The 57,671-nt window shown below is 43.0% G+C and carries 54 protein-coding genes (2 of these 54 cut by a window edge); 32 read left to right on the top strand and 22 right to left on the bottom strand.

The window, feature by feature from the left end; translation table 11 throughout:
- The 6 genes from H1225_RS12810 to H1225_RS12785 form a co-directional block, all read right to left on the bottom strand.
- Positions 1-112: the beginning of a UvrD-helicase domain-containing protein gene (locus H1225_RS12810; RefSeq protein WP_025610717.1), read on the bottom strand. 1,565 nt of this gene lie to the left of the window's left edge; 112 of the gene's 1,677 nt are visible here — the first part of the coding sequence; its start codon is at positions 110-112; its stop codon lies off the left edge, out of view.
- Positions 109-2,034 (bottom strand): ATP-dependent nuclease, encoded by a 1,926-nt coding sequence (locus tag H1225_RS12805; protein WP_025610718.1) that lies wholly within the window; start codon positions 2,032-2,034, stop codon positions 109-111. The genes H1225_RS12810 and H1225_RS12805 overlap by 4 nt, the downstream gene beginning before the upstream one ends.
- 77 nt (positions 2,035-2,111) lie before the next feature.
- Entirely contained in the window at positions 2,112-4,490 is a 2,379-nt protein-coding gene (locus H1225_RS12800; RefSeq protein ID WP_025610719.1) for a S8 family peptidase, read from the bottom strand.
- Positions 4,491-4,505: 15 nt separating this feature from the next.
- Positions 4,506-5,477, bottom strand: a complete 972-nt coding sequence (locus tag H1225_RS12795; protein ID WP_025610721.1) for an AAA family ATPase — start codon at positions 5,475-5,477, stop codon at positions 4,506-4,508.
- Positions 5,478-5,587: 110 nt separating this feature from the next.
- The gene (locus H1225_RS12790) at positions 5,588-5,767 is read right to left on the bottom strand and encodes a hypothetical protein (protein ID WP_025610722.1); all 180 of its coding nucleotides are present in this window, start codon (positions 5,765-5,767) and stop codon (positions 5,588-5,590) included.
- Between the two features lie 141 nt (positions 5,768-5,908).
- Complete coding sequence (locus H1225_RS12785; protein WP_025610724.1) at positions 5,909-6,511, bottom strand: hypothetical protein; 603 nt, start codon at positions 6,509-6,511, stop codon at positions 5,909-5,911.
- 369 nt (positions 6,512-6,880) lie between these two features.
- Between H1225_RS12785 and H1225_RS12780 the strand changes: the two genes are divergently transcribed.
- From H1225_RS12780 to H1225_RS12700, 17 genes are all read left to right on the top strand, one after another.
- Positions 6,881-7,207, top strand: coding sequence for a hypothetical protein (locus H1225_RS12780; protein WP_025610726.1), 327 nt, complete (start codon positions 6,881-6,883; stop codon positions 7,205-7,207).
- 15 nt (positions 7,208-7,222) lie between these two features.
- Positions 7,223-7,642, top strand: a complete 420-nt coding sequence (locus H1225_RS12775; RefSeq protein ID WP_025610728.1) for a single-stranded DNA-binding protein — start codon at positions 7,223-7,225, stop codon at positions 7,640-7,642.
- Between the two features lie 79 nt (positions 7,643-7,721).
- Positions 7,722-8,540 carry a phage recombination protein Bet gene (bet, locus tag H1225_RS12770; protein ID WP_000414662.1) on the top strand — a complete coding sequence of 273 codons (819 nt, stop codon included), beginning with the start codon at positions 7,722-7,724 and terminating at the stop codon, positions 8,538-8,540.
- Positions 8,541-8,622: 82 nt separating this feature from the next.
- Positions 8,623-8,766, top strand: a complete 144-nt coding sequence (locus tag H1225_RS12765) for a hypothetical protein (protein ID WP_163000553.1) — start codon at positions 8,623-8,625, stop codon at positions 8,764-8,766.
- A 61-nt stretch (positions 8,767-8,827) separates the two neighbouring features.
- Entirely contained in the window at positions 8,828-9,844 is a 1,017-nt protein-coding gene (locus H1225_RS12760) for a YqaJ viral recombinase family nuclease (protein WP_025610729.1), read from the top strand.
- A 209-nt stretch (positions 9,845-10,053) separates the two neighbouring features.
- Positions 10,054-11,013, top strand: coding sequence for an AAA family ATPase (locus tag H1225_RS12755; RefSeq protein WP_025589991.1), 960 nt, complete (start codon positions 10,054-10,056; stop codon positions 11,011-11,013).
- A complete protein-coding gene (locus tag H1225_RS12750; protein WP_025610731.1) occupies positions 11,013-11,780 on the top strand; it encodes a hypothetical protein in 768 nt (255 codons plus the stop codon). Before H1225_RS12755 ends, H1225_RS12750 begins: the two co-directional genes overlap by 1 nt.
- Before the next feature lie 98 nt (positions 11,781-11,878).
- Positions 11,879-12,832, top strand: coding sequence for a DUF3150 domain-containing protein (locus H1225_RS12745; RefSeq protein WP_025610733.1), 954 nt, complete (start codon positions 11,879-11,881; stop codon positions 12,830-12,832).
- Positions 12,833-12,893: 61 nt separating this feature from the next.
- Positions 12,894-13,334 carry a hypothetical protein gene (locus tag H1225_RS12740; protein ID WP_025610734.1) on the top strand — a complete coding sequence of 147 codons (441 nt, stop codon included), beginning with the start codon at positions 12,894-12,896 and terminating at the stop codon, positions 13,332-13,334.
- A gap of 69 nt (positions 13,335-13,403) precedes the next feature.
- Positions 13,404-15,059, top strand: a complete 1,656-nt coding sequence (locus tag H1225_RS12735; RefSeq protein WP_025610735.1) for a VWA domain-containing protein — start codon at positions 13,404-13,406, stop codon at positions 15,057-15,059.
- A gap of 82 nt (positions 15,060-15,141) precedes the next feature.
- Positions 15,142-15,639, top strand: a complete 498-nt coding sequence (radC, locus tag H1225_RS12730; RefSeq protein ID WP_025610838.1) for a RadC family protein — start codon at positions 15,142-15,144, stop codon at positions 15,637-15,639.
- Complete coding sequence (locus H1225_RS12725; RefSeq protein ID WP_025610839.1) at positions 15,639-15,980, top strand: hypothetical protein; 342 nt, start codon at positions 15,639-15,641, stop codon at positions 15,978-15,980. The genes radC and H1225_RS12725 overlap by 1 nt, the downstream gene beginning before the upstream one ends.
- A gap of 91 nt (positions 15,981-16,071) precedes the next feature.
- Entirely contained in the window at positions 16,072-17,145 is a 1,074-nt protein-coding gene (locus H1225_RS12720; protein WP_025610840.1) for a DUF7146 domain-containing protein, read from the top strand.
- A gap of 89 nt (positions 17,146-17,234) precedes the next feature.
- A complete protein-coding gene (locus H1225_RS12715; protein WP_025610841.1) occupies positions 17,235-17,939 on the top strand; it encodes a hypothetical protein in 705 nt (234 codons plus the stop codon).
- A gap of 92 nt (positions 17,940-18,031) precedes the next feature.
- Positions 18,032-18,976, top strand: a complete 945-nt coding sequence (locus tag H1225_RS12710) for a thioredoxin family protein (RefSeq protein ID WP_025610842.1) — start codon at positions 18,032-18,034, stop codon at positions 18,974-18,976.
- A gap of 2 nt (positions 18,977-18,978) precedes the next feature.
- Positions 18,979-20,367 carry a conjugal transfer protein TraH gene (locus H1225_RS12705; RefSeq protein ID WP_025610843.1) on the top strand — a complete coding sequence of 463 codons (1,389 nt, stop codon included), beginning with the start codon at positions 18,979-18,981 and terminating at the stop codon, positions 20,365-20,367.
- A gap of 3 nt (positions 20,368-20,370) precedes the next feature.
- On the top strand, positions 20,371-23,940 hold the full coding sequence (locus H1225_RS12700; protein ID WP_025610844.1) for a conjugal transfer protein TraG N-terminal domain-containing protein: 3,570 nt from the start codon (positions 20,371-20,373) through the stop codon (positions 23,938-23,940).
- Between the two features lie 32 nt (positions 23,941-23,972).
- Here the strand turns inward: H1225_RS12700 and eexR are convergent, their stop codons facing one another.
- Genes eexR through H1225_RS12665 form a run of 7 tightly spaced genes read right to left on the bottom strand, consistent with a single transcriptional unit; the run spans position 23,973 to position 27,648 of the window.
- Positions 23,973-24,404: an entry exclusion protein EexR gene (gene eexR / locus H1225_RS12695; RefSeq protein ID WP_025610845.1), complete on the bottom strand. Its 432-nt coding sequence runs from the start codon at positions 24,402-24,404 to the stop codon at positions 23,973-23,975.
- Positions 24,405-24,461: 57 nt separating this feature from the next.
- On the bottom strand, positions 24,462-24,995 hold the full coding sequence (locus tag H1225_RS12690; RefSeq protein WP_000566753.1) for a FlhC family transcriptional regulator: 534 nt from the start codon (positions 24,993-24,995) through the stop codon (positions 24,462-24,464).
- Positions 24,992-25,291 (bottom strand): flagellar transcriptional regulator FlhD, encoded by a 300-nt coding sequence (locus tag H1225_RS12685; protein WP_000210563.1) that lies wholly within the window; start codon positions 25,289-25,291, stop codon positions 24,992-24,994. The genes H1225_RS12690 and H1225_RS12685 overlap by 4 nt, the downstream gene beginning before the upstream one ends.
- The gene (locus H1225_RS12680) at positions 25,288-25,836 is read right to left on the bottom strand and encodes a lytic transglycosylase domain-containing protein (protein WP_025610846.1); all 549 of its coding nucleotides are present in this window, start codon (positions 25,834-25,836) and stop codon (positions 25,288-25,290) included. Before H1225_RS12680 ends, H1225_RS12685 begins: the two co-directional genes overlap by 4 nt.
- Positions 25,823-26,485: a DUF6475 domain-containing protein gene (locus H1225_RS12675; RefSeq protein ID WP_031858616.1), complete on the bottom strand. Its 663-nt coding sequence runs from the start codon at positions 26,483-26,485 to the stop codon at positions 25,823-25,825. The genes H1225_RS12680 and H1225_RS12675 overlap by 14 nt, the downstream gene beginning before the upstream one ends.
- Positions 26,472-27,341 (bottom strand): hypothetical protein, encoded by an 870-nt coding sequence (locus H1225_RS12670; protein ID WP_025610848.1) that lies wholly within the window; start codon positions 27,339-27,341, stop codon positions 26,472-26,474. The genes H1225_RS12675 and H1225_RS12670 overlap by 14 nt, the downstream gene beginning before the upstream one ends.
- 55 nt (positions 27,342-27,396) lie before the next feature.
- Positions 27,397-27,648, bottom strand: a complete 252-nt coding sequence (locus H1225_RS12665) for a helix-turn-helix domain-containing protein (protein WP_000451746.1) — start codon at positions 27,646-27,648, stop codon at positions 27,397-27,399.
- 117 nt (positions 27,649-27,765) lie between these two features.
- Between H1225_RS12665 and H1225_RS12660 the strand changes: the two genes are divergently transcribed.
- The 10 genes from H1225_RS12660 to deoD all read left to right on the top strand — a co-directional run bounded on the left by H1225_RS12660 (position 27,766) and on the right by deoD (position 39,666).
- Entirely contained in the window at positions 27,766-28,413 is a 648-nt protein-coding gene (locus tag H1225_RS12660; RefSeq protein WP_025610849.1) for a LexA family protein, read from the top strand.
- A gap of 256 nt (positions 28,414-28,669) precedes the next feature.
- Complete coding sequence (gene prfC, locus H1225_RS12655) at positions 28,670-30,259, top strand: peptide chain release factor 3 (protein ID WP_219515777.1); 1,590 nt, start codon at positions 28,670-28,672, stop codon at positions 30,257-30,259.
- Between the two features lie 727 nt (positions 30,260-30,986).
- Entirely contained in the window at positions 30,987-31,331 is a 345-nt protein-coding gene (locus H1225_RS12650; RefSeq protein WP_006536117.1) for a BON domain-containing protein, read from the top strand.
- A gap of 129 nt (positions 31,332-31,460) precedes the next feature.
- Positions 31,461-32,516 (top strand): patatin-like phospholipase family protein, encoded by a 1,056-nt coding sequence (locus H1225_RS12645; RefSeq protein WP_109848054.1) that lies wholly within the window; start codon positions 31,461-31,463, stop codon positions 32,514-32,516.
- 2 nt (positions 32,517-32,518) lie between these two features.
- Positions 32,519-33,301, top strand: a complete 783-nt coding sequence (locus H1225_RS12640; RefSeq protein WP_109848055.1) for a TatD family hydrolase — start codon at positions 32,519-32,521, stop codon at positions 33,299-33,301.
- Positions 33,302-33,590: 289 nt separating this feature from the next.
- Positions 33,591-34,889 (top strand): NupC/NupG family nucleoside CNT transporter, encoded by a 1,299-nt coding sequence (locus tag H1225_RS12635; protein ID WP_161671134.1) that lies wholly within the window; start codon positions 33,591-33,593, stop codon positions 34,887-34,889.
- A gap of 520 nt (positions 34,890-35,409) precedes the next feature.
- Complete coding sequence (gene deoC / locus H1225_RS12630) at positions 35,410-36,189, top strand: deoxyribose-phosphate aldolase (RefSeq protein WP_006536109.1); 780 nt, start codon at positions 35,410-35,412, stop codon at positions 36,187-36,189.
- A 67-nt stretch (positions 36,190-36,256) separates the two neighbouring features.
- Positions 36,257-37,579, top strand: a complete 1,323-nt coding sequence (deoA, locus tag H1225_RS12625) for a thymidine phosphorylase (RefSeq protein WP_109400020.1) — start codon at positions 36,257-36,259, stop codon at positions 37,577-37,579.
- 66 nt (positions 37,580-37,645) lie between these two features.
- Positions 37,646-38,872: a phosphopentomutase gene (gene deoB, locus H1225_RS12620; RefSeq protein ID WP_072064358.1), complete on the top strand. Its 1,227-nt coding sequence runs from the start codon at positions 37,646-37,648 to the stop codon at positions 38,870-38,872.
- A gap of 77 nt (positions 38,873-38,949) precedes the next feature.
- Positions 38,950-39,666, top strand: coding sequence for a purine-nucleoside phosphorylase (gene deoD, locus H1225_RS12615; RefSeq protein WP_006536106.1), 717 nt, complete (start codon positions 38,950-38,952; stop codon positions 39,664-39,666).
- Positions 39,667-39,752: 86 nt separating this feature from the next.
- On the opposite strand, the gene H1225_RS12610 is transcribed toward deoD, so the two are convergent.
- Positions 39,753-40,202: a hypothetical protein gene (locus tag H1225_RS12610; protein ID WP_109848056.1), complete on the bottom strand. Its 450-nt coding sequence runs from the start codon at positions 40,200-40,202 to the stop codon at positions 39,753-39,755.
- Positions 40,203-40,896: 694 nt separating this feature from the next.
- Here H1225_RS12610 and H1225_RS12605 point away from each other — a divergent pair.
- Complete coding sequence (locus H1225_RS12605; protein WP_161671135.1) at positions 40,897-42,633, top strand: pyridoxal phosphate-dependent decarboxylase family protein; 1,737 nt, start codon at positions 40,897-40,899, stop codon at positions 42,631-42,633.
- Positions 42,634-42,729: 96 nt separating this feature from the next.
- On the opposite strand, the gene H1225_RS12600 is transcribed toward H1225_RS12605, so the two are convergent.
- The 4 genes from H1225_RS12600 to H1225_RS12585 all read right to left on the bottom strand — a co-directional run bounded on the left by H1225_RS12600 (position 42,730) and on the right by H1225_RS12585 (position 46,867).
- On the bottom strand, positions 42,730-42,996 hold the full coding sequence (locus tag H1225_RS12600) for a DksA/TraR family C4-type zinc finger protein (protein WP_109400018.1): 267 nt from the start codon (positions 42,994-42,996) through the stop codon (positions 42,730-42,732).
- A gap of 157 nt (positions 42,997-43,153) precedes the next feature.
- Positions 43,154-44,314 carry an MFS transporter gene (locus H1225_RS12595; RefSeq protein WP_072064354.1) on the bottom strand — a complete coding sequence of 387 codons (1,161 nt, stop codon included), beginning with the start codon at positions 44,312-44,314 and terminating at the stop codon, positions 43,154-43,156.
- Positions 44,315-44,341: 27 nt separating this feature from the next.
- Positions 44,342-45,640, bottom strand: a complete 1,299-nt coding sequence (locus tag H1225_RS12590) for a hypothetical protein (protein WP_109848058.1) — start codon at positions 45,638-45,640, stop codon at positions 44,342-44,344.
- A gap of 39 nt (positions 45,641-45,679) precedes the next feature.
- On the bottom strand, positions 45,680-46,867 hold the full coding sequence (locus H1225_RS12585) for an ROK family transcriptional regulator (protein ID WP_232240013.1): 1,188 nt from the start codon (positions 46,865-46,867) through the stop codon (positions 45,680-45,682).
- Positions 46,868-47,152: 285 nt separating this feature from the next.
- On the opposite strand from H1225_RS12585, the gene H1225_RS12580 reads away from it, so the two are divergent.
- A complete protein-coding gene (locus H1225_RS12580) occupies positions 47,153-47,569 on the top strand; it encodes a Rap1a family protein (protein WP_109400016.1) in 417 nt (138 codons plus the stop codon).
- A gap of 105 nt (positions 47,570-47,674) precedes the next feature.
- Here H1225_RS12580 and pyk read toward each other — a convergent pair whose 3' ends face one another.
- Together pyk and H1225_RS12570 are read right to left on the bottom strand one after the other, a co-directional pair.
- Complete coding sequence (gene pyk / locus H1225_RS12575) at positions 47,675-49,126, bottom strand: pyruvate kinase (RefSeq protein ID WP_161727476.1); 1,452 nt, start codon at positions 49,124-49,126, stop codon at positions 47,675-47,677.
- A 65-nt stretch (positions 49,127-49,191) separates the two neighbouring features.
- Positions 49,192-50,529, bottom strand: a complete 1,338-nt coding sequence (locus H1225_RS12570) for an MFS transporter (protein ID WP_161707030.1) — start codon at positions 50,527-50,529, stop codon at positions 49,192-49,194.
- A gap of 312 nt (positions 50,530-50,841) precedes the next feature.
- On the opposite strand from H1225_RS12570, the gene H1225_RS12565 reads away from it, so the two are divergent.
- From H1225_RS12565 to H1225_RS12555, 3 genes are read left to right on the top strand one after another with little or no spacing between them, the layout of a single operon-like run.
- Positions 50,842-52,131, top strand: a complete 1,290-nt coding sequence (locus H1225_RS12565; protein WP_239739143.1) for an ABC transporter substrate-binding protein — start codon at positions 50,842-50,844, stop codon at positions 52,129-52,131.
- Between the two features lie 57 nt (positions 52,132-52,188).
- Positions 52,189-54,564 (top strand): ATP-binding protein, encoded by a 2,376-nt coding sequence (locus tag H1225_RS12560; RefSeq protein WP_109848061.1) that lies wholly within the window; start codon positions 52,189-52,191, stop codon positions 54,562-54,564.
- Complete coding sequence (locus H1225_RS12555) at positions 54,542-55,819, top strand: sigma-54-dependent transcriptional regulator (RefSeq protein ID WP_161724180.1); 1,278 nt, start codon at positions 54,542-54,544, stop codon at positions 55,817-55,819. The genes H1225_RS12560 and H1225_RS12555 overlap by 23 nt, the downstream gene beginning before the upstream one ends.
- A 185-nt stretch (positions 55,820-56,004) precedes the next feature.
- Here H1225_RS12555 and dhaM read toward each other — a convergent pair whose 3' ends face one another.
- Both dhaM and dhaL read right to left on the bottom strand, forming a co-directional pair.
- Complete coding sequence (gene dhaM, locus H1225_RS12550) at positions 56,005-57,453, bottom strand: dihydroxyacetone kinase phosphoryl donor subunit DhaM (RefSeq protein WP_109848063.1); 1,449 nt, start codon at positions 57,451-57,453, stop codon at positions 56,005-56,007.
- Between the two features lie 28 nt (positions 57,454-57,481).
- A protein-coding gene (dhaL, locus tag H1225_RS12545) for a dihydroxyacetone kinase subunit DhaL (protein WP_006536081.1) crosses the window boundary here: on the bottom strand, positions 57,482-57,671 show its 3' end. Its footprint extends 443 nt past the window's final position; 190 of the gene's 633 nt are visible here — the last part of the coding sequence; the start codon falls outside the window, past its right edge — the gene reads right to left on this strand; it ends in the stop codon at positions 57,482-57,484.

The raw sequence follows: 57,671 nt of genomic DNA, 5'->3' as shown, positions 1-57,671 counted from the left end.
CGCCCGGCCCCGCCGTCAGTGCAAGACAGCGCGCTTGTTCCTTCGCAGCCCGCAGTGCATTGGGTTCAAGCGTTAGCCCATCCGAAGGCAGCCATGCATCTACAGCAATCACTCGGGCAGTTCCGCAAGCTTGGCGATCACGGCATCAGTGAGTCGTCCAAATGATTCAGGCATGTTCGCCAGCAAATCCGCGTTGCTTAGTTGAGCGAGAGCATCGATATGAGCAGCGGGCTTGCTGCCCAGTTTAAAAAGCTTGTGATACGTAGAGAAAAGATTTAACTCGTCATAGCTATATTGGGATGGGTCATGATGGCTCTTGCCCAACACGGCTTTAATCGTTGAGTCATCCGGAACTTCCTGTTGAACACCGTAAGCATCTGGGAAAGCAAGGAGCATTGAAAAATCCAAATCCATTGGAAATGAGAAAAACACACCACGCATTTCCAGCTCTGCAAATACACTCTTAGTACCGTTTTCAAAGAAATGGTGGGTACGAACAGGTACTTTGTCATCATTCCAATCTGATAAAGAAAAAGTATTTGGCAGAACTTTTTCAGGTTGATATAAGCCAAGTTGGTTATTTACATACTTTATTCTTCCCCAGCCCGCTTGATATCTGCCCACATCTAAATCGAGAAGGGTCAAAAATGGGATTTGCAGTGCTGATAACAGGCGCCAAAAATGGTTGACATGCCTACCTCCAAGCGGAGCAATCGTAACCGCTGACTCATCAACTGGCGCACCCTTCGCTTGGAAAAGGCGCGGTAGTACAATTTCTTCGCTATCCCCTTCACCCAACACAACCAAACGTGAGAAGTAGATCTCAGGGAATGCCTGGACAGCCTCGCGTACAAACTTGTGCGCTTCATCGGTTTTAGCGGGTAATTGGATTTTCGTAATTCTTGATTGCCGGGTTTCGGTAAGTCGAAGATATCGAATATGTTCCGGATCGACACGTCGTAACATTGACGGAGCATGCGTAGCGATTAGGGCCTGAGCATCCTCGTTGCTCGTCATGGAGTTCAGAGCGCTGACAATCCGCCCCAGATAGTGAGGCGAGAGGCTGTTCTCTGGTTCCTCAAGGGCAATCAAAGTAAAGACTGGCGGACGCAATTTTTCTGGGTCAAAAGAGCCGTCCTCACCGGCAAGGACAGCACGCCCAATTGCTTGAGATGAAAGAACCAATGACAGATAGAGCATCGACTTCTGGCCGTCACTGAGTCTGGAAAAATCGACAAGATGTTCATCATGTCCAGGCGAGAATGATACGGACAAATGACGAAGCAACGCCTCGATCTCAGATGCCACAAAAGTAATCTTGGGATCTGTAAAGTAGCTGCCTTTATGAAGGGTGCCCCATGTTTTCTTCAGGTGGGCACTAAAAGCATTGACCGATGGATTAGCAGCCAAACTCTCACTAATCTGGTCGGTGAACCCTTTGACTTCCTCCCGTTCATTTTCCCAGTTCACTGCCCGTAGCAAGCGGCCAAGCAGCGCGTTCGTTCCATATGCTATGTGGTCAGTCGGATCTCTTCTTGCGGGCAGATAGTGGACTTGTATGTGATTTCGTTCAGACCTTGGAACCGTTTGAGGATTTAGAGGCGAACCATCCGGGCCAGCTTCAAGCACATACACAAAAGTCTCATCAATATCCCCATCCAGGCCCATAGTGGCACTTAGGCGATATCGTACCCTAGGAATTCCGTCAGGGGCATCAAGGCGCATGTGACTGAAATGGGGAGCAACGGTCGAGTTATCTTCTTCATCCTCCAACTCGGGGAACACGAAGTCCGCCTCAATCCATAACTGCCTTTCTTCGGGCGCTTCTTGTTCATCGTGCGGGACATGGAAGTCTGAGCGCTGAATACGGCGTAATGATGGATCAAATGCAAACAGTCGGCACAAAGCCTGGAGTGCAGCAGTCTTGCCTGACCCGTTGGGGCCAATCAGATAGGTAATATTTTCCAGTGTCAGTTCTGTTGGTTCAGCACCAAAACTCTGAAAATTTGAAACCCGAATACTGTGCAGTTTCATTCTTTTATCCTAATACATATGGCCCGAAAAATTAAATCTTCCCGTTCCATGGGTGATTTATACAGAACAAGAATTCCCTACACTCGAGCCCGTGCACGTTCTCTCGCCTTAAGCTCTATGCGTTGTGATATTTGGCTATATAGCTGGGCTTCCTCATTCTCTCGATCAGTGACAGTCACAACCAAGGCATAGTCTTCTTGTTCGAAACTCAACGCCTCACCCCAATCTCTATCTTGTCGAGTAATTACAACAAACCACTTTTCAGAAGGCTTCGGCTGTTTAATCCGCCAAGTTGAAGATTGAACTGTACCTTTACCTCTTAATTCAGCACTTATGTCCCTATTACTTGTAGCATCATCATTTCTGGTTTTAGTTTCATCCTGAGTACTGTGATTGAAATGCCTTTGAACAGACTCAAGCGACTGATCTTTGACTAACCTAAAAGACATTTTAGTGGCCACATAGTCTATCCTAGTTGTCCTGACCGCTGGACAATAAGACAGAGTAACTCTAATTTCTCTGGAAGCACGCTGAGACCTTAAAAAATCATCGGGAAGCGGCAGTTCGAAAAAGTGATGCGAGTTGTTTTCAATTTTCTCTTCAGCCATTAAGACAACGGCATTTTGTGAAGATCTAAAAAGCTCCCCCTCATCAACAGCACCATAACCAGCTATATCTCTAAACGCATCTCGTCCATTTGCGCTCCTATAAGATTTCTTCATATCTTCAGGAAAGCTGCTTTCAATCTCCGACAGCATATTCGCATGATTAACCAGTAGTGCTCTGAGCAAATTAGCAGAAGCCTTCGGGTAGTTATTCAATAAACGACCTGCAAGATGGGTAATGTAAGGTGCCGCAAAACTTGTTCCGCTAATTTCGCTAAACAATGTGTTCCCAACGAATCGACTATTACAGGTCAGTACCCCCATGCCTCGCATAACTGCATTGAGTTCGTTGCCTGTTCTTATTGGAGAAGCCAAGTTTCCACCCATAGCTACCAGCTCGGGTTTAATTGCACCTTTAATAGTGGGACCGTGACGTGTAAATGGGGATGGTTGATTTTCTGTGGCTGGAGCCAATTGCCCAATTTCAGGATACCGTTGAGCATCGAAAGTCGCATTATGTCGAGCCAAGCTTCCCACCGTTAGAACGTTTAGTGCCGGAGCTGGATCTATGATAATACTTTCGTCAGCTAGAAGGTATTCTGGATACTCGTCTCTCCAGCTATGTCTTGGCACATCTGGATCGATAGAGCCTGAGAAGTTCCCAGCAGAAACGACAAATAAGATATTGAAGTCCCTAGCCAATTTATCCAAGACATACGCAATTCCTCGAATATGACGATTATCGTAAGGTGCATTGGAATTCCCTAACGACAAATTGAAAATCCGACATTGGTGTTCTTCGACAAAATAGGTTACAGCTTCAATGAGAGTTTTTTCGATAGAACTGGAGTCAAACTCCGCATTCTCATCAAGAATTCTACCATTGAAAATCCAAAGTTCAGGGTGCCAATAATTAGTTGAGTTACACGCTTCCAAGTCACCATACAGAGCTACACCAGCGACAGCAGTGCCATGACCATTCAAATCCATGCCACCTGTATCACCAATAAAGTCTTCACTTTCCGCAATTGCGGGTGCCAACAGGGGATGGTTAGTATTTACTCCGCTATCAAGAACACAAACCCTGGCAGCTTGATGAGTAGGGGATAGTATTCCTTCAGGAATTCTATCGATGTCACAATTCAATTGGCTATAGTGAATACCGCTCTTGGGTGGGAGATCAACCAGCCTAACATCGCTGTGATTCAGCAGTACATTCGCCTGACTAGAGTTAACCTCCAGACGGTACATTATTAAGCTATCAAGGTTAACTTTATCTGTTCGCCGTATTCCGTTATGAACTAACCAACGCTCAAATGCATCACAAGTGCTTAACCTCTCAGGATGATAAGCAACAGCCACAGGCCAAAGTTCCACATCTAAGAGAAATTTTTCTGACCTTGGTAAGCCATTTCTTCTGAGAGCCCAACTCTTCCGATCCTCACTTGTCCAGTTATCGATTCCCTCTATGGCTTCGAGAATCTGTTTGTACGTCAACTCCGCATCGTCTAAACCTAAACGTTGCAAGTGATCTGCAAACACAGCCATTCCGGTTTCATCAACAAAAACAACACACAGATGATTGTCTTCTTGGCTTACAAACTCGATACCATGTTTGTTTAGATGGGTAATATCGAGAAGTCCTGTATAACGAATTTTCAGTACAAAATTACCAGGGCGTGACGTTTGTTGACTTTGTGCGAATTTGAATGATTCAGTTAAGTCTCTGGATAATTTTTGACCATGCCCACGAAGATCACCTCGTGGATGTCTTGGAATATTGATTTTTCTTGTTCTACGTTCATTTTCAAGCAGTTCTCTTTCAATCTTAAGATGTTCATAATTAGCCATTCCTAGTCCCTTTTTTTAACTTTCTCGAGAAGCTGCTTGCTTCAAGTCCTTAACGGTCAAAAATTCCTGACTACGTAGGATCATCCTTTTTACTGCTCTACGAACAATACGTTCAATATCAGCGCCACTCTTTGTAGAAAATATCCCGAGGATAGATTTATCATCTAACTCAAATTGGCGACGTACACCACGCAATTTGAGTGAAAGAATTTGTTGTATTTGCAGCTCATCAGGTAATGGGAAGTCAATTTTTTCATCGAAGCGTCGCCAGATAGCACTGTCTAAAATGTGCTCATGGTTTGTAGCTGCTAAAATTAGACTCTTCCCTTGATAAGCGTCCATCATCTGAAGCACTGCGTTAACGACGCGGCGTAACTCGCCATGTTCGCCTGAGTCAGAACGTTCTTTGCCTATGGCGTCAAATTCATCAAATAAAACCACCATAGAATGTTCAGCAACAAAATCAAAAACTTTGCGAAGATTCGCGGCTGTTTCACCCAAAAAAGATGATACCAACGCATCGAGACGAACAATTGCAAGAGGTAAATCAAGCTCAAAAGCAATTACCTCAGCTGCTAAGGTTTTCCCGCAACCCGGAGGACCATGAAAAATAATTTTTCCAGACGGCTTCATTCCAAAACTTCTCAGCACATCGACACGGCGGTGTTCCTCAAGAAGTTCCTCGATGGGTGCGATACTAGATTCAGGTAAAACCATTTCTTCTATTGGTCGCTGAGCTTGTCGAACATCTAATAGTGGTAGTCCTCGCTCTTTATCTACAGGAGGAGTAGGCAAAGTGTTACGTCCATTTTGTTTAAGCGGTCTTAAATGCTCACCATACAATATCTGCTCAAGATCATTTGCAAGAAGGTGATGTTGCTTTTGACGCTCATCTTGAATAACAGCTTCTGAAGCAAGCCGAAAGGCCTCGGAATCACCAATGGTTCCAGCCCTAATCAACTGTCTCAGTATTTTACCGTTAGCCACTATTATTCCCCTTTGCACTGTTCATTTATAATCGAATTACTCAGTCTTTTGTCGTATTAAATACTAATTATTTCATCATATTAATAACGATTTAAAATAATCAGACGTAACTACTTAGTATTATCTGAGGCTATGATGGGGCTTAGCCCATTCGATTTTGCATAATCCAAAATTAGTATTTCTATCATAGATGCTTGAGAGCGATGTTCTTTTTCCGCTGCTGCTTTTAGCAACAGCTTGATTTCTTTAGATGTTCGTATTGACAAAGTCTCTTCTTTTGAACGCGACACTATGCTTCTCCATGATAAATAAGCAATACAATGTACTGCATTATGCGTACATTGTATACTGTTTATTGAACTCATTACGGATAGCATGGATAGCGATATAGAGCCCCTTCGAGAGGGGCTGGTTGATGGGAGCCTAGTTGGCTAGTTGGCGGGGGTATCTGTTTCCTCTTCAGTGATATCGTCATCGGTTGACGGCACCGCTTGCTCAACTTCTGCTTCTTTACCCTTAGCTTGGGCTGATTTTCGTGCTCGAATTTCGATATCAATAATGCGTCGAGCCAGTCTGATGATGCGCTGTTGCCATGCGTAGTTGCCATCAACACGTTGCTTGTTGCTAAGCACGCTAGATAACCAGAGTGTGTCCATTGAGATCATCAACGCATCGAGTTTGCGAACTAAGCCGACAAACTGGCCAACCTGAGGCGAGCTGATTTTGGCGTTGAAGGTAATCGGGTCGGTGTAGTCAGGTACTTCATCGATACCGTTGGACTCCATCAGTTTGTCCAATCGAGCTTGTTCGTTGTCTACTGCCTTAGCGCAATCCTCGATCAACTGGCTAATGATCTGTTCCACTTCATCAATTTCGTTCTCATCGCCAATGATGCGCAGGATGACATCGATTCCGTAAAGCGCACTGACCGTCCGTCTAAAAACACGGTCAACGACACGTTGCGCCTGTAAGCTATTAATTGTGAATGATTGTTCAAAGATGGGTTTTGAGTAATTGGGTTTTGCTTGGGCCATAAGATTTTGCTCCTGATATGACAATAATCAGTCCCTAGCCTAATCCTCTGTGAGGTAATGGCCTTTCAGCTAGGTGGAAGAATTGAGCATCTTTCTGACTATCCTGTCTGGATAAGACGGTTACACTGACTATCAAATATTGCTGATCTGTTTCAGTGATATCTGCGCCTGAGAGCATGAGCTCAAAGGAAGCCCGCCGCTGAGTTTTCTCAGTGGCACTAAGAGGTAGCTAGCCTCCTTAAACAAATAGCCAGCATGTTTTTACATGCTCAACCATGCGTTCGTTACGGTTCGCCTTTTCACCACCCAACTGGGGGAGTTTTCCCCAGTTGGGGGGGACTCCTTCAAAACCAACATAAGGAGTCACCAATGGAATATATCTTCGGATTTATTATCCAAATCGCAGGCATTATGTTGCTTGCAATACTGAGCTGGTCGCTTTTGCGATTGCTTGCTCGTCAATGCGTGCGCCCGTTTCGATTTGTACTTACTAAAATCAAGCGATTGCTCACACCAACACCAAAACGTCGTCCAATGGCAGTGCCTAAAGCTCCTGGTATGCCCCGTTTGACATCTGCGTTTTACAAAGAGCCACATAAGTACGACATGGCTTTACTCGAAATACCAACTTATCTGCGTCGTCAGTCTTCTTTGCCCAGCCGGGTAGAAGCGACTGTGTGCACAGAGTTCAACTAAGACGAGGAGAACATCATGAAAAACCAAGTAACACTCATAGGCTACGTTGGCTCTGAGCCAGAGACACGAGCCTATCCATCAGGTGATTTAGTGACCAGTATTTCACTGGCCACTTCTGAGAAATGGCGCGACCGTCAATCCAATGAGCTCAAAGAGCATACGGAATGGCATCGGGTCGTTTTTCGAGATCGTGGTGGATTTAAGTTAGGGCTAAGAGCAAAAGATTTGATCCAAAAAGGAGCGAAGCTTTTTGTTCAAGGGCCTCAGCGCACGCGCTCATGGGAGAAAGATGGCATTAAGCATCGATTGACCGAAGTGGACGCGGACGAGTTTCTGCTTCTTGATAGTGTGAACAAAGCATCTGAGCCATCAGCGGCGGATGATGCAGGCTCCCAAACTAATTGGGCACAAACTTATCCTGAACCAGATTTTTAACCGAGCAAAAACGCTTTAACCCAGCCGGGAGTACTTTCCCGTCAGGGGCAGACTCCCACTTTGATTGTCGGAGTCCACAATGGAAAAACCAAAGCTAATCCAACGCTTTGCTGAGCGCTTTAGTGTCGATCCAAACAAGTTGTTCGATACCCTAAAAGCAACAGCATTCAAGCAACGTGACGGTAGTGCACCGACCAATGAGCAGATGATGGCGCTCTTGGTGGTTGCAGATCAGTACGGCTTGAACCCTTTCACCAAAGAGATTTTTGCGTTCCCTGATAAACAAGCTGGAATTATTCCAGTGGTAGGTGTCGATGGATGGTCTCGCATCATCAATCAACACGACCAGTTTGATGGCATGGAGTTTAAGACTTCAGAAAACAAAGTCTCCCTGGATGGTGCGAAAGAATGCCCGGAATGGATGGAATGCATCATCTACCGGCGCGACCGTTCGCACCCAGTCAAAATCACTGAGTACCTGGATGAAGTCTATCGACCGCCTTTTGAAGGTAACGGCAAAAATGGCCCTTACCGTGTAGATGGTCCATGGCAGACGCACACTAAGCGAATGCTAAGGCATAAATCCATGATCCAGTGTTCCCGCATTGCGTTTGGCTTTGTGGGAATTTTCGATCAAGACGAAGCGGAGCGAATTATCGAAGGCCAAGCAACACACGTTGTTGAGCCATCGGTGATTCCACCCGAGCAAGTTGATGATCGTACCCGAGGGCTTGTTTACAAGCTTATCGAGCGGGCGGAAGCTTCAAACGCTTGGAATAGTGCATTGGAATACGCCAATGAACATTTTCAGGGTGTTGAACTGACGTTTGCGAAACAAGAAATATTTAATGCACAGCAACAAGCAGCCAAAGCGCTCACACAGCCTTTAGCTTCTTAGCGCCACGCATTCATTTTACTAACCCTGGCGGGATTATTCTCCCGTCAGGGGGAAGGTCTCGTCTTTTTTTTGGAGATCTTCCATGACTAAATCAGCCTCACTTTTTCGCTTGGTATTGGTTGTTGCCCTTGTCGTAGGTTCGATTCAAGCCGGTATAGCGGCAATGGATTCGGTTCAAGCAAGTGTTGTTCAGCACCAAACAGCGTTAGCACAAGCTGCAAAGTAACCACTTAACCCTGAAGGGGAGTTCTCTCCTTCGGGGGAGTCTCCCCCTCAAAGGAGACAATATGAAGGTTATCGACCTATCACAACGTACTCCTGCATGGCACCAGTGGCGCATTGCAGGGATTACGGCATCTGAAGCCCCAATTATTATGGGGCGTTCACCCTACAAAACACCTTGGCGATTATGGGCAGAAAAAACCGGATTCGTATTACCGGAAGACCTGTCGAATAATCCTAATGTACTTCGCGGTATACGGTTGGAGCCTCAAGCAAGGCGAGCATTTGAGAATGCGCATAATGACTTTCTTCTGCCGTTATGTGCAGAAGCCGATCATAACGCAATCTTTCGAGCCAGCTTTGATGGCATCAACGATGCGGGCGAACCCGTTGAACTGAAATGTCCTTGCCAGTCAGTTTTTGAGGATGTGCAAGCTCACCGAGAACAAAGCGAGGCGTACCAGTTGTATTGGGTACAAGTACAGCATCAAATACTGGTCGCCAATAGCACGCGTGGTTGGTTGGTTTTCTATTTTGAGGATCAACTGATTGAGTTTGAAATACAACGAGACGCGGCGTTCTTAACTGAGTTGCAAGAAACAGCGCTTCAGTTTTGGGAGTTAGTACAGACCAAAAAAGAACCGTCAAAATGCCCAGAGCAAGATTGTTTTGTTCCCAAGGGTGAAGCTCAATACCGCTGGACATCGTTGTCTCGCCAGTATTGCTCAGCACATGCCGAAGTGGTCCGACTGGAAAATCACATCAAATCTTTGAAAGAAGAAATGCGAGACGCTCAGTCGAAATTGGTCGCTATGATGGGTAACTACGCTCATGCCGATTATGCTGGGGTCAAACTCAGCCGCTACATGATGGCGGGTACGGTGGACTATAAGCAATTGGCCACCGATAAATTAGGCGAGCTGGACGATCAGGTTTTAGCTGCTTACCGAAAAGCGCCACAAGAGCGGTTGCGTATCAGCACCAATAAGCCAGAGCAGCCCGTTGAAACACCAATCAAAATCAGCCTTGAGCAAGAGAACTTGGTTCTGCCAGGTGACTCGCCGAGCTCATTTTATTTTTAACGTTCACTTGGAGCCGATTTCGGCTCCTTTCTAATGCGCTTATACCAAGTGCATCAGAAAGCAGTTTCACTCGTAGCCAATGCTGGATACGAATGATAGAGCGAGCTGAACTCTTACATACACAGCCATACCACAATCAACACACCACCCGACGGGGACTTCATTCCCTGTTGGGGCATGGGGCCTCGTCAAAACTGATGAGGTTTACCATGACTGAACAATCCCCATTTTTGGTTCAAGTGAATCAAGCGTTTAATGTCCCGGCTCCTGATGCTTTCGTTCTGGAAGGATTTAGTGCCGACACTACCCATCCAAACATTCCCGTTCGCAAGGACGAGTATGTTTTTAGAAAAGAAGACTTACGTGACGTATTGGCGTTTTTGTCTAACCCAGACGGTGACGGTTTGTATATTACAGGCCCCACTGGATGCGGTAAGACCTCGCTAATTTGCCAAGTTGCTTCTCGATTGAATTGGCCTGTTCAGCAAATTACTGCGCACGGTCGATTGGAGTTGTCCGATCTTATCGGTCACCACACGCTGGTTAATGGCAACATGACCTTTGTGTATGGACCGCTGGCAATGGCTGTCAAGCATGGCCATTTGCTGATCATTAATGAAATGGATCTTGCTGAGCCTGCTGAACTGGCTGGGCTCAATGACATTTTGGAAGGTGCCCCGTTGGTCATCGCACAAAATGGCGGTGAGATCATCATGCCACATAACAAGTTTCGTTTTATCGCAACCGGCAACAGTGCGGGCAGCGGTGATCAAACGGGCTTGTATCAAGGTGTGCTTCAACAGAATTTGGCTTTTCTTGATCGCTTTAGAATCATCGAAGCGACCTATGCAGAGCCTTCTGTAGAGGAAGCCATTCTGGAGAACGTTGCGCCGGGCTTGCCAGAAGTCTTTCGCCAAAAAATGGTGAAGGTGGCTGGTGACATTCGTCGTCTTTTTATTGGGGGCGCGGATGGCGGTGCTGAGCTTAGTATCACCATGTCCACTCGGACCTTGGTGCGCTGGGCAAAGTTAACACTTGCTTTTAAAGGTGCTCCTAACGCAGTGGAGTATGCACTGGTTCGGTCTTTGACGGCTCGTGCTGAGTTGGAGCAACGTGAAGCCATTCACCGTATTGCCGCTGATGTCTTCGGTGATCACTGGGAGGATTGATGATGGAAAAGTGCTTTGCTCTTTACCGTTACAGTCATTCTGATGGGACAGCCAAAGAATGGGCCATTTATGTTGGATCAGATAACCAGGAGATTGAAGTTCGGTTTGGAAAAGCCGGTCAATTGTCGCAGCAGCGATTGATTGATTCGACTGATCCTAACGCAGAAGTAGACCGACGAATCAATGAGAAAATCAACAAGGGTTATCGATTTGTTGGACAAGTCGGCATTGATCATCAAGGGCGGCCATTTGAACTCTCAAATGCGCTTGATAGCGTCGCGTGCGCCAATAACGTCAGTTGGGAGTTTCGTACTCGCAAGGACGTCAATGGCCAAATTTCGTTGGCGCAAAAAGCGTTGTTCGATATGGCAAAGCTGCTTGAAGCCTATGGCTTGGCTGTTATTGATGATAACCAGGTCAGGATTGGAGAATGGTCATTAGGGTTTTGCAAAAGCGGATTACCTAGTACCAATCAAATCAGCATGGTGTCAGGTGAAGGCGCTGGCATTGTTAACACGGATGATGGCCCGTGGCCATTGTTGCTGTTACTGGCCTTTAAGCGTCAATTACCACCTCTGTGTTCGCTCACAGTAGCGAGTCCTGAAGGGATAGAAGTATCCGACCAACTGAAGTTGGAAAAAGATGTATTGCGGTTGCTAGGCAGTGATTTAGAGCGGGTTCGCCCGATTGCTGAAGCACTGGACTTAATGCCTGCGAAAATCGATCTCAACCAATCGTCGCCTGATTCGCAAAATTACTATTTCTGATAGTGATGTTGCCATTAGCGCGTCAACGACTACCACCCAAACGGGGGCCATTGCTCCTGTTGGGAGTGGTGCGTCCCCATCTTACATGAGGATGCACTATGAGTATTCAAACCCTCGACAAACTCTTGATTTGTCACATCGACTGTTCCATCTGGAGCGGTAGAAAAAAACTAAGGCCTGAAGATTTCAGATTAGCCAATGGCAGCCAACTTCCACCGAAGGATGTTGCCAGCTTAGGGAGTAAAAAAATTTGCGACCCAGAGGCATTGGCGAACTTTGAAAGGCTTAAGAAAGAAGCGCAGCGCTTGTGTGAGCAAGTCGGTGTGCGGTTTTTAGGTGGCTATGCCGTCCCTGAAGACCGAATTAATCAGATTGTTCCAGAGCTTGACCGGATCGGTCAGGAGTTTGCGCAGTGCAAGCAGTTGTTCTTGGACAACTATGATCAGGTGACGTTTGACTGGGTTGCAAAACACCCGGAATTTGCAGATGCAATCCGGCGTGCGCTGTCACCCATCGAAGACGTGGATCAACGGCTTCAGTTCGATTATGCCATTTATCGAATGCAACCAGCTGAACAAGCTGGTGGCTTAGATGACAAGGTCAATGGTATGGGACACACCCTCTTTAGGGAGGTGGCTCGTGATGCCAATGAACTGTTTGAGCGTTCCGTTGCAGGTAAGAATCAAATCAGTCAGCGAGCCCTTAATCCTCTCAAGCGATTAAGAGACAAGTTGGATGGTTTGTCATTCCTGGATCACCGAGTTCAGCCAATGGTTGAAGCGATGGACAATTTATTTGTTCGTCTGCCGAAGACCGGCCCTGTGACAGACAATCTCTATCACGAACTGATGGCGACCATTTTAATTTTGTCTGATCCAGACAAGATGAGAATGCACGGTGAAGGTCAATTGGATATCAGACAACTGATGCCCAAACCTGAACCTAAACCCGCACAGCCAGTATCTGCTCAGGCAGATAACTTACGTGCAATACCACAACCAACCGTCAGACCAAACCTTGGTTCGACTGTACCAAACTCATTTTATTTCTAACGTCCTTGAGGGCATGTTGCCCTGAAGGGCGAATGTCCTCTGAACTATGTAAGAGGAAATTATGCAATCAACCATCCATAACCCCAGCCAACTGAACCAGTTTGAACCACATTTTCGTGGTGTGACTGATGCTGTTGAAAGCGAATCGATACCAGAAGTGGCGTGTTGTCGAGCGTTAGTACAACGGTCGTACTCAACACATAGTGTTTTGATCCCCAAGAACCCTGTGCTGATCGCAGATGCGGACGGGCAAGGTGTTTGGGTAACGGCCATGGTATTTGTTCCAAACTTGGCATTGCAGCAAACCGCTTTTGAGCGGGCCTGGCTGCAATATCAACACGAGGTGTCTACTCAGTTACAAGACCAGTACGGTCTGACATTGGATGACATCCTGAGTTTAGACCAGCTTAAAACGTCATTTGAACAGCACGAGAGTCCAGCTCAATTGGTGGCTTGGTTAGGTCAAAAATACGACCTGGATAAGCTAAAAGCACAGGTTTAAACATCCACATTCCCAGCGGGGAAACGCTCCCGCTGAGGGAGTATTCCCCCTAATGATTAGGAGACTCCCATGAATCATCCATTAAAAAACGCCCTGCCAATCGTTGCCGCCGCTTATGGCGAAAAGTTTGGTGTGAAGGTGCTTATTCAAGGACAAGATGCGTTTACCGATGGTGAGCGGATTGTGATCCCAACAGCAAACCCAGACGACCCACACTATCAACAGATAGCTTGGGGTTATCTGGCTCATGAAGCGGCGCATATTCGGCATACTAATTTTGAAATGGTGCAGAAGGCGTCGTCCAAACCGATCCGTAAGGCACTTCTCAATATCATTGAGGACGTTCGCATTGAAAACGAATTGGCAAAGGATTATCCCGGAACCCGGCGCAGTATTTCGCAAGTGATTGAGTACATGGTGGACACACAGCAAATGTGTGTACCTGAACAGCTTGAGCCTGCATCTAACTTGCAAGCCTGGTTGTTGTTCCGCTTGAGATGCCATTTTCTGGGCCAGAAAGCGCTTACGCCTTTGTATCAAGCAGTCGATGAAAGAGTGAGACAACTCTTTCCTGCCGCAGCGATGAGCCGGTTAAGCGCCATGCTGACAGTAGTGCCTAGCCTAGCGTCTACAGGTGAAGTGCTAAAACTTGTCGATGCCATCGTTGCCATGTTGGAAGAAGAATCTCGTCCACCACAGGATGAGTCGGATGCTGATAACGGTAATGACATGGGACAAGATGCGAGTAATGACAGCAATAACAGTAGTGACAGTCAAACCCCGGAAACTCGTTCGTCTGCAATGGGGGATGCTGCTGAAACGGGGGATTCAGATAACTCTGATCAAGCTGACAATTTGCGACAAGCCTTAGAGGCCAGTGCCGCTCAGTTTGAACCCGATACCTTTGCACAAGTGGCAGAAGTGTTGTCGGAACAAGCTGAAGGACATCAGGGCGTCACTCCACTCAGTTTGCCCCAAGCAGAGCAAGCTATGTTGGGTGACGAGGCCATCTTGACCTTGTCAGCGTCTGAGTCCGCTCAAATTCGAGCCCGACTTAGGGGCATGGTTCAGTCCAGTCAGGACAATCGGAATCATGCCAAAAGGCACGGTCTTCGAGTTGCAACCCATCGTCTTGCCGCTTCACAAGCAGGTGAGTCGAGATTGTTTATTCAAAGGCAACCTCGCATTGCGCCTAATGCTGCTGTGCACTTGCTGGTCGATATATCGGGTTCAATGGGTAAACCCATTGGCGAAGGTAATCGAAAGTACTTTCATGTTGCCAATGAAGCTGCTTTGGCTTTGACCATGGCACTGGAAGGCATACCGGGTGTTGTACCTGCGGTCAGTTATTTTCCTGGTATTCATCAGGAAGTTTCTATCGCGTTATTGCCCAAGCAATCGGTTCGACATCGGGCCGCCTGTTTTGACCAAAAACCACGAGGTTGTACGCCTATGGCACAAGCGATGTGGTTTGCGGCAAACAGTTTGTTAGCGCAAAAACAGAAGCGAAAGCTAATGATAGTGCTAACGGATGGTGACCCAGATGATTGGGCTGCCACGCATGACATTGTTGACCGGTGCAGACGAAGTGGCTTTGAGCTTCTGGGAATAGGGATTCAAACACGCAGTGTTGAGAAATTCTTTCCTCAAAGCATTGTGATTAACGATGTCAAAGATCTGAAGCGTGAGTTATTCGAAGTAACACAACAACTGTTAATTCAGTAACCACATCAACTTTACCACCCTGCGGGGACGATTCCGTCCCCGTCAGGGCATGGGTTCGTCTCCGCTTTTTTTGGAGACTCCTATGAAAAACAAAAAGTTCTTAGCTGGCGAAGAAACCGGTACTTATATCGTTCCTGAGCAAGTGACTGAAGCGGATATCTTAGATATGGCGCTCAAGCTTGCCCGTGGTCGATTAAGTAAAGGTCGAAAAATTGAACAGCCATCGTCGGCGTTCTCATACCTGCAAACACTGATGCACGAGTATGAGCACGAGGTTTTTGGTGTGCTGTTTCTTGATACAAAGCATCGCGTCATTCGATTTGAAGAGCTGTTCAAAGGCACTTTAGATGCGGCGAGCGTGTATCCAAGGGAAGTAACAAAACGAGCGCTAGAACTTAATGCGGCAGCAGTGATACTGGTTCATAACCATCCATCGGGTGATCCTGAACCCAGTGAAGCTGATAAACGCATTACTCATCGACTTCGTGACGCCTTGTCACTTGTTGATATTCGAACGCTTGACCATGTTGTGGTCGCATCCGAGGGCTGTGTTTCGCTTGCCGAACGCGGTTATCTTTGATGAATGGGCGCATTGCCCATTCTCCTCCATCACAAAAGCAGTCCCATCAACACACATCATCACAGCTCGAATTTCTATTTGAGTTTGATGATGCCCCAGTCACTTGGTCTGACACGGAAATCTGGCAGTTACGCGAAGGCATTCTATTGGATGCGATCCGTGTATTGCTGGACGGTCGTGTCAGTACTCGATTGCGAAAGGATGTGTTGTCGTGGATTCAAAATGACGAATTAACGCCATTTTGCTTTCGTGTTTGCGCAATGGCTGCGGTTGTCGATCCTGATGTGCTTCGTGACTCCATCATGTGGCTATTAAGACGACATGGTATCCAGCTTGACTAACGTTCCTGCATTAACCAAACGGCTCAATGCAGGCCCAGAGCTGACTTTTATCACTTGTGGTAGGAGTCGGCTTTTTACTTAAGGAGGTTATATGGCGTTACCTTTACAAATTGAAACAGTAAGGCCATATCTTAATGGCCAATGGCTTCAAATACTGGCGGCGTTGGTGCCAGAACTTGATGCCGCTATTGCTCGAAAAGGCCGTCATGTGGCTTGTCCTGTTCATGGCGGTCGTGATGGCTTTAGGCTGTTCAAAGATGCTGAATATACCGGAGGTGGCGTTTGTAACACCTGCGGTATCTTTCATGATGGCTTTGAACTGTTGTCTTGGATTAATGGATGGAACTTTGCTCAGTCTATTGAAGCAATCGGCCAAGTTCTAGGTATTCAACCCGGACAAATACAAGCACCTTCTCGGGCAATAACGCGTAACGCTGTTGATTGGAAGGCTAGAAAGCAGGACGAGGACAAAGCGATTATCCATCGCTTGAATCAAACCTGGGGAGAAACGCTATCTCTTGCAGATACTCGTGCGCAACCAGTTTGGAACTACTTGCATCGTCGTGGCATTGTTACGCGGCTTCGTCCTGAATGGGATTCGGTGCTGAGATTTCATCCAAGCTTGCCTTACCATGATGAAGATGGTCTGTTTATCGATAGCTACCCAGCGCTGCTAGGTAAAATCGTTACTCAGCAAGGGCGTTCGGCCACGTTTCATCGGATCTACCTAAGTGAAGATGGATTCAAAGCGCCGGTTGAAAAGCCTAAAAAGATGATGCCGATACCAAGTGACAGAACAATCACTGGTGGTGCCATTCCTATAGGTGAGCCTGGTGAAGTCCTAGGTGTTTCTGAAGGTATAGAAACGGCCCTAGCGGTAACCAGAGCAACGGGGCAAACATGTTGGTCGGTTGTGAATGCAACGCTACTGGCTAGGTTTGAACCACCAAGTAATGTGAAAATGCTGTACATCTGGGCAGACCACGATCTCTCTGAGACCGGCCTGAATGCAGCGAATGAACTCAAGAAAAAAGCCTGGCAAAAAGGCATTCTGACACAAGTCTTGATCCCTCCGATACCAACGTCACTCGGCGTGAAAAGTTGGGATTGGAATGATGTGCTGAATGTTTACGGTGCCATGGGCTTTCCGAAAGTTCATATCTGATCCAAGGGGCTTCGGCCCCTTTTTTTGCGCCTTGCATATTTGAAAAAACATGGAGAATGAAAAATAGATAACCAATAGGAGAAACAAACATGATGGTATTAACCCTGTTAACAAAGCAGATTGATGGTGAGTTTACGGTTTACTGGAAGACCGGCCTTCGAAGAGGTGGTGAGCTAAAGGTCGATTTAGGTGAACAATACGACAAGCTACCTGAGCAGCAAAAGCCAATTGCAGCTGAGCTTTATGCTATTCATCACCTACTGTCAGTGAAAGAGGTGATGGGGAGTAACCGAAGCGGTAATGGGCTTCAAATCCGAGTTAGTAAAGGAGCTATCAAAAAGTTACAGAAACAACGCTCAACTCAGCATTCACTTTACAGCCTGACTAGGTTTTTGCTCACTCGATACCAGGAAGCACAGATCTCGGTAGAGAAGCGGGACGATTGGCTCTCACATTCCTTCGAAGAATACAGCGTCGATAATGCTACAGTGAGAGAAATCGATGAGGTCATCAACGTTCCGAACATTGGACCTGTCGTGGTGACTCGTCATGCACTGGAACGGTTTGTGGAACGGCTTTCAGACGGTGCTCCTAAGCATCCTTGGAAGGCTTTGTGCGCTAAATTGTGTAGCACAGAATTGGCAAAATCTTTATTGCCAGAATGTATAGCTTCAAAGAAAGCAAAAAAATATTTCGTACAGGCAGAGTTTTGGTGTCATGGGAGCTCTGGTATGCACTTTGTGATGGTGCCATCAGCCAAAGCACTTACGTTAGTAACAGTGTTTAATAGATAGTCAGAAACACACACGATTCCTTCATCTATCTGGCCAATCGCTCTTACGGGGATCTTTAGCATGTTAGCTCTGTGAAATATCTGGAGCTGACAATGAGAACGCCTTTGTTACCTTGGTTCATCCTATGGGTGACCATCCCAATCATTATTTTCTTTCTATTCATCTTGCCCGCCCATGCCAGTGATGGGCAATTCTATCAGCGTGGTCAGGAAGGCTGGTTTTGGTATCAGGTCATTCCTGAGCCAGCGGAGTCTGAAGAGCAAATAAAGCCGGAATCTGGAATCATGGAGCCCACAAAGGACGAGCTAAAACCCTTCAGTGCTGCCTGGTTCCGAGAGCACATGCAGTCGTTCATGGACAAGGCAATTGATGAGCCGACGAATGAGAATGTCAGAGCCTATCTGTATCTCCAGCGAGTCATGATGGATAAGGGCTCACAGTTTGCTGATGTTAGTCAGCAGGTGGTCATGGGCGATCCTGTTTTGGATGAAATCAGTCGCAGACCCTTGGCGACCTACGCTGCTAATCGGATGGACCGAGAAGCTGGCGCTCAACGGGATGTTGCTTTAGGTGAAGTAGCAAAGCGAGCAGGCTTGTTCTTTTTCTATCGTTCAGATTGCCCTTACTGCCATGCTCAAGCGCCTATCATCGAATCCATGGCTTTGAACTACGGTTTCGAGGTATTTGCTATTGCTGTCGATGGCTTGCCTTTACCGGGTGGAGAGTTTCCCAATTTCAAAGTCGATTCAGGACAAGCTCAATCGTTGTCCGTTACGACTGTCCCTGCCGTGTTCTTAGTTGATCCACCTAATGTCATCACTCCCATTGGCCAAGGTGCAATGAGCCTTGATGAGCTCAATAATCGAATTATTCTCGCAGCCCATCAAGCCGGTTGGATTGACGATCAAACTTACTATGCCACCCGACCTGTTCAACCCGGCGTGTCACTCGCGATGTCAGCCCAAGAGCTTAACGAAAAGATATTACAGGACCCTGAGTTCCTTGTTCGCTATCTGCGTGCACAAGGAGGGTTATAACGATGAAAAAAGTATTCCGAGTATCGCTAATCGCCTGTGCGATTGGTTTTTCATCTATGAGCCAAGCAAGCTTGCAACAGGAGATGAACCAGTTGTTTGGTTCAATGACCAACACCACTGCGCCTGGTGTATTCGAGAGTCAACGTCGTGGTGTGATATCTGGCGGAAGCGTTGTTGTTCGTAACAGGATCATGAACGAAAACCTCGTCTCTATGGTGCCTCCGTCATTCCAAGCTGGTTGTGGCGGGATTGATATGTTCGCTGGAAGTTTGTCATTTGTTAATGCGGATCAGTTTGTTCAATTACTTCGCTCTGTTGCTGCAAACGCCAAGGGGTACGCATTCCAATTGGCGCTCAGTGCTATGTGTGAGAAATGCTCCCAGCACATGGAGACACTGCAAAAGAAAATCCAGCAGTTGAACGAGTATTTTGGCAATTCCTGTCAAATGGCTCAGGGAGTCGTGAACGATACCCTGGCTGCTTTTGGTAAAAAGGGGCAAACAGAAGCCAGCATGTTGAGCTCACTTAAAGGGGCTGGAGACATTTTTACCAGTTGGAGTGAGTCCAACGGTAAGAACCCTTATGAGAATGCTTCAAGTGTCGCAGCATCGGATGTGAACAAAACGATTAAAGGTAACTTGGTCTGGCGAGCACTGAAACGTCACTCGGCATCAAGCTGGTTTGCATCGGGGGATGACCGTTTTCTTGAAGCGGTTATGTCGGTGACTGGTTCGATCATCGTTGGTGATTTAGCGAATGCCGCTGATGGCCAAGGTAAAGCCCCGAAACTGACCAGACTGAATGGCAATAAAGTGACTATTGAGCATCTAATTCACGGCGGTAACGTCGCTATGTACCGATGTGACACAGTGACACAAGACGGCTGTCTGAATCCGACAATCACTAACGTGACCCTGACGGGGTTATCAACCCAAGTAGAAAATTTACTTCTTGGTACAGGTTCCAGTAACGGCATTATTTTTAAGTTTGCTCGAAATACAGGAGCTGCTAGCACCACCGAAAAGGCTTTTATGACATCGGCTCCTGCGAGCATTGGCGGCATGATTCGAACACTTTCTGCATTAAATGAAGGGGCTGCTAGGTCGTTTGCTTCACGAGCGGCGCCATTTATTGCTGTTGAGATGGCCCGAGCATTGGTTGAAGACATGCTCAATGCAGCTAGAAGCACCTCTGGTGTAGAAGATCATGCCTATGCGAAGTTGTTAACTGAAGACCTTGAACGTGCACGTCGCCAAATCAATGAGGAATACGCCGCGTTACAGCGAAGATACGGTTCAGAGCAAGAATTGCTGGCGCATTTTAATCAGGTGATTCAGACCATTCGCAAGCAGCGTTATTACACCGTTAAATCTACGGCACTGGGGGAATAGATAATGTGGGAAATCTATTCCATCGGGGATTCGGCTTTTTTAGAGCAGGTCTTGAACGCTGTCGCGATGATCACTGGTACAGGCGACTTTACTTCAATGGTTCGCATTGGCTTGCTCATTGGGGTATTGATGGTCTCTGTTCAGGCCTTAATGCAAGGTGGTCGTGGGATTAACTTTCAACATGTTTTAGTCTCATGGCTAGTCTTTGCAACCATGTTTGGGCCCAGTACCCGAGTGAGCATTGAGGATGCGTACACGGGACAAGTTCGAGTGGTTGATAATGTGCCCATCGGTGTTGCTGCCGCAGGTAGTACGATTTCGACTGTTGGCTTTCAAATCACACGATTGTTTGAAACGGCGTTCTCAACTCCCGCCATGACGGAATACGGCTTTGCATCCAGTTTACAGTCACTGATTAAAGTGAGAAAACAGGTGATGGATCGCTCTGGGTTGGGTGATGCAAATCGTGTCGCCGGTTCGGACATCGAGCAATCGTGGTTTAACTACATCAAAGAGTGCACCTTGATTGGTATCGACATTGGCCAAAAGAACCTCGATCAGGTGCTGAGTGATCCTAACCCGATGACTGCGATTAGGTTTGACTCTAGCATTTATGGCACGCGCATCATGCTCAGTGGTAGCAGTAGCGATTTGGACTGCACCGATGCCTATAGTCAGCTGAAACTCATGACAGAATCAACCTTCATTCCAAGGCTTAAACAGGTTCTGTCAGCCTCATTGGGGACTTCGTCTGCAACGGACACTGATGACGTGATCCGAAATGCACTGAATAACCTTGGTTTAGCTTCGGTTAACACCCAAGAGTACATGACCGCGTCAGTGCTTTTGCCTATTTATGAGCAAAGCGTGACAGGCAAGTATATGGATGATCAAGCTTTCACCGCAGCCGTGATGGTTAACCAAGCGATTGAGCAGCGCAATACACAATGGGCGGCGGAGCAGACCCTGTTCCAAAGTATCGTACGTCCGATGATGACGTTTTTTGAGGGGTTCATTTACGCCATCACCCCATTGATGGCCTTTGTGATTGCCCTTGGCCAAATCGGGATGCGAATGGCCGGGAAGTACTTGTTAATCCTGCTTTGGATTCAACTTTGGATGCCCGTCATGGCCATCATTAACCTATATATCCATTTAACCGTTGCTGGGAAAATGTCGGCTCTTGATGCCTTTGCAGGTACAGAAGTGCCATCTTTTGCTGGGATGATGCAGATGGATTCAGTGCTGCAAACCTGGATAGCTACTGGCGGCATGTTGGCGTCGAGTGTTCCGGCGATTTCGCTCATGCTCGTGTATGGCTCAGCAATAACCGCTACCCACTTGGCTGGACGTCTTCAAAACGGTGATGCAATTGATGAAAAGATGGCAAGTCCAGATGTCGCGAAAAATGCCCCGGTGATGCAATCACAGTCAATGTTCCAAAATTCAGCCCTCACTGGTTCTGCTATGACCGGCGCGTCAAACCTACTTAGCAGTTTCTCTGTCGGAAATGCGGTGGGTTCAATGGTCGGCTCTGCAAAAGAATCCATGACTCAGGCAACTCAAGCCTTTAGCCGTCAAGTTGGCAATACCATGAGCCGAACCTTTGGTGAAAAGCTAAGTTACGACAATCTATCTTCGGTTGGACGTCAGATCGGTTCTTCTAATTCCGCATCTAGCGCCGTTGTTAATCAGGTTACTGATGACCTGCAAACACGGTATGGTTTCGGAGACGATAAAAAAGACGCTGTACGTGGCTTGGTATCTGGCGTGTTATCGGGAGGTCTAAGGGTCGGTGGCGATGGAACTATTACAAATACCGGTGATAAAGAAGTAGCAGACAAAGGGTTCTTGGGAAGATTGCTTGGTACAGGGGGGAATGACTCCCCACAAGGTAGCTTGCCTGGAGTCGATAAGCCTGAATCCTCAAGAGTGCCAAAAATATCACGGTTACGAGCTGGGTTGGATCTAGGTGGTAACTTTAGTGGCCAAGTTGAGTCATCAGAGGGCAGTTCTCGGTCAACGACCGCAAATACGCTCACTGGGGAGATGCAAAGCTTGGCATCGAGTGATTCACGACGTGCTGAGTATCGCGATGCCATGGTTAAGGACCTTTCAGATTCAAGACGTTCTGGCGTTGAAATGTCCTTGTCTAACCAAGACTATCAGTCTCTTCAGAGTTCAGCACAAGACGTTGTCACGGCATCAAACCGCTTTAGTGAGCTTGATCAGGCCAGCTACAGTCTATCAGGACAAAGGAACACGGATGGTGCGACGTTAACTCGATTAGCGGCGGATAACCCTGAAGTCATGGATTATTTAGGTCGCTATATGAACCAGCATGTTGAAGCCGGTAACCGATTACGTGAAAACCTTCCAATGTATCAGCGCTTGCTACCTGATGATAATCAGGCGTATGTGGCCGCAGCTATGGAGTCTTTAACCTATAGCAACTCCTCAACGCCCGCTGAACGAGACAATGATTATCAAGCAGCAATGACTGTTATGGCCATGGCTACTGGAGCCGATTTACGATCAATTCAACCGCGCTCAAATGAAGGCTTGTCATCAGCTGCACCTACTTTTGGTGGCACTCAAAGCCAAGTGGAATCGGGGGTATTGGGCGGCTACGAGGATGCTGCAACTGTTCAAACTCAGTTCAACGTAGCTCAATCAGCTTACCAAACTAATTTGTCTGGTGTTGATGGACAACTAAATGCGCATCAACAACAAGCCCAACAGGCCGTAGTTTCTGACACAAGTACCTATCAATCTGGACTAAACCGTGAAGCTGGCTCTCAGTGGCGATCTCGCATTATGGCTGATGATAGCGGAGTTTCTGGTGCTGAAATGTTCTTCAACAGCGCCAGTGCAATTGGTGACTTCAGTGGCAAGCATACTGATGCAGCACTGCATACCTTGAATCACTTTGGCGAAGACTATGAGAGTTACAAGGAGCAAGCACTTGAAGACCCTAGCTCACGAGGTTTCTTGCACAATGCAACGGTGGCCAGTAAATCAACCTGGGATGGCTTAAAAGCAGCCGTTGACGCCGGAACCTCTTTGGAAAACCCATTGACGGCGTTTAATGATGCATACAGTGGATCGAGTTCGCAGTATGCCTCCGAAGTAAACTGGGGTACTAAGTCTGAAGCCATGTTGGCTGGGGCATTCGGTGCGGCAGTTAACAATCGATATGGTGAGTTCTTAGAACAGTATGCCGATGATTTTAAACAGGAAGCATACAGCGAAGGGCAGAGAATGGGATTGACCCCGATTCAAAGTCAAGTGTTCGCTCAAGCTTTCAATGAAGGTTTGGCGGGGCGCGTTTTCAACTCTGAAGACTCATCGAGTTGGTCGCCTGAAATGCTTGGTCTAAGGGAGCAAATGCTAAATGAGTATCGTCAAAAAGATGAGAGCGGTGCTTACATCCCCGACAGTGTGTCCGAAGAAGATAAAGCATTTGTGGATAAGCAGATTGCAGTGATCTCAAATGCATCCCTTGCTGGAGATTATGCTCAGAACAACTTGATCGATATTAGGGCCTATAACCAGGCTTCAGGAAGGAACTAAAAACAGAAGGTAGCCAGCTTGTGATGGGCTGGCTATTTTTTTGGCCTTTTGGGGAGGATAGATGAGCGACCGTCTGCAAATTCGTTTACCCAGTACCAATATTTTTTTTCGCTCAGGCTTAGTTCTCGACCGGTATCTTTCAGTTGTCTTTGAAATAAATGGATTAGTCCGCTTAAGCCTAAGAAAGCTAAACCGACACATAAAATTGCCCAACTCGCTTGCCAATATGCGATTGCTAAACACATAGTGGTGATGGTTATAAGGCCGATAGGACTAGCAGTTGCTTTGAATCCCAAGTAGCTGAAAAAAACGATGGTGCAAAACAGAAATGGCAAAGCCGCTAACTTGGCAGATGCCGTAAATATTTCTGATGGAAAAAAATGAGCCGCTGCCAAAGTCGCCAGAAAAAGCCCCAGTGATATAAACCAGCAGCGTGCTGGTAAAGATTTAAGTAAGTTTGTCATCTTCTTAGTACTCTCAAAGTGCACAGACGGTGCACAATCAAATCATGCATCAGCATGTTAGTTCTCAAAAAGTGCTCTAGTGGTTTGCTCGGCCATAATCTCACACACAGGGCATTTAAGCTGAATGCGCTGTTGTGATACCGTCAAATACAGACTGCCGCATCGACACCGGTGTAAGGATGCAAGCTGTGATCTTAAATCACGAGCTAGAACCCAACCTTCATTGATGGTCAGTTTTTTCCAGGGGATCTCAGCTGGAAGATCTGCTTCTTCTCTTGCAACCAAATACGCATCGTAAGCCTTCATCAAAGCATCGATATTTAATTGCTTGTAGACATTATCACCACCAATATTGACATAAAGCGCCATAAGCAGGGAGCCTTCAACTAATGCTCTTCTGCTTTTGACGATGGCATCAGATTCTGGCAATTGACCAGGACAAGGTGACTTGCCAGTCACTTCTTTATGGAGCCTTCTGATAATGTGGATTGGCAAACCTGTATCGAGCGCGATAATGGTTGTTCGAAATCCGTATTTAATAAGCAGCGAGGCTCGGGTAAACAGCTCACTTTTGGACAGGTTATCAATCATGCATCCCCCTTGTTGTTTAGGGTTGATAATAAATAAGCGATTCTTGGGATACCTGTGCCTTTGCTCTTCACCATCTCAATCAGTTGGCTTTGGTTACCCCTTGGTTGAAACAGCATGAATGATGAGGTCGCCACTCGTTGCAGGTCGTCAACTCCAGCATTAATCAGCGCATCAACCACATCGCGTGTAAGTCCAAAGCGCAAGACCGCCTCTTGTGGATCAATGCGCGCCAATTCCCGTGCTGCGTGTAGGTATGCCAAATTTAATTGATAGAAGTCTTGTTGATTGGTTGTCATTGACGGACCTCCAGTTCATGTAAAATATTGCGATAAATAGAAAGCACTCTTTGCCCATACCAGCGTGCACGCTCTTCGTTCCAGCTGTGATAGCGGCCTATGCCAAGCTCTAAATCGTTTGGTGAAGATTTGATTGCTTCGGCCAAAATACTGGAGCCGACAGTTAGGTTGGTGATGGGGTCTAGCAGTTCTGCTGCTGAGCTCACCCGATGTCCGTGCCAATGCAAATTGATTTGCATTAGGCCAATATCGAGCTGGTATTTTTCACTCTCTTGCAGTGCTTGGTTTAACAGTTGCTCTGCTTCTGTCTTAGATTTGGCGTAGGTTGCATTTGAACCATTGCGAATTGCGTATGGCCATGGGCTGGTCATGTTGAGACCACGATGTGAGGCGGACTCAGCCAAGGCAACGGCGTAGAGCATGACAGGATCAATACCAACGCTTTGTGCTGCTTTTTCCCACTGATAGCCCGGAAACGCATAGACTGAAGTGCTTGCGGACATGGCTATCACTAGGGCAATGGTTTTTGCTTTAATCGTTTTCATTTTTGTCCTCTAATTGATTTCCGAGAAGCGTCTGAATGGCTTTCGGGCTTATTCTTTTTAATGGCACTGCGCTAAAGTTGGCGATGCCTCTCGTATAAACTTGTGCCGCTTTTGACCAGTCGCCTACGGCAACAGGCGCTTGCATATCAAATCCTTTTTGCTGGTTCTGATGGTCTGCAATACCCTGTAATAGCCTTGGGTATTCACCCACTTCGTCCCGCAACAAGTAAGCCTGGTAGCGTGTTAAAAACTCTTTTTGTTTAAAGGGGTATTCCCTGTCATCTACCTTGCAGAGTTCAACCCATCCCCCCATGTCTGAAATAACGCGGTGAATAAGCGCATCGTCAAACATCACGGATGTCCAAGCGCCAACCTGACGAACAGCCTTGTCAACTTTGTTCCAAGCAACCATGGCTCTTGAACCCGAGTTGCCATCGATATGCTTGATGACGTCAGCGGGCTTTGGAAAAAATTGCCCAGTATCCGGTGATTGAATATGCCGAGTCAGACCGATTCGCACTTCTTCAATGCTATAAGCACGAAGGGCTTCAAATGCGATGGATAGCAATTGTGGTGATACGCTTTTGCCATACATGGCCCAAGCAGCTCCCCAAACTTCAGCAAACTCGCGTTTATCAACCTCCTGCACTTGAACGAACCTCCCGAATACCTGGTCCGGCCCAGCTTTCAGCAATGCGGCGATTGCTTTCTTCAATGTTCAATTGGTGATTGCTGCCCTTTAGGCTCGTCGATGATTGCTGTACTTCATCAATGCGAACGTACTCGTCTTCCCATTGCCGGTTTAAAAGCCAGTTATGTGGCATAGGGGTCTTAGTCCGATCTTGATACTGCAATCGGTTGTCTCGTTGCTCTTTCCAGCGTGTTAGCACTTCCAAGGCGAGTTCATGGTCTTCATTGAGGCCCATGCGTAGCCATTCTTCTTTGGCTTTTGCTTTTTTTTCTTTGCGTATTTGTACATCCCAGAAGTCTTCAAACTGTATGTGGTCAACAGTTTTAACTGTTGGTTTATTGCTTCTCTCAGAGTCATCCGACCGTTGAGAGTCCCTTACCGGGTTGCCATCAGGCATAAACAATGATGAAAATTCTTCTGGTAGCCGAACTTGAAAAGCGGCAAGAGATTTCAAAAGCGATGCCATACCAATGAAGTCGGCAGGTACATCTTTAAGCAACCGAAAGGCTGCTTTACCTTGGTTTGGGTTTTCGATTGGGTTGTGCTTCAGAAAGCTCCGAATCAAAGTCCAACCGGATTCCTCGCAACGAATGAGGAACTGATCTTGTTCTAACTCATTTAGAGCCTTGGCAACCTGTTGCTCATCCCAGTTCAAGTCAGAAGCAACGTAACCAATCGGCAATCGAAAGCAGCCAAGCAAATTACAATGTGGGCATGTAAGCAAATACAGTCCTAGCAACTTCGCTGAGTCACTCCAGGACAAAACGTTTTGCTTTAGCCAAAAGCGGGTATAGACCTTGCCATAATCACGCATGGAGGAACTCGCTTTTGTGTTTACGTAAAATGCTGACCATTATTTGCCCTTAATCCTACTGGTTACTGGCTTTCAGCTCGCTTGGGCATTCGGGATAGATGTCCGGTCTTAACTGGGATCGGGTTACCTGTCCTTGCGTAGCTTGTTCGATGGGTAAAACGAATTCAGCGGGAACACGCCCTGATTTATTCAACCAAAACCAGACGTTTTGCTGTTTTGAGTTGATGGCTCGTGCTAATGCTGATTGCCCGCCTACCAAGTCAATGGCACGGCGGAGATGTTTTTGTGTCGTGTTGAACACTTCCATACCGTCTCCTGTTACAATAATAACTGTTACAAGATTGAATGTTACAGTTTAAACTGTAGATTAGTCAACAGTTAAAATTGTTGAAAGGCTACAGTTTTATTTGTAGAATACGGGCTTATGAAAACTTTATCCGAACGACTAAACCATGCCTTGCAGCTTACTGGGGTGACTCAGTCTGAGTTAGCTCGTCGCATTGGTATCAAACAGCAGTCGATCAGCCAGATTTGCTCTGGTAAATCGGCTAGGTCTCGTTACACCATGCAGATCGCGGAGGCGCTTCGCGTGAATGCTCATTGGCTCGCCACAGGTGATGGCGAGATTGGCTTGGGGGTCGGTAATGTAGAAGTTGGGCCTGACATTAAGGGAAGAATTCCTCTCATTAACTGGGTTCAGGCCGGTGATTGGACTGAAATAGCGGAGGGATTTGCCCATGAAGATGCTGAAGAGTGGCGTGAAGTCACAGGGAAAGCACATGATGGTTGTTTCGCACTTCGCGTAAAAGGCGACAGTATGGAAAATCCAAGCGGAAAAAAATCCATACCTGAGGGAGCAGTGATCGTTGTTGATCCTGAGTTACCTTACTCTTCAGGTTCATTGGTTGTTGCGCGTTTGGATGATTCGAAAGAAGCAACCTTTAAGCAGTTGGTTATTGATGGTGAACAGAAGTATCTAAAACCTTTGAACCCGCAATACCCGGCAATACCGATCAACGGCAACTGCACCATCATCGGTGTAGTACGACAAGCTATCATCGATTTCTGGTAGCGAAGGAATTTGTGGTTTAGCCACAGTTGTTCATGAGCTGAAGAAGCAACGATTGCAAACAGCTACAACTGAGCATTGGCGCACGCTGAGAGTAAATGGTAACCGATTAGATAACCATTGATTGTTTATAAAGTCAAGATCAGCGAAAATAGCGACCAATTACGATTAACACGACGGATTTGACAAGCGAAGAACTGAAAAGAGAGTACTTCCAAAAGTGTGTACAAATCCGTGTACAAACTAAAAGAATTTATACATGGCAAACCAAGATTTTCTTAATGAAATCAATAAGCGAAGGACCTTTGCTATCATCTCGCACCCAGATGCGGGTAAAACAACCATCACTGAAAAAGTGTTGTTATTCGGACAAGCAATTCAACGTGCAGGAACCGTAAAAGGCCGTGGTTCAAATCAGCATGCAAAGTCTGACTGGATGGAAATGGAAAAACAACGTGGTATTTCTATTACAACCTCAGTTATGCAGTTCCCTTATGCTGATTGTCTAGTTAACTTATTAGATACCCCAGGGCACGAAGACTTCTCTGAAGATACTTATCGTACTTTAACTGCAGTTGACTGCTGTTTAATGGTCATTGACTCTTCTAAAGGGGTCGAAGATCGTACTCGTAAATTAATGGAAGTCACACGTTTACGTGATACCCCAATTCTGACTTTTATGAATAAACTTGACCGTGATATTCGTGATCCAATGGAAGTCATGGATGAAGTTGAAACAGAATTAAAAATCGCGTGTAGTCCTGTTACTTGGCCTATTGGTTGCGGAAAACTCTTCAAAGGGGTTTATCATATTCTGAAAGATGAAACTTATCTTTATCAAAGCGGTCAAGGTCACACTATTCAGGATTCTCGTGTTATCAAAGGGTTAGATAACCCAGAGCTTGATGAAGCGATAGGTGACGATTTAGCAAGTCAATTACGTGATGAATTAGAGTTAGTATTAGGTGCTTCTCACGAATTTGATCATGAGGCATTTTTAGCAGGCGAATTAACCCCAGTGTTCTTTGGTACTGCATTAGGTAACTTTGGTGTTAACCATATGCTTGATGGCCTTGTAAAATGGGCGCCAGCACCAATGCCTCGTCAAACTGATATGCGAGAAGTCACTGCTTCTGAAGAAACGTTCACCGGTTTCGTCTTCAAGATCCAAGCCAATATGGATCCTAAGCACCGTGACCGTGTTGCATTTCTACGTGTTGTATCTGGTATGTATGATAAAGGTATGAAGTTACACCAAGTTCGAATTAAAAAAGATGTGGTGATTTCTGATGCATTAACCTTTATGGCAGGCGATCGTTCTCACGTTGAACATGCTTATCCTGGCGATATTATTGGTCTTCATAACCACGGTACCATTCAGATTGGTGATACTTTTACTCAAGGTGAAATTCTGAAATTCACGGGCATTCCAAACTTTGCGCCAGAATTGTTCCGCCGTATTCGTTTACGTGATCCATTAAAACAGAAACAGTTACTTAAAGGATTGGTGCAGTTATCAGAAGAAGGTGCTGTACAAGTCTTTAGACCACTGGCAAATAACGATTTAATCGTCGGCGCGGTCGGTGTACTTCAGTTTGATGTGGTTGTTGCAAGACTTAAGAGTGAATATAACGTTGAAGCGATTTATGAATCCGTTAACGTTTCAACGGCACGCTGGGTTGAATGTAATAACGAGAAAAAACTCGAAGAGTTTAAACGTAAAAATGAACAAAACTTGGCACTTGATGGCAGCGATAACTTAACTTATATCGCACCAACGATGGTCAATTTGAATTTAACACGTGAGCGTTATCCTGATGTTGAGTTCCATCAGACCCGTGAGCACTAATTACTCGTCATACTTCAAGCTGCAACGTTGTTGACTACGTTCATTCGCACTAGTCACATACTTATGTATGCTCCTAGCGACTCATTCACTTGTCGCCTAGTTGCAGCTTGAATTATTTAGAGTAATAGCATGTTCGTGCTGATGCTTAAAGTTGCCGCTTGAACTATTTAGAGTAATAGTATTCTCATGCTTATACTTAAAGTTGGCGCTTGAACGATTTAGAGTAAAAGTGTGTTTATGCTTAAAGTTGTCGCTTGAATTATTTAGAGTAAGAGTGTGTTCATACTTTGAGCATTTAACTTAATGAAAAGGCTATATTTTTTAATATAGCCTTATTTGTTGCTTCGCTTTGTTGAGTCTTTATACTTAATAAACCCATCGCTGTGAGAGACTCGATTTTCTTTGTTAAATATCCTCTGTATATCCCTAATATCCTACCGAAAAACCCTTCTTCATTTGGAATTACTCTTTTTTTTCTCTGTTAACATGATGCCTGTTTTTACACTTATTTATAAATATATGTAAAATTTTTTATAGATTTATTTTTCATTTTTAGAATAAAATTATTAGGATTAGTCTTTATTTGCTATTTTTTACTTTATTTAACTCGGATAGCTTATTAGTGTAATAGCTTAGATTGTTAAATTTTTGTAGTGCTTAATAAAAAGACAGACATTAAAACACACGTATATTTCCTATCTCAGTTATTGTGATTAGGGGGAGAGCAATGAAACAATATAAGACGCTAAAATTGGCGTTATTAATGTCAATCGGCTTAGCTTTTGTCAGTATGGGCGCGTCAGCTGAAACATCGTGGTATAGCGAGATTAATAAAAGTGGGAATAATACGGGTCACTACTTAAGTGATACTTCTATTTCTAATAAAATTCAAGATACGCTATTGCCAATGCAAGATATTAATAGTGAGAATATTTCTATTCGTACTGAGTTTGGGCATGTCTTTCTTTCCGGTTTTGTTGATAGTAAAGCGCAAGAAGAAAAAATCTTACAAGTTATTGAAAAAATTGAAGGTGTTAAAAGCGTAGACTCAGATGTAAATATCAAATCATAAACGTGATTTTCTTTTATATTCGTTACACTCTAAGAATATATTGTCTAATTTATTTGAATGAGTACGGAAAAAGAATGACGTCAAAAAAATGTGCGGGTATCCTTTGTTAAGTTGTATTAAGGAGACATTATGGGGAAGTATATACCTGTCACATTAAATAATATTACTGCACTCGAATTTCAATCCTCACTACCACAAGGTAAAGTTGCTTTAGTTTGTGAGGGCGGAGGTCAACGCGGGATCTTTACTGCGGGTGTCCTTGATGAATTTATGCGATCACGATTTGATCCCTTTGATGTTTTACTTGGGGTGTCTGCGGGAGCACAAAATTTGTCTGCTTTTGCCTGTGGTCAGCGTGGATATGCACGTAAAATTATTAATCGCTATACAACCAATAATCAATTCTTCAATCCCATTCGTTTTGTCCGTGGCGGCAATTTACTCGATCTTGATTGGTATATAGACACGACAGCCAAAGAAATGCCTCTTGATATACCAACAGCACTACGGCGGTTTGATACGGGGCGCGAATTTTATATGGTGGCAAGTCGTTCTGATAATTTTCAGGCCAATTATTTTCAACCCGATGAACTGACTTGGCTTGAGATAATCAAAGCGTCCAGTGCTATCCCTGCTTTTTATCGTAATGGGGTCTTATTTCATGATGTTGTTTATCATGATGGTGGTATCAGCGATGCTATTCCAGTGAGAGAAGCTTATCGACGTGGTTGTCGTACTATTGTTGTTGTGCGCACGGTACCTTCTGAATATCAATACACAACAGAATGGGTCGATCGTATGGGAAAATGGTTTGAAAATAGCCGTTTACAACGTTTTATGGCGATGGCTCAAGTCCATATCGAAACCTATACCGAAACACTTAAATTTATTCAATCGCCTCCAGAAGATGTTGTTGTTATCGAAATCTATCCACCAACGACGTTACAATCGAGTGCATTAGGAAGTCGTTTAAGTGCATTAAATCATGATTATCATGTGGGTAGACGTTGTGGACGCTATTTTTTAGCGACAATAGGTCAGCATTTTTCTAAGAAAAAATTCAAACAGCATGATAAAAAAATCTTTAGCCTATTTGAGCAAGAAGCAAAGGCGGATAAAGCGGAGGATGCTTCAATTATTCAACAAGGAACAAGAAGTGTGCACCCTGATGTAAGGCAGGTTTAAGAATGAATAAATTTATTGATACTCACTGTCATTTTGATTTTCCGGTTTTTTATAATGATATTGCAAATAGCTTATCTTTAGCACATCAAGCGCAAGTAAAAAAAATCATTATTCCTGCAGTTGCTCGCTGGAATTTTGATGTGGTGACTGAGTTATCAAATGAATATCCTCAATTATATAGTGCATTAGGATTACATCCTTTATATATTGAAGCGCATACAGAACAACATCTCATTGAATTAGAACAGAAATTAAAAATAGAACCTCGTTGTGTTGCTATCGGAGAAATCGGGCTTGATGACTATATGGATAACCCGCAACCAGAAAAGCAGGAGCGCTTTTTAATTGCACAACTTAAATTAGCGGCTAAGTTTGATTTACCCGTTATTTTACACTCACGAAAAACTCACGATAAGTTAAGTGCCTTGTTACGTCGTTATGATGTTCCTCGTAAAGGAGTTGTACACGGTTTTGCAGGAAGCCAGCAACAAGCTGAAAAGTTTATTCAACAAGGCTATTTTATTGGCGTTGGTGGAACCATTACTTATGAGCGAGCACAAAAGACCCGTCGAGCAATGGCTTCATTGCCGCTTGAATCGCTATTACTAGAAACAGATGCGCCCGATATGCCTGTGAGCGGTTTTCAAGGTGAACCCAATCGCCCAGAACGAATTCAATATGTTTTTTCTCAACTCTGTGAACTACGTCAAGAACCCTCTGAGGTAATTGCACAGCAACTCTATTTTAATAGCCTACAATTATTTCGGTTAAAAGATAATATCTAGTTGTTGAATTGAATTTAACTTTACTGGTTAAAATTGAATACATGGTTTGTTAATCGGATGATGTTTTCTCTCTATTCTGCCTATTCAATAATGCGGTTTTCCCCTCTTTTTGTGTGATCAACTTCTCATTTGTGACTTTTTTGTTACTTTTTTCAGACCCTATTTGTGATGGATGTTGAGGGTTCTTTTCTTAGACTAGGTATAATTATCTGGCAAAAAAGAGTCAATAAGCTCTGGCAAGGGCATTATTGATAATCCATTAAATTTTTATGTGAACAGGGATCCTTCAATGCAACTCATTATGAGCTTGGTCGGAATGGCAACATTAATATTGATAGCCGTTCTGTTTTCCAGCAATCGACGTGCAATTAGACTACGTACAGTTGGTGGCGCATTCCTTATTCAGATTGGCTTAGGTGCATTTGTTCTTTATTCCGACGGTGGTCGCGAGGTACTTCTTGCGATTTCTGATGGCGTTAAGAATGTTATTGATTACGGCAATAATGGGATGAGCTTCCTCTTTGCGGGCTTAGTATCAGATAAAATGTTCGAATTATTTGGTGGTGGCGGTTTCGTATTCGCCCTACGCGTACTGCCTGTTATTGTGTTTTTCTCTTCACTAATTGCAGTGTTGTATTACCTTGGCATTATGCAAATCGTCATCAAAATTCTTGGTGGTGGTTTACAAAAAGTACTAGGTACATCACGAACAGAATCGATGTCTGCAACTGCAAATATTTTTGTTGGACAAACAGAAGCACCGCTTGTTGTTCGCCCTTATATTGCAAGAATGACAACCTCTGAGCTCTTTGCTGTTATGTGTGGTGGTTTAGCCTCTGTTGCGGGTTCTGTGCTTGCTGGATACGCTAGCATGGGCGTACCGTTGGAGTACCTGATTACGGCTTCCTTTATGGCGGCTCCTGGTGGTTTACTCTTTGCTAAATTATTGATCCCTGAAACAGAAACACCAGATGATCAAAAAGATGCGCTTGATAAAATGGCAGACGACGAAAAACCCGCCAATATTATCGATGCTGCAGCTGCAGGTGCCTCTTCAGGTTTACAGCTTGCCCTTAACGTCGGTGCCATGTTACTTGCTTTCGTTGCATTGATTGCATTAGTTAATGGTATCCTCGGTGGTATTGGTGGCTGGTTTGGTTATGAGAATTTCTCATTAGAACTCGTGTTTGGTTGGGTGTTTGCACCTATTGCCTTCCTAATTGGCGTGCCTTGGAGTGAAGCGACCATTGCAGGCTCATTTATTGGACAAAAAATTGTTATCAATGAGTTCTATGCTTACTCTGAATTTAGTAAATACCTCAAAGAGGATGCGCTTGTTGCGAGCTCTGGACTGATGGTGTTATCTGATCAAACGAAGGTTATTATCTCCTTTGCACTGTGTGGTTTTGCTAACCTTTCTTCCGTAGCTGTTTTGTTAGGTGGTTTAGGTGGAATGGCACCAAATCGTCGTCAAGATGTGGCTCGTTTAGGTATGAAAGCAGTACTTGCAGGTACACTCTCTAACTTAATGAGTGCAACGATTGCAGGATTCTTCTTTGCATTAACAGCAATGGCCGTTGTTGCTTAATTAATTTTTATTGTGCAGAGCAGATGGGTTTTGCCTATCTGCTCTTTTATGTTTGTTTTCTGCTGTAATGTTAACTACTTTTATTGTGAGAGATATTTCGCAATTTGTATTGAATAGGGTTAATAACGATATCATTTTATATTGCTCACGCTTTTTTTGCGTTATAAAGACGACTTAAAGGCGCTATTCGAGTAACATTAAACCAGAAAACGACTTAACTGTGATATTTATCACATTTTTATGTTATATATTGCAAGTTGCATTTAATTAGTGTGACGAAAAGCACATCTAATTGTTCCTTAGCGTGTTCAAATAAGATGTGCTGAAACTTCATGGAATGGCGAAAGCTCAATGACGGGTCGCCGAAGTGAGCATAGCGCGGTGAGAGGGAGCTCAGCTGTCGTTGTGGTATTAAGCTGCAACAACATCTTCAAGGAACCAAGTCCGCTCGCCAACAAATTTAATCGCTAACCTTAAGCGTACGCCCAAGAGGGCTTGAGAAACATCGTTGGAGAGTTTTATGACAGATTTAACCGCTGCAGCGCGCCTTGCGCTGTCTTTGATGGATTTAACTACATTAAATGATGATGACACTGATGCAAAAGTGACAGCATTATGTCATCAAGCTAAAAGCCCAGAAGGCAATACTGCTGCTATTTGTATCTACCCACGTTTTATTCCGTTAGCACGTAAAGTGTTACGCGAACAAGGTACTCCTGACGTTCGTATCGCAACCGTAACTAACTTCCCTCATGGTAATGATGATTTAGATATCGCATTAGCAGAAACCAACGCGGCATTAGCTTATGGCGCAGATGAGGTTGACGTAGTTTTCCCTTACCGTGCATTTATGGCTGGTAACGAGCAAATCGGTTTTGATATCGTTAAAGCATGTAAAGAAGCTTGTGCAAAAGCAGGCGCTTTACTGAAAGTCATTATTGAAACGGGTGAGCTGAAAGATCCAGCGCTTATCCGTAAAGCATCTGAAATTTCCATCAAAGCAGGTGCAGACTTTATTAAAACCTCCACAGGTAAAGTACCTGTAAATGCAACACTGGAAAGCGCTGAGTTAATGATCCAAGTGATCCACGATATGGGCGTTGGCAAAGAAGTTGGTTTTAAACCGGCTGGTGGTGTACGTACCGCTGAAGAAGCTGCCCAATACCTTGCATTGGCTAAACGCATTATGGGTGACAACTGGGTTGATGCTCGTCACTTCCGTTTTGGCGCATCAAGCTTGTTAGGTAATTTACTAGCCACTTTAGGTCATGGCGAGCAAAAATCGTCTAGTGGTTACTAATCCATTCGTGTAATACGTCCACATTTTATTGTGGGCGTTATCAATGCTATAAAACCAGGAGGTTGCAGTGTTTCTTGCCCAAGAGATTATTCGTAAAAAACGTGATGGTCATCCTTTAACAGAGGAAGAAATTCGTTTTTTCATTAATGGCGTCAGAGATAATACTGTTTCTGAAGGTCAAATTGCTGCATTAGCAATGACTATTTATTTCCACGATATGACGATGCCTGAGCGTGTTGCTCTGACATTAGCTATGCGTGATTCCGGTACAGTACTGAACTGGAAAAGCCTAAATTTAAACGGCCCAATTGTTGATAAACACTCAACAGGTGGTGTAGGTGATGTTACATCCCTGATGTTAGGGCCAATGGTTGCCGCGTGTGGCGGTTATGTTCCTATGATTTCAGGTCGTGGATTAGGTCATACAGGTGGAACATTAGATAAACTCGAAGCAATTCCAGGTTTCGATATCTTCCCTGATGATGAAAAATTCCGCGATATTATTCGTAACGTGGGTGTTGCTATTATCGGACAGACTAATTCATTAGCACCTGCTGATAAACGCTTTTATGCTACCCGTGATATTACTGCTACAGTTGATTCAATCCCGCTTATCACAGCCTCTATTCTAGGTAAAAAATTAGCTGAAGGTTTAGATGCATTAGTGATGGATGTTAAAGTGGGCTCTGGTGCCTTTATGCCGACTTATCAGAAGTCTGAAGAGCTGGCTGAGTCAATTGTCCAAGTAGCAAATGGCGCAGGCTGTCAAACTACGGCACTGTTAACGGATATGAATGAAGTTCTAGCTTCAAGCGCAGGTAATGCGGTTGAAGTTCGTGAAGCAGTTCAATTCTTAACAGGTGAATACCGTAACCCTCGTCTATTTGAAGTCACTATGGCGCTGTGTGTTGAAATGTTAGTATCAGGCCGTTTAGCGGATGATCGTCAACAAGCTCGTCAAAAACTACAAGATGTGTTGGATAACGGTAAAGCGGCAGAAGTCTTTGGTCGAATGGTTGCAGCACAGAAAGGCCCATCTGATTTTGTTGAAAACTACAATAAATACCTGCCAATTGCGGTATTAAGTAAACCTGTATTTGCTGAGAAAGCTGGGTTTATCACAGAAATGGATACACGTGCATTAGGTATGTCTGTTGTGACATTAGGTGGTGGTCGTCGTAAAGCCACTGATGCAATTGATTATAGTGTGGGATTAAGCGACATCGTAGCGCTTGGTGCTGAAATCAATACAGACACTCCGTTAGCGATGATCCATGCGAACAGTGAAAAATCATGGCAAGAAGCTGCGGCTGAAGTCCGTAAAGCGATGGTAATTGGTGACAGCAAACGCGAAGCTTCACCAATGGTGTACCGCCAAATCAGCGAATAAGAACTCAATTACGATTTATCAGTGACATATCCGTGGTCTACGGAGAATGACACAGGAGAGAGAATTATGAAACGTGTACATATCATGGTATTAGATTCCTTCGGTATCGGCGCTGCCGGTGATGCGGAGAAATTCGGTGACCAAGGTTCAGACACTTTAGGGCATATCGCACAAGCGTTTGCTGACGGTAAAGCAGATAGAGACGGTCGTAAAGGTCCTCTCCATTTACCTAATCTTTGCCGCTTAGGTCTAGGTAAAGCTGCGGAAGAATCAACAGGCAAATTCCCTGTCGGTTTAGATAAAAATGCAGATATTATCGGTGCTTATGGTTATGCCAGTGAAATCTCTTCTGGTAAAGATACTCCGTCAGGCCACTGGGAAATTGCGGGTGTGCCTGTTCTGTTTGATTGGGGATACTTCAAAGAACTGAAAAACTCATTCCCACAAGAACTGCTAGAAAACATCGTTAAACGTGCAAAATTACCAGGATACTTAGGTAACTGTCACGCATCTGGTACAGTGATTTTGGATGAACTGGGTGAAGAGCATATGAAAACGGGTAAGCCGATTTTCTATACCTCAGCCGACTCTGTATTCCAAATTGCATGTCATGAAGAAACTTACGGTTTAGATAAATTGTATGAGCTGTGTGAAATTGCTCGTGATGAACTAAACAAAGGTGATTACAACATTGGTCGTGTTATTGCGCGTCCATTTATCGGTGACAAGCCGGGTAACTTCGCCCGTACAGGTAATCGTCATGATTTAGCCGTAGAGCCACCAGCACCAACAATGTTGAAAAAACTGGTTGATGAAAAACAAGGCCATGTTGTTTCTATTGGTAAAATTGCTGATATCTACGCAAACGTAGGTATCACTAAAAAAGTGAAAGCAACAGGTATTGATGCGCTGTTTGATGCAACACTTGAAGAAATGAAACTTGCGGGCGATAACACAATTGTATTCACCAACTTTGTTGATTTTGACTCCTCTTACGGCCACCGTCGTGATGTTGTGGGTTATGGTGAAGCACTTGAGTTATTCGACCGTCGTTTACCAGAATTAATGGAACTGGTTAAAGAAGATGACATTCTTATCTTAACAGCAGACCATGGTTGCGACCCAACTTGGCCTGGTTCTGATCATACTCGTGAACACATTCCTGTTCTTGTTTATGGTCCAAAAGTTAAACCGGGTTCATTGGGGCACCGTGAAACTTTCGCTGATATCGGTCAGACTGTTGTGAAATACTTCGGTTTATCTCCGGTCGACTATGGTAAGGCAATGTTTTAATTTAACTTCGGTAGGTATAGTAATATGCCTACCGAATGATATTTGAATAGTAAAAAGATCAATTAAAAGGAAGAATTATGGCTACCCCTCATATTAACGCAGAAATGGGCGATTTTGCTGATGTCGTTTTAATGCCGGGCGACCCGCTTCGTGCTAAATACATCGCTGAAACTTTTTTACAAGACGTCCGTCAAGTAAACAATGTTCGTGGTATGTTAGGTTTTACAGGTACGTATAAAGGCCGTAAAGTTTCTGTTATGGGCCACGGTATGGGTATTCCTTCCTGCTCAATTTACGCAAAAGAATTAATTACAGATTTCGGCGTGAAAGTTATCATCCGTGTGGGTTCATGTGGTGCAGTATTACCAGATGTTGAACTGCGTGATGTTGTTATTGGTATGGGCGCATGTACAGACTCTAAAGTTAACCGCCTGCGTTTCAAAGGCCAAGATTTTGCCGCTATTGCTGATTATCAATTAGTTCAGAATGCTGTTGATGCAGCAAAAGCGAAAGACATTAAAGTTCGCGTTGGTAATATCTTCTCTGCTGATCTGTTCTACTCTCCAGATCCAGAAATGTTTGATGTAATGGAAAAATACGGCATCTTAGGTGTTGAAATGGAAGCTGCAGGTATCTACGGTGTTGCAGCGGAATACGGCGCAAAAGCATTGACCATCTGTACCGTATCTGACCACATCAAAAAAGGTACACAAACTACAGCAGAAGAGCGTCAAACTACCTTTAACGAAATGATTGAAATTGCATTAGAATCTGTTCTGTTATTAGAAGACTAATCAATACATCTCGTTGCTTAAAGATACTAAAAACCCAATTTAAGAATTGGGTTTTTTTATGTATATATGTTTAATTAAATTAGAAATTAAGGAGCATAAATATAGGTTTCTAAATAAGGGTCCATTTTAATTGAGTAATTTTTTAAATTATCTAAGCTGGGTGTTAATGGCTGTTTGCACTCTTTTTTACTGATAATGTTATTGTCTTTATAAACAATTATACCGTTAAAGTTCCATCCTCTACCTTCACCGTCATAAACAATGTAGCTGTAATTTCCATTCTTAAATCGAATATAAGTCGATGCGCCAGCAACAAACATTTGATGCCCATAAAAGACATTATTATTGGGTTGCTGAGGAACAGGTAGTGTGATCTCTGTTTTTGCAAGTGTGCCATAGCGATAAACAGGTGGCTTTCCATGTTCAACGAACACGCTGACATACTTACCATTTTCAAGTTGGCAGGTAAATTCTTCAGCATAGACACTTGCGGATAATAATACGAATACAGCAGCAATAGCGATACGTGCTTTCATATTGTCTTCTCCGTTAATTACCTACTTTATTACTTTAAGTATCGGCAAAAGAAGCAAAATATGTAGAGTAAATATTCTGATTATTTAGCAGGGTGACTGTCTTTTGTTTTCAACCAATATTTTCGTTATTTGTAGAATTATTCTCTATGATTATTTTCTTTTTTATATTTTCATTATTGACTACCTTCCGTTTTAGCCTTAACCCATACTTTATACCTAATAATAGTTAAAATTATAATTAATTAGCTGATTATGGAAAATATTATAGTGATTTCGTTTGATTTTATTGGTGGTAACTAAACTTAATGTAATTTTAGCTGTACTAATTGCGGAAATAACAGATTAATACAATTAATTAAATAGAGACTCCAATAATATCATATAGTTAGCTGGTTATTATTGTATTTTGATTATATTTCAAATAGTTAATAGTATTTCGGGTGATTATTTTTGTTTGTAGCTTAATTTTCATTGTGATGTCAGTCACATAAGCATATATATGAAATAATAATATCTGTAAATTTAACTTTCCGAATATCAATATCTTATTGATATTGAATAAAATATTTTGTTTTGTGTGGTTGTGAGTAGAGCCTATGCGATCACATGAAGTACTAACTAAATTAATTAGAAAATGTATAGTATTGCTATACTGTTCAATTAAGTTATTTTCGGTTTCTATTTGGAGAATATAGTGAAAAATCAAGATTTATTAGGTCTATCTTCTGCTAACATTCTGAATGCGGAATTTGAGAAGAAATACCACGACGTTATTACTCACTTTTTCAGCCGAGATCCGAAGTATTGGCCGATATTTCAGGATAAAACAATCCAATCGATTACACAGTTTAGAAAAACAACTTCTAACGATAATGACCAATTACAACGTTACTCAAATGGGCAACAACTATTTGAACGTCTAATGACGGATACGCAAATCCAACAAAACATTAATTACCCAGAAAATGATCCTAATGAACTACTGATGTTAGTTTCAACACTGTGTAAAAACTGGGAAAATCCATTAGCTGTTGAAAACGTAATTGCAATGCCAAGTGATCCGGGGGTTTATGGTTCAATCTTAGGGTTAATGGGCAACCCTAACATGGTGTATTGCGAATATTCTGGTGTTGCTGATGCGTTAGAGAAAGTGACGATAAAAAAAGTCGCTAAATTGGTTGGTTACGATCCTGAAGTTGCCTCAGGTGTGTTCACTCAAGGTGGCACCATGTGTAACTTATATGGTTATCTCTTTGGATTACGCAAGTCTATGCCTAATTCTAAACATTTAGGCATGGCAGCAGATCAAGATTATCGCATCATTAACTCCCAAGGTGGTCACTATTCAAATATGACTAACCTGGCCTTATTAGGTGTTGATGTTGATAACAAAACTATCCGTATTAAAGTGTCTGAAGATAACACCATTAATTTAGAACACCTAGAGCGTGAATTAAGAGCGTGCTTTACTGTTAAATGCAAAGTACCCACTATCATGTTAACCACAGGAACAACAGACACCTTTGGTGTGGATGATGTGAAAGGGGTTTGTGAATTACGTGATCGCTTATGTGAAGAATTTGAGATCCCTGTTAAGCCCCATGTTCACGTTGATGCAGCTGTTGGTTGGCCGATTATCTTCTTCTTAGAATATGATTTTAGCAGTAATCCGCTGGCAATTAATGATGTCACCTTAGAAGGTTTACGTCAGAATGTTGAGAAATTTAAACATCTGAAATATGCCGATTCCATTACCATCGACTTCCATAAATGGGGCTATGTGCCTTATACCTCAAGTTTAGTATTGGTGAAAAATGGCAATGACTTCGTGGCACTGGAAAACGATCCAGAAAACTTCACCTATTTTGAACATGAATTAGAAGGGCAGACTCACTTACAATCTACTATTGAATGTACACGTAGTGGTGTGGGTATCTTTGGTGCTTATTCTGCAATGCACTATATGGGGATTGAAGGTTACCAAACCATTATTGCTCACTGTTTGCAAAACGCCAACTACATGCGCCATCAGTTGTTAGAGATGGGGAATGCGAAAGTGATCGTACCGCAAAACCAAGGCCCAAGTGTTGGTTTTAAACTGTATGATCCAAATTTAGTCAAAGATCCTAATGTTGCTTTTGATTTAGAGTTAACGTGCTCTACAGATAAAGAAGCATATGACTTTATGGTTCATAATACGCAGTGGCATAGAAAACTTTTCTTACAACGTGGTAAAGAAGGATTATTTACTAACTGGGTAGATTCTATTGCTTGCTCGAAATATGCGAAAAATAACCGTTATATTTATCTTCCAGGTGAAAAAGCAGTATTTATGAATCCAAATACTGAACGTGCTCATATTGATAATTTTATGAAGATTTTAACCGGAATGAGTCAAAATATGAGCTCAAAAAAGGTTGCGAAAATCTAACTAAATTATTGTCTGATTAAATAAAACAAACTGTACTTTAATCGAGGAAATCCATATTAAAGTACAGTTTTTATTTTATATGATAATAATTGCAGATTATCTGAGTTGGCTATCTTTACTACCACGGCGATTATACCCACTAAAGGCATTATTTTTTTTATCAAATGCCTCTTGGCAGTTTAAACAATAACGTACACCAGGAACGGCTTTTTGCCGAGCCAGAGAGATTGGCTCACCGCATTCATCACAAAACTCTGCACTTTCACCTTGCGCCATTTGGTTACGAGCTCTGGCAATTGCATCATCAATGGTGGCATCTATTTGCTCTTGAACAGCACTATCATTAGCCCATCCACTTGCCATCATATTCTCCTATTTTAACAGTGAATATTAATACTATTATTAGGGCGATGGTGAAAAAATCAACAAAACAAAAAGGAAAATGTACCTTAATTTATCACGATAGAAATAAAAAACCCCTCATATGGAGGGGCAAATTTCAGAGGCATAACGGTTGTTGTTATTGTTTTTGTTCTCTAATAAATAGAGAAATAATAAAGAAGAGGGCGACGAATACAATAATCAGGTTAAAGCCAACAGAAACATTATAACTTTCTGATACTTGACCAATTAATGAACCTGCTAACGCACCACCCAATCCAGAAGCAACATAAATCAATCCCATCACCGAGCCACTTTTGCTGGTTAATTTTGTGGCAACGGCGGCGGCTGTTGGAAACAGCACTGATAATGCAAAACCAAATACCATAAACAGATAAACAACATCTTGCACAAAGATACGGCTTACAATAATGGCGATTAGAGAAAATAATGAAAATAGAATAAGCGTTTTGCGATCACCCAATGCAAGGTTAATAAAACCACCAATAAAACGACCAATAGTAAATAAGAAAGCAAAACTGGAAATCACATAAGCGGCTGTTTCTGCTTTTTGTGCGCTACTCATATTTCCAATATCCATAGAGGTATAGAAAATAGGGAAGAAGTTTAAGAAAGCGGCTTCAGCAGCAACGTACAACGTAATAAATAAGATAACTAATAATAGCGATTTTTGTGTCAGTAACTCTAAAAAGTCACTGAATTTCATATCAACTTGTGCGCTGTTTTCTATTTTTAATGTACTCAATACGAGAATAATGACCGCAACAATAACGGCAACACCCACATAAAAAGTACGCCATGAAATAGAGTGTGAAAATAGATATTGTAAAATTAGCGGAGTGACAATCATCCCTACGCCAAACATTGCATTAGAGACGTTAAACATCATGCCAGCTTTCTCTTTATAGAAAGTCGGAATAACGGTCACGATAGAGACAAGCATCGAGCCAATACCTAAACCAATTACCAGATAAAAGCCAAAAAATAGCATCACATTAAAAGCAAGGCTGGTTCCTGTTAAACCAACCGCCATCATTAATGAGCCAATAAACATCATGACTTTTAACCCTTTCTTATCGGTAAAATAGCCTGTTAATAAACTGGCAATTAAAAAACCGATTTGGAAAAAGGTAATTAATGAGCCAACTTGGCTCATATTTAATGAAATATCATGTTGAACTTGTTCAAGAATAAGCCCTTTTGTATTTTGAATGCCACCGAGTAAAAACATCGTGACAAACAGAAGGAAAAAGACTTTCCATTTTTGTTGTTTAGCCATAATTTTATCCTGATTTTCCGCGGTGTATTATTCTTTAATCGTGTTGTTATAGGCGTTATTGTTAGGTGTATTGTGTTCGCCAATTGCATCAAATAATTCTTGAGTAGCCCATCCATAGCAATAATAAAGTAAGTCATCACAAGCACTTTCTTCTGCTGCAATAACGGCTTCAATTAATTGAGAGGCAGGTAAATTCCACATTTGAATACCGCTATAAATAAAGGTATTTGGCTGTGAAAGCTGGCGAACTTTATTATTTTGTTCTGCAACAAAGTGAATAGGAAAACCTTGCTGTTTAAAGGTTTCGTATGAAATGTCATAAGGTAATTCAAATAAGCGTTTGAACGCAGTAAATGCACGCTCTTGGCTTTCGCTATCATGGGCAAAATGATTAATTAACCCTTGAACATCTGCTCCTCCCCCTAATTTATGATAAGGGAAATGTTTGAGTGTTGAAGAATAACGCGTTAATTCATGGTAGTTCTGACCTAAGATCCAACTATAAGCTGGTGGCCATAGATCAAGCCATAACGTAATACCACCCGCAGTTTGTTTGGCATCAGACAGTAATTTTTCAACTAATTGAGTCACACTTTGTTGGCGAAATACTTGCCACGCTTTTAACAAAGGATCTTCTTTTAATGCGGCAACAGGTGTTTCGAAATCCGCTTGTTTTAATGAGTCAGCTAAAGCCGCCAGACGCTGTTTGATTTCATTAACAGGTAAACCTTGCTGTACCATTTTCTTTTCACAGTGAGGGCAAAAACAGGTAAATAATCCAGCTGGATTAACTTCTTTACCTGCCCAATCAGGGAAACGAATTCGATCAATTAAAAAGGTGTCATAACCGTAGTTTTGTTTTAATGCTGTGAATGTCTTTTGCCACAATTGAGCGACATCAGGAGCGTTAGGGCAGAGCCAGTGTGCCTGTGGACGGCCTTTAAAATCGATAACCTGATTGTTTTCTATATCCCCAGTGAAATCGCCATTAAGAATATTTGCCCATGGAATGACTTTATATTTTCCGCCATCAGTGGCTTTTTTTATCGTCATTAGCGGATCGGCACCCGCTAAAATAGTTGGATCAACACGTTGGCTTAGACGAGGGAAATCAGTATGAGTGTTGATGTGTAGTGTACCTGTTCCCATAACCACATTATGGATAGGGTTATGAGGTAAATCACCAACAGGGTAAGGGTTACGTTCAAAAATGGTATTAATTTCGACAAATAAATGCTCGACATGCTTCATGCCATCAAGGCGTTGAAGTATAGCGGGCATGCCTTCGTCTAAAATATCATGTGGGTGAAGATGTATTCCTGCCATGAGTTGCTCCCATCTCGTTTAGGTGCTTTTTTATTAGGGTTATCTCAATTGGATCTCGGGCATAAATTGAATTGATGGATAAACCGTAGCCAAGGCAAGAATGGCAATGCCATAAAGCGGGCCTTTTTCCCATAATTCAGACAGCTCGATATTCACTTTGGTGTTAGCAAATAAATGTCTATCTAGATTTGCCTGAACACGCGGTAAAAAGGTATCAGCAGAGCGAGTGATCCCGCCTGTTAATACCACTTTTTCCAGATTTGCAATGGCGACTAAGTTCATAATGCCAATAGCAAGATAATCTGCCATTTCTTCAACTAAGGATTGAGCCAGAGGATCGCCTTGTTGTGATGCTTGAATAATCTCAATCGCACTAAGATTTTCCCCTCGTAAGCTCGCCATGCGTTCACTTAAACCTGAACCGGAACAGAAACTCTCAAAGCATCCTTTATTGCGCCAATTTCGAAAGAGATGGTCACGAGCAAACATCATATAGCCGATTTCACCGGCTGCATTGTTTGCGCCACGAATAACTTTTCCATCCATTAGCAAGGCGGAGCCTAATCCTGTGCCGATGCCAATTAGCGCACAACTGTGCGTATGACGGCAGTGGCCTTTCCACATTTCACCCACAAGTGCTGCACGAATATCATTTTCGAGTACAACGGGTACATTGAGTTTTTCTGTAAGCTGTTGTGCTAAAGGTAAATTATCCCATTGAGGTAAGTTAGGGGAACCTTCTAGCACAACACCATTTTTGATATCGATGATCCCTGGTGTGGCGACACCGATAACATTGATCTTTTGACGGTCTACGCCGCTTTTTTCGATCACATTTTCAATACTTTGTGCAAATTGCGTAATAAAGTGCTCACGATCGTCAGTATCAAAGGTAGGCTCTTGATATTCATACAACAATTCGGCATCTAAGTTAAAAACAGCATAGGCGATTTTGGTTCCGCCTAAATCAATGCTGACACCTAAACTGTGTTGAGGATCGAAGTTAACTAAAATACCTTTTCTACCTTGTCCTGCTGGCGAACTAACACCGCTTTCATAAACGATTTTTTCTTCAAGGAGATCGTTAATAATTTCAGACACCGTCGCTTTTGTAATTCCACTAATTTTGGCTATCTGAGCCCGTGACAAAGGACCTTGATGACGAATGACATTTAATACAAGCGAGGCATTCATTTGCCGTAATGTATTGGGTACGTTCGGTGTCACGTTACTACTCCATTTGTTTAGAAACAAAACTAAAAGATGTTTTTTTTATATAAAATCGTCTGTGGTTGATAGTTATGCACCGTTTTATTTACTTTGTAAAGTGAAAAACGGCTAATTAGTTTGGAAACCATCCTAAATGGGTTTGTGATCACAATTTGATGTGTTTGATTTGCACAATGGGAGCCTTTAAAAGATCTTCAATGTATATATTCATTGCACATATTCTTAACGCAGTAAAACGACTAGAATGAAATCAATATCTATTGAATTAAAGAGAAAATCAGCATGAAAAAAGGAATGTTATTAAAAGGGGTTATAGGGATGCTATTGTTATTCCCACTGTATTCACAGGCAGTGACATTAAGCGGTTATCTAGAGGTAAAACGATTATTAGCCCTCGAGCATCCTGCTAATAAACAATTAAAATCGGTGACTCAAGCTTATCTAAACGGTATCGCAAATGGATTTAATTTTTATGCGGTTGCTGTAAAAATTGAGAATCAAGATAACGATAATTTTCGTCCTCTTTATTGCCCACCGCCTAAAATAGAGCAAAATGGCGATTTTATGGTTAAGCATATTGATGCTTATTTAGATAAAAATCCTGAAGTGAAGAATAAACAACAAGAAACGCCGTTGGAGTTAATTTATATTCTCGCATTACAAGATGCTTATCCTTGCCATGCTGATAGCAGTATCTAGACGAAAAATAGCCACATTCCCTGTGGCTAAAATGATTTTGGTGTGCTCTTTTTTTTATTATTTACTTCAGGTTGCCTCTCTCATAAGCCCCTTGATGGAAGACACTCAAGCAGTTGTTGCTTCAACTTGTTTTACAGGAACAAGATGACAACAGTCGCTTTCACCGGTTTTTTCAAAGGTTGATAAACGAGTGATCAAGAGTGAATTCATGTCTGTTAATAATCCCTCTGTTTGCAGTTTTTGCATGATGTTTTCATCACAGTCATTATTATTTTGACGTTGATAAGCCACAGGTGTTACACCACGTAATACCGTTAATTGACCCGCAAGTGCGGGATTATCTGTTAATGCATATACGTTGTTGTTTGGCATAAAACGTGACAATAAGGTCACTGATTTACCATTTTCTGTTAATGCTGCAACACTTAAATGCTTGTCATCATGGAAGGCGCTTGTCGCAGCTGCCAGAGCAATCCAACGACCTGTTTGTGAGTAATAAGACGGAGATTGCCATGGGTTTTCAGCATTAGCTGCAAAAGAGCGTTCGGCTCCTTCAGCAACACGCGCCATTGCACTAACCGCCTCGACTGGATATTTTCCTGCCGCCGTTTCGGCTGATAGCATTACAGCATCAGTACCATCACCAACAGCATTCGCAATATCCATGACTTCGGCACGGGTTGGCATTGGGCTTTCAATCATTGACTCCATCATTTGGGTTGCTGTAATAACAGGGCAGCCTAATGCACGACAACGTGCGATTAATTGCTTCTGAGCGCCCGGTAAGCTGGCATCACCGATTTCAACCGCTAAGTCACCTCGTGCCACCATAATCACGTCTGACGCTTTAATAATGTCATCCATATTGGCTTCACAAGAAACCACTTCAGCACGCTCGACTTTAGCAACGATTTTGGCATGGCTTCCTGCCGCAATCACTAAACTGCGCGCATATTCAATATCAGCACCATTACGTGGGAATGACACTGCAATATAATCAGCTCCAATCGCGGCGGCTGTGTGTATGTCTTGTTTGTCTTTTTCTGTTAACGCAGGTGCTGATAAACCGCCACCGAGTAAGTTAATACCTTTACGGTTAGAGAGTTTTCCACCTACAATCACTTTTGTTTCAATTTGATTATTATTTACTGCGCTGACTTGTAATTGGATATTACCGTCGTCGAGTAGCAGAATATTCCCTGGTGTGACTTCCTGAACAAGTTGTGGGTAATCCAATCCAACTTGTTGCTCATCCCCTAATGTTGGATCAAGATCTGCATTTAGGATAAAGCTATCGCCTTGCGTTAATTTAACGGAATCATTCTTAAAGTTAGCGATACGAATTTTCGGGCCTTGAAGGTCAGCTAAGATCCCGATAAATACACGATGTTTTTCTGCGACCTGACGGATAGTTGCGGCTGTAGTCTGATGCTGTTCGCTAGTACCATGTGAAAAGTTTAAACGAAATACGTTAGCACCTGCCAAAATCAGTTTTTCGATCATCTGTTCTGTGCAGCTAGCTGGGCCAAGAGTCGCAACAATTTTTGTCTTACGCATAATGACATTCTCTTTTTAAAGAGGGATACCCAACGGTATCCCTTGATGACAACTTAATTAATTCATTAATCCATGGTCACTTTTTTCGCATTCCAGACTAGCGTCGCTAAAATCATGGAGGCGATGGCAGAACCAATCCAGAAGTACTGTACTGTGGTGAAGTCGTAGTGAGTGATATCGCCAACTTGAGTAACTTTAATCAGTGATGCTGAAATTAACTCTTGCGCAGATGCGGCAATGTAAGCAAACAGTCCGATAAAGCCTTTTACTGCACCAACTGCGTTTTTCGGCATTAAGTCACAAGCGGTTAAGCCTGCTAAGAACACAACCAGACCCCCCATTGCAAAACCAACCATACTTAATGCAATAGCATCCATTACACGGCTTTGAGGACCCCAGAACATCAGTGCGAAACCAGCGATGTTGGCGATACCATAAATCAGTGTTGGAATATGACGGTTAGCGTTAAACAGTTTGTCTGAAGCCATACCCGCTAAGATCGCACCGAAGAAACCAGCGATTGGGTAAGTAGACATTGCGAAACCAGCATCAATCAGTGAGTAACCTTTTGAGCCTTGTAGGTAAAGAACAGCCCATGAACTGATTGCGTAGCGAGAGATATACATAGCCGCACAAGCCGCTGCGATGATCCACACTGTTGGTTGTTTTAATACGAATAACTGAGCACGACGAGTTTCTTTAGGATCACTTGATTTAACGGCTTCTGACTCTTCGCCATATGCAGTTGCTGGATCAGGTAAGCCATAAGTACGAGGACGGTCTTTTAAGATCATCAGTAAGATGATACCTGCCGCAATACCCGCGATACCGGCACCGATAAAACCTGCACGCCAGCCGAAGAAGCTCACTATGGTTGCAGTCAAGATCCAGGTAATTGCTTCACCAATATTACGCGAGCCACCCCAGATGGAATAAACGGTACCGCGCTGTTTTGGTGAGAACCATTGGAAGATAGAGACACAAGAAGGCGCTGAACCAACAGATTGGAACCAACCGTTAATACCCCATAACAGGATAAAGAACAGGCTCGCCGTTGACATTCCCATGAAGATACAAACAAAGGAAGAGGCAATTAACGAGATGGACATAAAGCGTCCAATATTGGCATAATCTGATAAGAAGCCGTTAGAGAACTTACCAAATGCATAGGTAAAGAAGAACGCAGAACCCATTAAACCGAGTTCAGCGGTGGTTACGATACCTGCATCCAGCATAGGTTTTTTCACCACACCGAGTGCCATACGAACCACATAGAACATGGCATAACCAAGAACAAGACCAAAGAAGACCTGCCATTGGTGCTTTTTATATATTGCGCGGATCTTTTCACTTGACGCTTCTATTAGCGGCAGATCCTTTCTGGTTTTAAAGAAACTTAGCATAGAGATGACTCCGAATATTATTCATGTCTGAAGCTGATTTTGGTTTTCAGAGCTGATGCTATTCATTTAGGTCATCTTGGTGCAAAAGAGGGAATTTGAGTCATCGATGACACATTCTGCTGAATCGGTGAGTCAAATTTGTAACATCGCTATTAGGTGTTGGTTTAAAAATGAGTGAAGATATCGTCGTATCATTGTTGTAAATGGGTCATTAGGGACTCATTAGCTCAAAATAATAAATATTGCTAAATATCAGAAGTTTGAAGTTCGACACATTTTTATGTTTATTCAAAACAAAATCAGGGGTATGTCATGAGAATAAAAATAACACTTAGTCTCGTCTGTTTATTGTTTAGTTGGCTGTTTATCACACCTGTGCGTAGTGATGAGCAGCCGCTTGTTATATTGACGACGCTTTCAGATACACCAATGAGACCACTCACAGAAGCTTTTAGCGCACGTTATCCTGATACCAAAGTGCAAGTGGTTTATCGTCGTGTCGCGATAGCAACACGTATGATGAAACAATATCCCACACAGCCTGTTGATATTGTGATGTCGTCATCGGCTAACTTTTTTCATCATTTAGATAGAGAAGGGTTGCTGGCGCGGTTACCTGTCAATTATGAAACGCCAAAATGGTTAACTCGTCATAGTGATATCTTAAACGATAAGATAACCACGGTTGGTTATTCTGGTATTGGTATTATGAGCAATACACAATACTTGCAAAAATGGGGGCTTCCTGCACCAAAAAGCTGGATTGATTTAAGTGATCCTATTTATCAAGGGCACTTAACCATGACTACACCAGCGAACTCTGGCACGATGCAATTGATGGTGGAAAATGTGTTACAAGAGTATGGCTGGGAGCGAGGATGGCAGATTTTACTGGAAACCAGTGGGAATCTTTCTTCCATTTCTGCACGCAGTTCACGTGTTAGTGATGCTATCGCTAGAGGTATTGTCGGCGCTGGGCCAATTATTGATAACTACGCTTTTAACCATCAAAAACGCTTTGATTTTGTTGAGTTTAGCTATTTTGATAAGTCGATTATTTTGCCGGCTTATGTCGCTATTGTGGCGGAAAGCAGTAAAAGAAACACCGCGGCCAAATTTATTGCCTTTCTTTTATCGGATGAAGGACAAGAGAGCATCTATAAAAGTGATATGGCAAAGATCCCGTTAAGCAAAGAGATCTTACGTAATAACGATGAACTGGCTAATAACACAGAATTTATTTTAAACAGCAATGAGGCTTATCGTCGTAGTGAAGTGGTTAATGCGTTATTTGATCAAATGATCACCCATAATTTTCCGTTAATGCGCCAAGTTTGGAGTGATATCCATGAAGCTGAAAGACAGGAAAATAAAACGTCAGAACGTCTTGATGCGATCAGTAAAGCACGAAAAATAGCAAGTTCAGTGCTTATTAGTGAGAAAGAGGCTAATTCACCGACATTACAAGCGTTATTTATGAAGGAAGCCGATCAGCGAGAGTATTCCGATCAAGCGTTAGCTGTGCTGTATCAATGGCGTACATTAGAAGCAGAAAAACTTGAACAAGCACGCGCTTTATTAAGAGAAAACAAATCACCCTAACCGCCTTGTGGTTCAGATATACAGCAGGAAGCGCTGTTTTTATGAAAGGTCTTACGGATGAAATTATTAGTGCCTAAACAATTTGGTAAATTAGGTAGACGTTTGTATATGGCGTTTATCTTTAGTTCTTTACTCACCCTATTAATTGGTGTGGTGATCTTTTTTATGTGGGGAAAATTGGCGACACAGATTAATGCGTCAGTGGGGGAGTCTCTACCGATGTTAACCACTAGCTATAATATGGAACGTTATAGCACCAATTTACAAATGCTATTAAAAGAGCGAGAACAGACACAGAGAAAATCAGTTTCAGAGCAACAACAGCAGGAAATTCATCAGTTACTCGATAATTTGCGTGAGTTTCCTATTGAGCAAAAGCCACAGCGTGATTTTTATACTCAACTTGTTGACGAACTGTCGGCATTAATTGATCAGCAAGATGTGTTACTGGATAAGCGTCGAGAATTGGAAAATAGGCTTGCTCAATTATTAGGTCAATTAGCATGGATGCATGACGCTGTTGGTGAAGATATTAAACCGCTACTTAATGAAATTGAGTGGCATGTTAGCCAAATGATTAATGAGAAAAATGTACAGGAAAACAGCCTACAACTTTTACTTGAATCCACATTATTACAAGAATTATTTACTACGGAAAATGAGTTAATTAGTTTAGTTGAAGAAATTGCTCATCAACGCTATAGCCGTGATATTGATGTCGCTTTTCATTATATCAGTGTTAAGATTGATGAAATAATCGCCTTAAATCAAAAGCTAAAAAGCTATCCATCAACTATTGCTCACCGCCAGATATTACAAGAGATTATTGCCATTACGCGTTATGACGGTGATATCTACCAGACATTGATTGATGATGTAGAAAACGAAAAAAAGCTCAAAGCATTAACTCCTGAACTGAATGAAAAATTATCACAATTTGATAGTGCTGTAAGAAGCAATGTTTTTGCTACCAGTGAAGCGCTAAATAAGCTTAATGATAATACTCGTAAACTGATGGCAACGGGGAAAATCGTTATTGTTGTCATCATTATTGCATCACTTTTGCTGAGTATTATTGTGATGAAAATCTTAATCGATAGAAGACTTATCGCAAGATTGAATAAACTCAGTGATGACTTAGCGCATGTCGCTAACGGTAATTTAACCGAGCCTGTACTGATTGAAGGACAAGATGAAATTGGTCTATTAAGTCGGCGACTTCGTCGATTTTGGCGTCAAATGAAAGAAGTTGAAGCTAGTAATGCGTTAAATCTTATTAATAACACGGATGCGAGTTTAATTACCTGTCACCACGATGGCAGGATAGAAACGGTTAATCCAAGTGCGGCAACACTCTTAGGTACAGGAAAAGAGCAAAATAGCAAACCGCTTTGGTTGCTGTTTAGTGGCGAAGCCAGCACGATGCTAAAAACTCAATTTAGCTCAAGTGGCCAGCTCTATTTATTAGGGCAGAGTGAATGTATTATTCGAATGGTAAAAGCGGGTGAGCCTCATTTCTTACAATTTAATATTCGAGAATATCCACATAAAGATGAACACAAATATATTGTGACTATCACAGATATTACGCGCCAAGAGTTAAGCCGATTAGAGCTTCAACGGCTGGTGGCATTAAAAACACAAGATTTACAGGATAAAAACCAGCAATTAAATGAAGAGATGTTGCGTCGTGAACAGGCACAAAAACATTTAATTCAGACACAAGAAGAGCTAGTACAGGCTGCTAAAATGGCGGTTGTGGGTCAGGCGATGACAAGCCTTGCACATGAGCTTAATCAGCCACTTTCTGCAATTAATACCTATCTTTACAGTGCAAAACTGACTATGCAGATGGGAAAATATGATCAATTACCTGATTCAATCGAACGTATCGAAAAGCTGTGTGCGCGAATGAATCGAATTATTACGGCATTGCGTAATTTCTCTCGTAAATCTTCATCTGAAATTAGCTTTGTATCAGCACCATTAAAAGAGCTGGTAGATAGCGCGATGGTGTTGGTAGAGTCTCGTTCTAAACGAGAGCAATGCATTATTAAGAATAATATTCCTGATGAATTAACTATTTGTGCAGATCCGACACAAATTGAACAAGTCTTAGTTAATTTGTTTGTTAATGCGATGGATGCTATTGCGGGTCTTGGTGAAAGTCAGATCACCATTGATCTTTTATCTGTTGATCCCAAAAGAAAATTAGTGGCGATCGCTGATAGTGGAAAAGGATTCAATTCAGAGGTTTTACCCAAATTATTTACCCCATTTACAACCACAAAAGATGTGGGGCTTGGGTTAGGGTTATCCATTTGCCGTTCAATTATGCAACGGTTTGGTTATGAAATTTACTTGGCCTCTACATTAAAGGGTGGCGCCATGGTTGTTTTGGAGTTTACAGATGACACAATCACACATGCATGATATTGACGTTTTATTAATTGATGATGATGAAGATATTCTCGAATCTTATCGTCATTTGCTTAATCTTGCGGGAATGATTGCCAGAGTAACTGACTCACCAGAAAAAGCATTAAGCCTTTTAACACCAGAATGGCAAGGTGCTGTTGTGCTTGATATCTATATGCCAGCAATGAATGGTATGGAAGTGTTAGAGCGCATTAAACAAATTGACCCTCGTATCCCCGTTATCATGATCACTGGCCATGGGGATATACCGTTAGCAGTAGAAGCGGTAAAAAAAGGCGCTTATGATTTTATTGAAAAGCCAATTAATCCTCCTGCTTTCTTAGAGTTAGTGGCGAAGGCTCATAAAGAGCGTCAATCCATTCTTTCTCTGAGAAATGCCGTAATCAGCACGACACAAGAGCGATTAGTGGGAGATAGCGCGCAAATCACCGCGATCAGAGAACAAGTACAACAAATTGCCGATATTGATAAAGATTTAATGATAGAAGGGGAGATGGGAACGGGACGTCACCTTCTCGCTCAACTCTTACATGAGTTAAGCCCGCACAGTGATAAAGCTATCCAAACAGTTGATTGTCAAAGTTTATCTGATATCAAACAGGTTATTGCTCAAATTGAAGCGGATGAAGTTGGAACATTAATTTTGCGTTCTCCTTATGATTTATCATCAGAAGCGCAACGTTGGCTAAGCTCTTATCTATTAGATATGGAACGTCAAGGAAAACGCCATTTTAGAACGATTGCGATTTTAGAAAATAATACACAACAATTGGTAACCGAAGGGCGATTAATCCCTGAATTTTATTACTATTTTTCACAAATCACTTTTTCATTGCCTCCGTTAAGTGCAAGACGCCCTGATATTATTCCGCTATTTAGAGCATTTTTGAGACAAAGTGCGCAACGACTCGGTATTGCAGTACCGAAGATTGATCGTAATTACCTCGATATTTTAAAGCGTTACGATTGGCCAGGAAATATTCGTGAGTTACGAAATGTGGCTGAACTCTATGCGGTAGGCATTGTGAAAATGGTTGATAGTGAACAACATCGAGCCATTATCCCACCAGAAGGCCCTTTGGATAATCTTGTGGATGAATATGAGCGTCGATTAATTGAGGATGCGTTATATTTATTTGCGGGTCGAGTGAGTGATGTGGCGGATTATTTGGGTATTCCACGTAAGAAGCTATATTTACGAATGAAAAAACATGATCTCGATAAAGATAGCTATAAGCCAAAAGTTTGATTTACCCAGCATGCCGTAAAGACCGTCCTTAAGGGCGGGTTGGATATCCAAAACACCTGTTTGAGTAAAGGGAGTAACTCCCTTTATAGCAATAGCAAGTACTGTCTTCTTATCAATAGCGTTTTTCGTTGACTTACCCGCACACTATTGTGCGGGTTTTTTGTGTAGATGAATTGAAAAAAGGGTTATGGCATTATTGGTTCAATACTTAACTCGCCCTTATTTGTGTCTAATTTTAGCATCTGAGATTCAGTCACTTTTAATAGTTCAGGCCCCAAATTTACTAACATGGGTAAATGCATTTCAGACGCGATAATGGCACTGTGAGAAAGGACATCGCCTTTGGCTAACACTATTCCCACGAATTTTTTATATTCCAATTGAATTAATGTGGAAGGAAAAATCTCTTTGGCGACCAAGATAGCGGGTTGTGAAGGGGTAAAGCTTGGGCGAGTTTTATCTTGTAAATGATAAAGTACTTGATTACGCAGATCACGAAGATCGAGTTCACGTGCGCGTAAATAAGGGTCGGTGAGAGCACAATACAACTGTGTTCTTTCTTGCATTTCATCTGACCAACTTTGCTGGGCACTGATCTTCTTTTCTTTGATGCGATCAATCACACTTGTGATTAATTCATCATCATCTAACATCATGATATGGCCGTTAAAAATGGCACCGATATGCTCACCTAATTTTTCACTAGCTTTATTGGCACTCTGTTTTAGTGCTTTTAGCGTGCTTTTTATTGCAAATTTAAGTTTGCCGATTTGAGCATCAATATCAATCGGTTCAGATAAGTTTTCGATAGGTGAAAGTTCTATTTCATGCCAAATAAAAGCAGGGGCCTTAATTTGGGTGACGGGGGCTAAAATGCCTTTTAATGTTAGGGTATTAGAATCAGAAGATAACTCCTCTCCAAAGCCATTTTGGGCAAGTTCAAGAAAAGCTGCAATCGCCTCCTCTTCTTGTTCACCAGAGGCAATTAGCGTTATCTCATCACCTTGGCGAATTTGTATTAATGAAAGCTGATTTAAACTGAGAGGATTAATACGCCTATCCCCTTTAACTAATTGATAATCAGCCTGAAAAGCAGAAAGTACCTCAACTAACGTTGCGGCCGGTCTGACGTGTAGACCATGGGGATTACGAACAACCCAACTTGCCTCTTTACCGTGAATTTTGACAGTGGCATTAATATCATTTTTAGATTGAACGAAATTTTCACCAAGTTGGATTTTCTTTGGATATAAAGAATTTGAAGCTTCTTCAATCACTTTTTCTAGTGATGCGCCTGAAGATGCGGCTACAACTGCAGCAAGCGTTCCTTCAACTAAAGGCGCTGAGCAGAGGGTGACTTTCTCAGCTAGCTCTGGATCAAGTAACTCAATCGCAGTTTCTGCACTTAGTATTGCACTACCTAAATCCATCATCACAACAATAGATTGTGCTGGTGAAAGCGATTCTATCGCCGTCATAATTTTAACGGCATCAGTGCCAATGGCATGTTCGTCATCGTTGACACCTGCGGCAACCGCAAGCTGGCAATGAGTTGGATTAAGCATCTGACTGGCAAGTTCTGCCACACCATCTGCGAGATGTTTACTATGAGAAACAATAACAATATTTATCATGGTAGACCTTTATGGGTTGCTTGGTCAGTTATGCATTAATACTATTTGCAAGGGCTTGTATCATCAGTACCACAGAAGCACTGCCGGGATCTTTATGTCCGATACTGCGCTCACCTAAGTAGCTTGCTCGCCCTTTTCGAGCCTGCATCGGAATGGTATTTTCAGCCGCTTTTTCAGCGACAACTTGTGCTTGATTGAGGGCTTCTTTGATAGAAAGA

It is taken from the genome of Proteus penneri, assembly GCF_022369495.1.
GTDB classification, from domain to species: domain Bacteria; phylum Pseudomonadota; class Gammaproteobacteria; order Enterobacterales; family Enterobacteriaceae; genus Proteus; species Proteus penneri.
The sequence above is the reverse complement of the archived record's forward strand: the minus strand, read 5'-3'. Positions and strand labels throughout refer to the sequence as shown.

Coding starts and splice junctions, on each gene's coding strand:
- H1225_RS12580 (WP_109400016.1), top strand. CDS start 47,153: ATGAAAAAAGGAATGTTATTAAAAGGGGTTATAGGGATGCTATTGTTA.
- H1225_RS12700 (WP_025610844.1), top strand. CDS start 20,371: ATGTGGGAAATCTATTCCATCGGGGATTCGGCTTTTTTAGAGCAGGTC.
- H1225_RS12715 (WP_025610841.1), top strand. CDS start 17,235: ATGATGGTATTAACCCTGTTAACAAAGCAGATTGATGGTGAGTTTACG.
- H1225_RS12665 (WP_000451746.1), bottom strand. CDS start 27,648: ATGGAAGTGTTCAACACGACACAAAAACATCTCCGCCGTGCCATTGAC.
- dhaM (WP_109848063.1), bottom strand. CDS start 57,453: ATGATAAATATTGTTATTGTTTCTCATAGTAAACATCTCGCAGATGGT.
- eexR (WP_025610845.1), bottom strand. CDS start 24,404: ATGACAAACTTACTTAAATCTTTACCAGCACGCTGCTGGTTTATATCA.
- pyk (WP_161727476.1), bottom strand. CDS start 49,126: ATGCGTAAGACAAAAATTGTTGCGACTCTTGGCCCAGCTAGCTGCACA.
- H1225_RS12725 (WP_025610839.1), top strand. CDS start 15,639: ATGAATGGGCGCATTGCCCATTCTCCTCCATCACAAAAGCAGTCCCAT.
- deoC (WP_006536109.1), top strand. CDS start 35,410: ATGACAGATTTAACCGCTGCAGCGCGCCTTGCGCTGTCTTTGATGGAT.
- H1225_RS12720 (WP_025610840.1), top strand. CDS start 16,072: ATGGCGTTACCTTTACAAATTGAAACAGTAAGGCCATATCTTAATGGC.
- H1225_RS12560 (WP_109848061.1), top strand. CDS start 52,189: ATGAAATTATTAGTGCCTAAACAATTTGGTAAATTAGGTAGACGTTTG.
- H1225_RS12800 (WP_025610719.1), bottom strand. CDS start 4,490: ATGGCTAATTATGAACATCTTAAGATTGAAAGAGAACTGCTTGAAAAT.
- H1225_RS12565 (WP_239739143.1), top strand. CDS start 50,842: ATGAGAATAAAAATAACACTTAGTCTCGTCTGTTTATTGTTTAGTTGG.
- H1225_RS12745 (WP_025610733.1), top strand. CDS start 11,879: ATGAGTATTCAAACCCTCGACAAACTCTTGATTTGTCACATCGACTGT.
- H1225_RS12610 (WP_109848056.1), bottom strand. CDS start 40,202: ATGAAAGCACGTATCGCTATTGCTGCTGTATTCGTATTATTATCCGCA.
- H1225_RS12705 (WP_025610843.1), top strand. CDS start 18,979: ATGAAAAAAGTATTCCGAGTATCGCTAATCGCCTGTGCGATTGGTTTT.
- H1225_RS12645 (WP_109848054.1), top strand. CDS start 31,461: ATGGGGAAGTATATACCTGTCACATTAAATAATATTACTGCACTCGAA.
- deoD (WP_006536106.1), top strand. CDS start 38,950: ATGGCTACCCCTCATATTAACGCAGAAATGGGCGATTTTGCTGATGTC.
- H1225_RS12570 (WP_161707030.1), bottom strand. CDS start 50,529: ATGCTAAGTTTCTTTAAAACCAGAAAGGATCTGCCGCTAATAGAAGCG.
- H1225_RS12600 (WP_109400018.1), bottom strand. CDS start 42,996: ATGGCAAGTGGATGGGCTAATGATAGTGCTGTTCAAGAGCAAATAGAT.
- H1225_RS12755 (WP_025589991.1), top strand. CDS start 10,054: ATGACTGAACAATCCCCATTTTTGGTTCAAGTGAATCAAGCGTTTAAT.
- prfC (WP_219515777.1), top strand. CDS start 28,670: ATGGCAAACCAAGATTTTCTTAATGAAATCAATAAGCGAAGGACCTTT.
- H1225_RS12670 (WP_025610848.1), bottom strand. CDS start 27,341: ATGCGTGATTATGGCAAGGTCTATACCCGCTTTTGGCTAAAGCAAAAC.
- H1225_RS12555 (WP_161724180.1), top strand. CDS start 54,542: ATGACACAATCACACATGCATGATATTGACGTTTTATTAATTGATGAT.
- radC (WP_025610838.1), top strand. CDS start 15,142: ATGAAAAACAAAAAGTTCTTAGCTGGCGAAGAAACCGGTACTTATATC.
- H1225_RS12760 (WP_025610729.1), top strand. CDS start 8,828: ATGAAGGTTATCGACCTATCACAACGTACTCCTGCATGGCACCAGTGG.
- H1225_RS12640 (WP_109848055.1), top strand. CDS start 32,519: ATGAATAAATTTATTGATACTCACTGTCATTTTGATTTTCCGGTTTTT.
- H1225_RS12780 (WP_025610726.1), top strand. CDS start 6,881: ATGGAATATATCTTCGGATTTATTATCCAAATCGCAGGCATTATGTTG.
- H1225_RS12635 (WP_161671134.1), top strand. CDS start 33,591: ATGCAACTCATTATGAGCTTGGTCGGAATGGCAACATTAATATTGATA.
- H1225_RS12595 (WP_072064354.1), bottom strand. CDS start 44,314: ATGGCTAAACAACAAAAATGGAAAGTCTTTTTCCTTCTGTTTGTCACG.
- H1225_RS12765 (WP_163000553.1), top strand. CDS start 8,623: ATGACTAAATCAGCCTCACTTTTTCGCTTGGTATTGGTTGTTGCCCTT.
- H1225_RS12650 (WP_006536117.1), top strand. CDS start 30,987: ATGAAACAATATAAGACGCTAAAATTGGCGTTATTAATGTCAATCGGC.
- H1225_RS12740 (WP_025610734.1), top strand. CDS start 12,894: ATGCAATCAACCATCCATAACCCCAGCCAACTGAACCAGTTTGAACCA.
- H1225_RS12785 (WP_025610724.1), bottom strand. CDS start 6,511: ATGGCCCAAGCAAAACCCAATTACTCAAAACCCATCTTTGAACAATCA.
- H1225_RS12750 (WP_025610731.1), top strand. CDS start 11,013: ATGATGGAAAAGTGCTTTGCTCTTTACCGTTACAGTCATTCTGATGGG.
- H1225_RS12685 (WP_000210563.1), bottom strand. CDS start 25,291: ATGACAACCAATCAACAAGACTTCTATCAATTAAATTTGGCATACCTA.
- H1225_RS12735 (WP_025610735.1), top strand. CDS start 13,404: ATGAATCATCCATTAAAAAACGCCCTGCCAATCGTTGCCGCCGCTTAT.
- bet (WP_000414662.1), top strand. CDS start 7,722: ATGGAAAAACCAAAGCTAATCCAACGCTTTGCTGAGCGCTTTAGTGTC.
- H1225_RS12660 (WP_025610849.1), top strand. CDS start 27,766: ATGAAAACTTTATCCGAACGACTAAACCATGCCTTGCAGCTTACTGGG.
- H1225_RS12590 (WP_109848058.1), bottom strand. CDS start 45,640: ATGGCAGGAATACATCTTCACCCACATGATATTTTAGACGAAGGCATG.
- H1225_RS12775 (WP_025610728.1), top strand. CDS start 7,223: ATGAAAAACCAAGTAACACTCATAGGCTACGTTGGCTCTGAGCCAGAG.
- H1225_RS12680 (WP_025610846.1), bottom strand. CDS start 25,836: ATGAAAACGATTAAAGCAAAAACCATTGCCCTAGTGATAGCCATGTCC.
- H1225_RS12805 (WP_025610718.1), bottom strand. CDS start 2,034: ATGAAACTGCACAGTATTCGGGTTTCAAATTTTCAGAGTTTTGGTGCT.
- H1225_RS12710 (WP_025610842.1), top strand. CDS start 18,032: ATGAGAACGCCTTTGTTACCTTGGTTCATCCTATGGGTGACCATCCCA.
- deoB (WP_072064358.1), top strand. CDS start 37,646: ATGAAACGTGTACATATCATGGTATTAGATTCCTTCGGTATCGGCGCT.
- H1225_RS12690 (WP_000566753.1), bottom strand. CDS start 24,995: ATGATTGATAACCTGTCCAAAAGTGAGCTGTTTACCCGAGCCTCGCTG.